General features: G+C 47.8%; 60 protein-coding genes. 42 read left to right on the top strand and 18 right to left on the bottom strand.

Going from position 1 to position 41,669, the window contains the following annotated elements; all coding sequences use genetic code 11:
- The 4 genes from J1781_RS03160 to bfr all read left to right on the top strand — a co-directional run.
- A partial coding sequence (locus tag J1781_RS03160; protein WP_455678424.1) for an EF-Tu C-terminal domain-related protein occupies positions 1-114 on the top strand: 114 nt, incomplete at its 5' end.
- Between the two features lie 290 nt (positions 115-404).
- Complete coding sequence (locus J1781_RS03155) at positions 405-2,723, top strand: glycosyl hydrolase family 18 protein (RefSeq protein ID WP_217233196.1); 2,319 nt, start codon at positions 405-407, stop codon at positions 2,721-2,723.
- Between the two features lie 185 nt (positions 2,724-2,908).
- Complete coding sequence (gene bfd / locus J1781_RS03150; protein ID WP_129992326.1) at positions 2,909-3,103, top strand: bacterioferritin-associated ferredoxin; 195 nt, start codon at positions 2,909-2,911, stop codon at positions 3,101-3,103.
- Between the two features lie 85 nt (positions 3,104-3,188).
- A complete protein-coding gene (gene bfr, locus J1781_RS03145; RefSeq protein WP_129955631.1) occupies positions 3,189-3,668 on the top strand; it encodes a bacterioferritin in 480 nt (159 codons plus the stop codon).
- An 11-nt stretch (positions 3,669-3,679) separates the two neighbouring features.
- Here bfr and J1781_RS03140 read toward each other — a convergent pair whose 3' ends face one another.
- Genes J1781_RS03140 through gspC form a run of 12 tightly spaced genes read right to left on the bottom strand, consistent with a single transcriptional unit; the run spans position 3,680 to position 14,742 of the window.
- Entirely contained in the window at positions 3,680-4,492 is an 813-nt protein-coding gene (locus J1781_RS03140; RefSeq protein ID WP_238483458.1) for a prepilin peptidase, read from the bottom strand.
- 38 nt (positions 4,493-4,530) lie between these two features.
- On the bottom strand, positions 4,531-4,989 hold the full coding sequence (gspM, locus tag J1781_RS03135; RefSeq protein ID WP_217157462.1) for a type II secretion system protein M: 459 nt from the start codon (positions 4,987-4,989) through the stop codon (positions 4,531-4,533).
- Positions 4,986-6,161, bottom strand: a complete 1,176-nt coding sequence (gene gspL, locus J1781_RS03130) for a type II secretion system protein GspL (RefSeq protein ID WP_217233194.1) — start codon at positions 6,159-6,161, stop codon at positions 4,986-4,988. The genes gspM and gspL overlap by 4 nt, the downstream gene beginning before the upstream one ends.
- Entirely contained in the window at positions 6,162-7,148 is a 987-nt protein-coding gene (gene gspK, locus J1781_RS03125; RefSeq protein ID WP_217233193.1) for a type II secretion system minor pseudopilin GspK, read from the bottom strand. It abuts the gene before it with no gap.
- Complete coding sequence (gspJ, locus tag J1781_RS03120; RefSeq protein WP_129955636.1) at positions 7,141-7,824, bottom strand: type II secretion system minor pseudopilin GspJ; 684 nt, start codon at positions 7,822-7,824, stop codon at positions 7,141-7,143. The genes gspK and gspJ overlap by 8 nt, the downstream gene beginning before the upstream one ends.
- Positions 7,821-8,210: a type II secretion system minor pseudopilin GspI gene (gspI, locus tag J1781_RS03115; protein ID WP_217233192.1), complete on the bottom strand. Its 390-nt coding sequence runs from the start codon at positions 8,208-8,210 to the stop codon at positions 7,821-7,823. Before gspI ends, gspJ begins: the two co-directional genes overlap by 4 nt.
- The gene (gene gspH / locus J1781_RS03110) at positions 8,210-8,731 is read right to left on the bottom strand and encodes a type II secretion system minor pseudopilin GspH (protein WP_217233191.1); all 522 of its coding nucleotides are present in this window, start codon (positions 8,729-8,731) and stop codon (positions 8,210-8,212) included. The genes gspI and gspH overlap by 1 nt, the downstream gene beginning before the upstream one ends.
- 2 nt (positions 8,732-8,733) lie before the next feature.
- Positions 8,734-9,189, bottom strand: a complete 456-nt coding sequence (gene gspG / locus J1781_RS03105) for a type II secretion system major pseudopilin GspG (RefSeq protein ID WP_129955639.1) — start codon at positions 9,187-9,189, stop codon at positions 8,734-8,736.
- A gap of 12 nt (positions 9,190-9,201) precedes the next feature.
- The gene (gene gspF / locus J1781_RS03100; RefSeq protein WP_217219426.1) at positions 9,202-10,419 is read right to left on the bottom strand and encodes a type II secretion system inner membrane protein GspF; all 1,218 of its coding nucleotides are present in this window, start codon (positions 10,417-10,419) and stop codon (positions 9,202-9,204) included.
- Entirely contained in the window at positions 10,416-11,942 is a 1,527-nt protein-coding gene (gene gspE / locus J1781_RS03095) for a type II secretion system ATPase GspE (protein ID WP_217219425.1), read from the bottom strand. Before gspE ends, gspF begins: the two co-directional genes overlap by 4 nt.
- A 3-nt stretch (positions 11,943-11,945) precedes the next feature.
- Positions 11,946-13,925 carry a type II secretion system secretin GspD gene (gene gspD, locus J1781_RS03090; protein WP_217233190.1) on the bottom strand — a complete coding sequence of 660 codons (1,980 nt, stop codon included), beginning with the start codon at positions 13,923-13,925 and terminating at the stop codon, positions 11,946-11,948.
- Positions 13,909-14,742 carry a type II secretion system protein GspC gene (gene gspC / locus J1781_RS03085; RefSeq protein ID WP_217233189.1) on the bottom strand — a complete coding sequence of 278 codons (834 nt, stop codon included), beginning with the start codon at positions 14,740-14,742 and terminating at the stop codon, positions 13,909-13,911. The genes gspD and gspC overlap by 17 nt, the downstream gene beginning before the upstream one ends.
- 182 nt (positions 14,743-14,924) lie before the next feature.
- Here gspC and J1781_RS03080 point away from each other — a divergent pair, with 182 nt between their 5' ends.
- The 33 genes from J1781_RS03080 to J1781_RS02920 all read left to right on the top strand — a co-directional run bounded on the left by J1781_RS03080 (position 14,925) and on the right by J1781_RS02920 (position 32,121).
- On the top strand, positions 14,925-16,460 hold the full coding sequence (locus J1781_RS03080) for an ExeA family protein (protein WP_217219499.1): 1,536 nt from the start codon (positions 14,925-14,927) through the stop codon (positions 16,458-16,460).
- Between the two features lie 7 nt (positions 16,461-16,467).
- A complete protein-coding gene (locus J1781_RS03075) occupies positions 16,468-16,953 on the top strand; it encodes a type II secretion system protein GspB, cryptic system variant (protein WP_129992333.1) in 486 nt (161 codons plus the stop codon).
- Between the two features lie 234 nt (positions 16,954-17,187).
- A complete protein-coding gene (gene rpsJ, locus J1781_RS03070) occupies positions 17,188-17,499 on the top strand; it encodes a 30S ribosomal protein S10 (protein ID WP_009639175.1) in 312 nt (103 codons plus the stop codon).
- A gap of 33 nt (positions 17,500-17,532) precedes the next feature.
- The gene (rplC, locus tag J1781_RS03065) at positions 17,533-18,162 is read left to right on the top strand and encodes a 50S ribosomal protein L3 (RefSeq protein WP_013573687.1); all 630 of its coding nucleotides are present in this window, start codon (positions 17,533-17,535) and stop codon (positions 18,160-18,162) included.
- Positions 18,163-18,178: 16 nt separating this feature from the next.
- Positions 18,179-18,784: a 50S ribosomal protein L4 gene (gene rplD / locus J1781_RS03060; RefSeq protein WP_013573688.1), complete on the top strand. Its 606-nt coding sequence runs from the start codon at positions 18,179-18,181 to the stop codon at positions 18,782-18,784.
- On the top strand, positions 18,781-19,083 hold the full coding sequence (rplW, locus tag J1781_RS03055) for a 50S ribosomal protein L23 (protein WP_013573689.1): 303 nt from the start codon (positions 18,781-18,783) through the stop codon (positions 19,081-19,083). The genes rplD and rplW overlap by 4 nt, the downstream gene beginning before the upstream one ends.
- A gap of 18 nt (positions 19,084-19,101) precedes the next feature.
- Complete coding sequence (gene rplB, locus J1781_RS03050; protein WP_112288137.1) at positions 19,102-19,926, top strand: 50S ribosomal protein L2; 825 nt, start codon at positions 19,102-19,104, stop codon at positions 19,924-19,926.
- Between the two features lie 14 nt (positions 19,927-19,940).
- On the top strand, positions 19,941-20,219 hold the full coding sequence (gene rpsS / locus J1781_RS03045; protein ID WP_004929772.1) for a 30S ribosomal protein S19: 279 nt from the start codon (positions 19,941-19,943) through the stop codon (positions 20,217-20,219).
- Positions 20,220-20,233: 14 nt separating this feature from the next.
- Complete coding sequence (gene rplV / locus J1781_RS03040; RefSeq protein WP_004391423.1) at positions 20,234-20,566, top strand: 50S ribosomal protein L22; 333 nt, start codon at positions 20,234-20,236, stop codon at positions 20,564-20,566.
- A 17-nt stretch (positions 20,567-20,583) separates the two neighbouring features.
- Positions 20,584-21,282: a 30S ribosomal protein S3 gene (rpsC, locus tag J1781_RS03035; RefSeq protein ID WP_013573691.1), complete on the top strand. Its 699-nt coding sequence runs from the start codon at positions 20,584-20,586 to the stop codon at positions 21,280-21,282.
- Positions 21,283-21,294: 12 nt separating this feature from the next.
- On the top strand, positions 21,295-21,705 hold the full coding sequence (gene rplP / locus J1781_RS03030; protein WP_009639183.1) for a 50S ribosomal protein L16: 411 nt from the start codon (positions 21,295-21,297) through the stop codon (positions 21,703-21,705).
- Complete coding sequence (gene rpmC / locus J1781_RS03025; protein WP_013573692.1) at positions 21,705-21,896, top strand: 50S ribosomal protein L29; 192 nt, start codon at positions 21,705-21,707, stop codon at positions 21,894-21,896. The genes rplP and rpmC overlap by 1 nt, the downstream gene beginning before the upstream one ends.
- On the top strand, positions 21,896-22,150 hold the full coding sequence (gene rpsQ / locus J1781_RS03020; protein ID WP_013573693.1) for a 30S ribosomal protein S17: 255 nt from the start codon (positions 21,896-21,898) through the stop codon (positions 22,148-22,150). The genes rpmC and rpsQ overlap by 1 nt, the downstream gene beginning before the upstream one ends.
- A 170-nt stretch (positions 22,151-22,320) precedes the next feature.
- Positions 22,321-22,692: a 50S ribosomal protein L14 gene (rplN, locus tag J1781_RS03015; RefSeq protein WP_008457164.1), complete on the top strand. Its 372-nt coding sequence runs from the start codon at positions 22,321-22,323 to the stop codon at positions 22,690-22,692.
- Between the two features lie 10 nt (positions 22,693-22,702).
- Complete coding sequence (gene rplX, locus J1781_RS03010) at positions 22,703-23,017, top strand: 50S ribosomal protein L24 (RefSeq protein WP_095923752.1); 315 nt, start codon at positions 22,703-22,705, stop codon at positions 23,015-23,017.
- 14 nt (positions 23,018-23,031) lie between these two features.
- Positions 23,032-23,571, top strand: coding sequence for a 50S ribosomal protein L5 (gene rplE, locus J1781_RS03005; RefSeq protein WP_129955647.1), 540 nt, complete (start codon positions 23,032-23,034; stop codon positions 23,569-23,571).
- A 13-nt stretch (positions 23,572-23,584) separates the two neighbouring features.
- A complete protein-coding gene (gene rpsN, locus J1781_RS03000) occupies positions 23,585-23,890 on the top strand; it encodes a 30S ribosomal protein S14 (RefSeq protein WP_013573696.1) in 306 nt (101 codons plus the stop codon).
- Between the two features lie 33 nt (positions 23,891-23,923).
- On the top strand, positions 23,924-24,316 hold the full coding sequence (gene rpsH, locus J1781_RS02995; protein ID WP_013573697.1) for a 30S ribosomal protein S8: 393 nt from the start codon (positions 23,924-23,926) through the stop codon (positions 24,314-24,316).
- Positions 24,317-24,329: 13 nt separating this feature from the next.
- Positions 24,330-24,863, top strand: a complete 534-nt coding sequence (rplF, locus tag J1781_RS02990) for a 50S ribosomal protein L6 (protein ID WP_129955648.1) — start codon at positions 24,330-24,332, stop codon at positions 24,861-24,863.
- A gap of 9 nt (positions 24,864-24,872) precedes the next feature.
- Positions 24,873-25,226, top strand: coding sequence for a 50S ribosomal protein L18 (gene rplR / locus J1781_RS02985; RefSeq protein ID WP_013573699.1), 354 nt, complete (start codon positions 24,873-24,875; stop codon positions 25,224-25,226).
- 14 nt (positions 25,227-25,240) lie between these two features.
- Complete coding sequence (gene rpsE / locus J1781_RS02980) at positions 25,241-25,741, top strand: 30S ribosomal protein S5 (RefSeq protein ID WP_013573700.1); 501 nt, start codon at positions 25,241-25,243, stop codon at positions 25,739-25,741.
- A gap of 6 nt (positions 25,742-25,747) precedes the next feature.
- Positions 25,748-25,927, top strand: coding sequence for a 50S ribosomal protein L30 (rpmD, locus tag J1781_RS02975; protein ID WP_013573701.1), 180 nt, complete (start codon positions 25,748-25,750; stop codon positions 25,925-25,927).
- 3 nt (positions 25,928-25,930) lie between these two features.
- Positions 25,931-26,365 carry a 50S ribosomal protein L15 gene (rplO, locus tag J1781_RS02970; protein WP_013573702.1) on the top strand — a complete coding sequence of 145 codons (435 nt, stop codon included), beginning with the start codon at positions 25,931-25,933 and terminating at the stop codon, positions 26,363-26,365.
- A gap of 7 nt (positions 26,366-26,372) precedes the next feature.
- Positions 26,373-27,704, top strand: coding sequence for a preprotein translocase subunit SecY (gene secY / locus J1781_RS02965; RefSeq protein ID WP_013573703.1), 1,332 nt, complete (start codon positions 26,373-26,375; stop codon positions 27,702-27,704).
- Positions 27,705-27,737: 33 nt separating this feature from the next.
- On the top strand, positions 27,738-27,854 hold the full coding sequence (gene rpmJ, locus J1781_RS02960) for a 50S ribosomal protein L36 (RefSeq protein WP_012768118.1): 117 nt from the start codon (positions 27,738-27,740) through the stop codon (positions 27,852-27,854).
- A 148-nt stretch (positions 27,855-28,002) separates the two neighbouring features.
- Entirely contained in the window at positions 28,003-28,359 is a 357-nt protein-coding gene (rpsM, locus tag J1781_RS02955; RefSeq protein ID WP_013573704.1) for a 30S ribosomal protein S13, read from the top strand.
- A gap of 17 nt (positions 28,360-28,376) precedes the next feature.
- Entirely contained in the window at positions 28,377-28,766 is a 390-nt protein-coding gene (gene rpsK, locus J1781_RS02950) for a 30S ribosomal protein S11 (protein ID WP_004929731.1), read from the top strand.
- A 30-nt stretch (positions 28,767-28,796) separates the two neighbouring features.
- Complete coding sequence (gene rpsD / locus J1781_RS02945) at positions 28,797-29,417, top strand: 30S ribosomal protein S4 (RefSeq protein WP_014333606.1); 621 nt, start codon at positions 28,797-28,799, stop codon at positions 29,415-29,417.
- Positions 29,418-29,442: 25 nt separating this feature from the next.
- The gene (locus J1781_RS02940) at positions 29,443-30,432 is read left to right on the top strand and encodes a DNA-directed RNA polymerase subunit alpha (protein ID WP_002919219.1); all 990 of its coding nucleotides are present in this window, start codon (positions 29,443-29,445) and stop codon (positions 30,430-30,432) included.
- A 40-nt stretch (positions 30,433-30,472) separates the two neighbouring features.
- Positions 30,473-30,862, top strand: a complete 390-nt coding sequence (gene rplQ, locus J1781_RS02935) for a 50S ribosomal protein L17 (protein WP_013573706.1) — start codon at positions 30,473-30,475, stop codon at positions 30,860-30,862.
- 173 nt (positions 30,863-31,035) lie between these two features.
- Complete coding sequence (locus tag J1781_RS02930) at positions 31,036-31,404, top strand: DnaJ family domain-containing protein (RefSeq protein WP_129955649.1); 369 nt, start codon at positions 31,036-31,038, stop codon at positions 31,402-31,404.
- A gap of 2 nt (positions 31,405-31,406) precedes the next feature.
- Positions 31,407-31,823: a Zn(2+)-responsive transcriptional regulator gene (zntR, locus tag J1781_RS02925; protein ID WP_217233188.1), complete on the top strand. Its 417-nt coding sequence runs from the start codon at positions 31,407-31,409 to the stop codon at positions 31,821-31,823.
- A 97-nt stretch (positions 31,824-31,920) separates the two neighbouring features.
- Complete coding sequence (locus J1781_RS02920; protein ID WP_129955651.1) at positions 31,921-32,121, top strand: alternative ribosome-rescue factor A; 201 nt, start codon at positions 31,921-31,923, stop codon at positions 32,119-32,121.
- A gap of 24 nt (positions 32,122-32,145) precedes the next feature.
- On the opposite strand, the gene mscL is transcribed toward J1781_RS02920, so the two are convergent.
- The 5 genes from mscL to def form a co-directional block, all read right to left on the bottom strand.
- Positions 32,146-32,562: a large-conductance mechanosensitive channel protein MscL gene (gene mscL, locus J1781_RS02915; protein WP_129955652.1), complete on the bottom strand. Its 417-nt coding sequence runs from the start codon at positions 32,560-32,562 to the stop codon at positions 32,146-32,148.
- A gap of 124 nt (positions 32,563-32,686) precedes the next feature.
- On the bottom strand, positions 32,687-34,063 hold the full coding sequence (gene trkA, locus J1781_RS02910) for a Trk system potassium transporter TrkA (protein WP_129955653.1): 1,377 nt from the start codon (positions 34,061-34,063) through the stop codon (positions 32,687-32,689).
- 60 nt (positions 34,064-34,123) lie between these two features.
- Positions 34,124-35,413, bottom strand: coding sequence for a 16S rRNA (cytosine(967)-C(5))-methyltransferase RsmB (gene rsmB / locus J1781_RS02905; protein WP_129955654.1), 1,290 nt, complete (start codon positions 35,411-35,413; stop codon positions 34,124-34,126).
- 75 nt (positions 35,414-35,488) lie between these two features.
- Positions 35,489-36,448, bottom strand: coding sequence for a methionyl-tRNA formyltransferase (fmt, locus tag J1781_RS02900; RefSeq protein WP_217219107.1), 960 nt, complete (start codon positions 36,446-36,448; stop codon positions 35,489-35,491).
- Between the two features lies 1 nt (position 36,449).
- Entirely contained in the window at positions 36,450-36,962 is a 513-nt protein-coding gene (gene def, locus J1781_RS02895) for a peptide deformylase (protein ID WP_112288147.1), read from the bottom strand.
- A gap of 128 nt (positions 36,963-37,090) precedes the next feature.
- On the opposite strand from def, the gene dprA reads away from it, so the two are divergent.
- Genes dprA through aroE form a run of 5 tightly spaced genes read left to right on the top strand, consistent with a single transcriptional unit; the run spans position 37,091 to position 40,683 of the window.
- The gene (gene dprA, locus J1781_RS02890) at positions 37,091-38,260 is read left to right on the top strand and encodes a DNA-protecting protein DprA (RefSeq protein WP_217233187.1); all 1,170 of its coding nucleotides are present in this window, start codon (positions 37,091-37,093) and stop codon (positions 38,258-38,260) included.
- The gene (locus J1781_RS02885) at positions 38,232-38,705 is read left to right on the top strand and encodes a DUF494 family protein (RefSeq protein ID WP_129955657.1); all 474 of its coding nucleotides are present in this window, start codon (positions 38,232-38,234) and stop codon (positions 38,703-38,705) included. Before dprA ends, J1781_RS02885 begins: the two co-directional genes overlap by 29 nt.
- 24 nt (positions 38,706-38,729) lie before the next feature.
- Positions 38,730-39,290 (top strand): DNA topoisomerase family protein, encoded by a 561-nt coding sequence (locus J1781_RS02880; protein WP_129955658.1) that lies wholly within the window; start codon positions 38,730-38,732, stop codon positions 39,288-39,290.
- Positions 39,283-39,852 (top strand): L-threonylcarbamoyladenylate synthase type 1 TsaC, encoded by a 570-nt coding sequence (tsaC, locus tag J1781_RS02875; RefSeq protein WP_129955659.1) that lies wholly within the window; start codon positions 39,283-39,285, stop codon positions 39,850-39,852. Before J1781_RS02880 ends, tsaC begins: the two co-directional genes overlap by 8 nt.
- 3 nt (positions 39,853-39,855) lie before the next feature.
- Entirely contained in the window at positions 39,856-40,683 is an 828-nt protein-coding gene (gene aroE, locus J1781_RS02870) for a shikimate dehydrogenase (RefSeq protein ID WP_129955660.1), read from the top strand.
- 51 nt (positions 40,684-40,734) lie between these two features.
- On the opposite strand, the gene J1781_RS02865 is transcribed toward aroE, so the two are convergent.
- Positions 40,735-41,277 carry a gamma carbonic anhydrase family protein gene (locus tag J1781_RS02865; protein WP_129955661.1) on the bottom strand — a complete coding sequence of 181 codons (543 nt, stop codon included), beginning with the start codon at positions 41,275-41,277 and terminating at the stop codon, positions 40,735-40,737.
- Positions 41,278-41,669: the final 392 nt, after the last annotated feature.

The raw sequence follows: 41,669 nt of genomic DNA, 5'->3' as shown, positions 1-41,669 counted from the left end.
AACATGGTTGTTACGCTGATCCACCCAATCGCGATGGATGACGGTCTGCGTTTCGCAATCCGTGAAGGCGGCCGTACTGTAGGTGCTGGTGTTGTTGCTAAAGTTATCGCTTAATCGCTGATAGTTTATGCAAAATAAAAGGGTGCTTCGGCACCCTTTTTTTATATCATATATTTCCTCTCGTTATTTTTATCTATTAAAAATAGATCCTGCATATATTAACGTGGCGTATATTCTCAATCCCTCTCATTATTAAATAATTTAAATATACTTTTAATGTATCAAAGATGCTTTCATATACTTTATTTGAATTATTCACAAAAAATAATAATTGGTATGATTATTTTGATAATGGAAATTATCAGTCATTCTATTAATATTGGATATATAAATAAGGATTATTTATGAAGCTGAAATATATCGCCGCATTGGTGTCGTTGTCTCTCGTTTCTGCCTCAGCAATGGCAGAATTAAAAGCCAATGATGATACCAACCAGATTGAGGGCACCAATGGTGCCACTATGATGCGCACAACAGATAATGGTGCAACCTGGTTAGTATTTGGAACTACCACTGATGGAGAATCATACGGGGTAGGGAATAATTTCCCTGGCAGGGAAACGGTTGTTGTTGCGAATTTAGATTATAACGTTATCAATACCCCGAGCTATGATGCGGATAAGGCATACAGCACCCCTCAAACAAAAGTTCGCTACAATGGCTACTACTGGACAAACCAATGGTGGGCGAATCCGGGAGAAGTTCCTGGCGAAAATTCAGTCTGGTTGAAAGGTGAGCCAACAAACCTTCAGTCTAATATTTTAGGGACTTACTATTTTACGCCATGGACTGGGGAAAAAGCACTGCAGTATCAGGCAGACACTAAGGCCAAAGTTGCCGCTCAGCGGAAAGTTATCGGGTATTTCCCTGAGTGGGGAGTTTACGAGGCTCATAACTACTTTACACCGGATAAGATTGCGACTGACCAGATTTCACATCTGAACTATGGTTTTGCTGTGATAAAGAATGGTGTCATTACGGCTCATGATACGGCTAAAGCGCCAGAGTTGATGAAAGAAATTGCGGATATCGCCAACTACCGCGGTATCACTAATATGTTATCAATAGGCGGGTGGGATAATTCACAAGAAGGTGTGTTCGAAGCGGCAACAGCAACCCAGGAAGGTACTGAACGTTTAGCGCAAAGTATTGTAGATTATGTGCTGAAATGGAAATTCCATGGCGTAGATATTGACTGGGAATATCCAGATAATGATCAGGAAAAAGCGCAATTTACCAACCTGATTAAAGTTTTACGCAGCAAGCTCGATACTGCTGGTTTGCAAAATGATATTTATTTCCAGTTATCGGCAGCCGTCACCACGAATCATAAGAATATAGAATTCATAAACCCTGCCGAAACTACGCCACTGCTGGATTCAGTAAACGTCATGGCCTATGACATACACGGCGCATTTGATCCTATCACCGGTCATAATGCTCCATTATATGCCAACCGCCAGGATGCTGATCCTAAACTCAATGTCTCCTCAGCAATGCATGAATACGCCACCACCTGGCAGGTTCCGAAGAGTAAGCTGATGATGGGTATTCCTTATTATGGTCGTGCATGGGGCGATGTGGCAGCCACTCAAATCATCCCTGGTCTTCCAGGTCTGTTCGCAACGGGTTCTGCGTCGATTCATGGTGCATGGGATGATGTCGGAGAATTTACCGGAACCAATCCATGGTATGTACTGAAAGATAAACTGGCCAATGCGGATTATGCCCGTTATTGGGATAGCGAATCTGGTGTGCCTTATCTTTATAATGCTAAAACAAAAGAATTTATCACCTATGATGATCCGCAGTCGGTTCAGGAAAAAGTAGATTACATTAATGCACAGGGTTTCGGTGGGGCAATAATATGGGATCTGAGTGGTGATACTTCATCCCATGAATTAGGCGCCATTGTTAAAAGTGTTCTGTCTAAACCTGTTGATGAGCCACATATTACAAACTTACAGGCGGGGCGTGACATTGCAAATGACAAGGCTTCTCTCGTGGTTAAGTGGGATATGGATCGCTCGAGTTATAATAACAAAAACTTCAAGCTTCTGGTCCCAAGCCCAACAGCCAAAGAAACCATAATATGGGATTTCGGAAAAGGTGAAGGTGCTACTTTCTGTGCCAGTAAAGATACAGGGGGTGACATTATTTCTCGCTGTCTATCGGTCAGTATGTTTGTTGAGCCTGGGGTGGTAGTCAGTATTGTTGATGCCGAAGATGAGAGTAAAGTTTATGGCAGTTTCACCGCGACCCAGGACATGCTCAATACTGCTGAGATTCAGGATGTGCATAAAACGTATTTTGATGAACACCAGGGGAAATTAACCTTCAATGTGGACCTTGACAAGGATCTTGTACAATCACGGCAATACCTGAATCTGGTTATTGACCATAAAGACAGCAATGGCAAAGTCACCAGTTCGGAACTTTCACAGTCATTTTATAAGATGGATCTCGTGGGTAAGAATACCAGTCAATATAGCGATGGGTATGCGGAGCTTTCGTTTAATCACTTTTATTCAACCTATGATTTTGCGAGAGCAAAAGCAGGCGACGAGTTTTCACTTGTTCTTGCCGATGGAAACACGCCAGGCGCAAAACGTCTGAAAGTGTTATCGCATCTGACAGTTACACCGGAAGTGCTGAAAAAGTAATATTTCATTTTCATGAGATATGGATTTAAGAATAATGCAATAACATGAAGGTAAGGGCTGGCTTCCCGACGGGGACCGGCCCTTTTCTGCAAGTACGGTGACCAGAAATTTGTTGGCGATGAGATTTGCAATACTAACCATTCTCATTTACAGTTAGCTTAAGTTTTATGCGATGTGTGGTTTCTATGTACGTGTGTTTATGCAACAGTGTCAGTGATAAAACGATACGGCAGGTGGTTCGTCGTTATCAGCCTCAGACGTTTCAGCAACTCAGAAACTTTGTTCCTGTGGGTACGCAGTGCGGTAAGTGTGTACGTGTTGCGCGCCAGATAATGGAAGACGAATTACAGCAGATACCGCAGCTAGACAATATCGCCTGAAAATACATCGCTAAAAAGTAGGTGTTTTCTTTGACTTACTCTGAACCGGATCTACGCTTTAGGTACCGGAACGGAGGAGTTACCTATGAAAGGCGATAAAAAAGTCATTGCTCACCTCAATAAACTTCTTGGAAATGAACTGGTTGCCATCAATCAGTATTTTTTGCATGCCCGCATGTTTAAGAACTGGGGGCTGATGCGCCTCAACGGTATCGAATATCACGAATCCATCGATGAAATGAAGCACGCCGATATCTATATTGAGCGGATCCTTTTCCTGGAAGGCATTCCTAACTTGCAGGATCTTGGCAAGCTCAATATCGGCGAAGATGTTGAGGAAATGCTGAAGTCTGATTTGCTGCTGGAGTTGGAAGGGGCGAAGGATTTACGCGAAGGCATTGCTTATGCCGACTCGGTGCATGATTACGTCAGCCGCGATTTAATGATTACTATCCTTGCGGATGAAGAGCACCACATCGACTGGCTGGAAACTGAACTGGAACTGATCGGACGTATTGGTATTCAGAATTATATCCAGTCTCAGCTGAAAGAAGAGTCGCAATAATCTCGGGTGTTTTAGCTAAACATCAGCCAGAGGGTTTTGCTTTCCTGGCTGATGTAAACCAGTGCGCCTGCCAGAGCCAGGCAGGGGCCGAAAGGTATTTGCCCCGACAATTTGTAAAAAACCACACGGATCAGCGCGAACACAATGCCTGTCACCGCGGCCAGAATGCACAAACAGGGTAACATCTGCCAGCCGACCCAGGCTCCTAGCGCCGCCAATAGTTTGAAATCACCATATCCCATCCCATCTTTGCCACTGACTAATTTGACTCCCCAGTATAAAGTCCACAGTGCAATATAGCCGGCAGCAGCACCATAGACTGAATCCTGAAGCGAAACATTGCCCGCTACGGAGTGAATGAGTAACCCGGCCCAGAGTAATGGCAGCGTCAGCCGGTCCGGAAGCAGGTAAGTGGCGAGGTCTATCAGGCTTAGCGCCAAAAGAAACCAGAACAATAGCAGTGCACTTACCAGGCTCACGGGGGTTACAAATAAGAAGGAGATGCCGAGAAACAGGGCTGCGCAAATGATTTCAGTGAAAGGGTATCTCTTTGAAATAGCGATACCACAATAATGACATCTTCCTCTTAACAGTAGCCAGCTCAGCAAGGGTATGTTTTGCCAGTATTTCAGTGAATGTTTACAGGCCGGACAGTGCGATGCCGGAAAACTCAGATTGAAGCGACTGCCGGCCGGTGCGCCGCTGTTTTGAATCATCAGCGGCAGGCGATAGACGACAACGTTCAAGAAACTGCCCATCAGCAACCCTAATATGGCGACAGCGGTATGATAAAATCCGCCGTATAATGAAGTGATATGTGCCATGTGCTGCCATCCCTCGCTCATGTGAAATGCTTTGCTGCTTAGCGTAGTGTGAGTTGTGGAACACTTACGCTGCCTGTTTGCCCGGTCCCCGTAACTATCGTTATCGCCACGACCTGAATACCGTATTCCTGGCTGAGAACTTCAAGCCAGCGCAAAAGTGCAGCGTAAGAAATCTGCTCGTAGCTGAGGGTAATCCCCCGTTCGTCTGCGAGGAGCTGAGGCAATTGCAGGGATAAATGTGTCGCTGAGGTATTGATGGCTTCCGTCAGTTTATCTTTCTGGACCTTCCCTCCTGAAGGCGCGCCGAGCTGTTGTGTCTGCTGAACCATCCATTCAAGCTGGTGGTGTTGCGTGTTGATCCGTACCCGGGATTGGGCGATCCGGCTGTTGAGCGGGGTCAAAATGCCGTACCAGACACAAGCCACTGCCAATAGAAACGCGGCAATCAGTATTAGCCATCTTTCTCGTTTATCTTTAAGCATCAGCCACTGTTTCATGAATTACTCCGCTGAGTCAGCGTAGCGGTGATGCCCGCTGAGGACGTAGCTAAATTTGAAATAGCAAAGTGAAAATCGCTGTCTGTCCGTTCGACAAAATCATCAATCGCTGCCCGGTCATCAGTCGTCACCTGCAGGGTGAACTGCTTGGTCTTTTGCTGAAAATCTAATTTATCGATGGTAATTTGCGGGATCTCCTGCTGGTAAGCGGTGAGCTTCGCCAGTGCAGGAAGAAAGGCCGTGGGCGCCTTTTTGATATTTTGTTCAAAATAGAACTTTACATTACGGGTGTGCTTGTCCTGCGGAAACCAGGTCTGATGCAGTGCCAGCATCTCGTTTTTCAGTAACGATTCTTGCTGTGAAACCTGCCACCAGGTAAAAAGTTTGGCACTGATCATCACTATTACCGTGAATATCATCATGCTTGCTGCCACCCGTTGAAGATGCCGCCCCCAGGCGGGTTCCTCTTTACGCACGGCGAACTCTCCCTGCAGCAGGTTTACTGCAGATGAAGAATTATTTTTCATCATAATCAGGGGATGGAAAGGCAGGTCAGCGCGTACCCAGTCAGAAGAGATTTCTTGTTCCTCCCCGTAATAATATAAGGTTTCCGGCATTGCAATTTTAAGCAGCGTATCGAGCAAGACCTGCTCAACCTGGCAGCCTGAGTATTGTGATTGTCGAAGGATCCAGTGCTCATCAAGCCTCATTATCGACCAGCCTTCTTCATGCCATGGCAGCAGCAAGGCATCAATATAAATGTGCTTTATTGTCAGTCCTGCATCGCTAAATCGCTGCAGACAATTTTTTAAATAATCTGCTTCAATACCCGCCACAAATAGTGTCTGCTCTTCACGATAAAGTTCCACCCAATGCAATGTGTCGATATCGCCGGCAATACTTTCCTCAGTCAGATAACCAATCGTCTGGCGGGTAATTTTACTCGCGCGCTGAGGCAGTACGATCTGGCGAAAAATGACGTCACTGGCCGGGATGAACAGACAAACATTTTGTGCCGCAGGTTGTGTGGCGAGTGCTGATAAATGTCCTGTATCCGGCAGGCAATGAATATCTTCATCACATTCTGCCTGATCCGTGAACCAATAAACTGAGTGCTCTGGCGAAGTGCCAGCCCTGATAAATAGCCTGTTGGCCAGATGAAGTTGTTCCATTTACTCAATTACCCGATAGCGTCGCTGATAAATTGTGATTTTTGAATCCTTTGGATTGAATTGCACAAAACTGGTCATAGCATTTTGCTGTTCTTCAAACCGCCCTAGCGTATAGAGTACGAAGTACTGGCTGCGTACCGTCAGCAGAGGCTTTAATTGACTGCTTTGGATTTCCAGCGTAAATCGCTGTTTTTTTGCCTCTTTCAGAAAAGCGTCAACAGAAACCCAGCCTCTGCGTGGCCGCGCTGAAATTAATGCCATCGCGTCCTCCTGATTAATCCCTCCCATAAATAAGGCGCTCAACAGGGGGGCCTGCTCTTCGGTCAGCGTATTGATGTTAATTTGCTGAGACTCTTCGGGGAGGATGCAAAGCTGTTGGCGGATCTGGTTGAGTGGCAGACGAGGAAGATCGGGGAGTAACGCCAGTTCATTCAGGGAAAAAAGACGTTGGTTAGCTGCAGCGCGGGGCATTGCCAGCGTTTCGTAATACCCGGATTCAGCACCGGAAGTTCGGGCCTCGTTATCGGCATCCAGATAATCGCTGAGAGTATCAACGAACCGCTCAGTTTCAACGGATGTTGCCTGCGCATTGAGAAGAAGCTGTTTCAGTACCTGCGTATTGTACGGTTCATCCTCTGACTTCGTATCAGGTGCGTTATTACGCAGGCTGTTAAGGTTAAAACAGTTTTGTCCATCCGCAATAATATAGTCCACTGAAAACCCGTCCTGTCCGGTGAAGTTACCTTGCTGAACAGCAAATAGATCAAGACTGTTGCGGGTAGGATTTTCAATCATTTCATTTCGAAGTTGCGGCAAAGCAATTTCTTCGGCGGCAAAGGTTAGCCAGCGTAATTGCTGTTGATTGAGCAACCAGCTTTGGCGCTGATGGCTGACCTGAAATTGCAGCGTCATTTTTGCTGCCAATGCAGCCATAATGGCAAGGATCATTAAAACAATCAGTAGTGCTACACCTTGTTGCTTACTCATTAATGACGCTCTCCCCGTTTAAGGGCATCGGAGCGGCGGATTCCGTACCGCTTTGCTCCGGCGCTTTTTCCGCTGATTCAGTATTCATCTCCTCAATGGTTTGAGGCAGAAGAAATAACCGACGTATTTCTCCTATGTCGTCCAGCGTGACAACGAGTTCAATAACGTTGGGAAAAGCATTCTTATTGTTCCAGTTATTGCTCCAGTTGCCGGAATAGAATCGCCAATGCAGAGAGTTCACACCTGTCAGCAGGGTAACGGCGGGAATCGGTGAAGAATCTTTCAGTGGCCGGGAAGGAAGAGATTGTGCACTTCGCGTTAGTGTGTGGTGGGTAAATGTCCAGGTAGCCTGGATAAGGTCACTGGCAGATAAGGGTGCTGAGGCAGAATAACTACCAATGGTAGTAAAACTTAATGACGTCTCAGAGGCGGATAAAAAAGCCTCTTTCTCAGCGATTTTCCGGGGCAATATCTGGGTGAGATCCCGTTCCATCAAAGAAAATGCTGTCTGAATCGCGGTCAGTCTTGCCGTGTGTTCTTGCGCCATTTCACTGTTTTTTACGGATGCGGAAAGGATCTGATAAGCCAGCAGGCTTAATAGTGCAAATATCGCCATCGCAATCATAACTTCAATCAGCGTGAACCCCTGTTGTTTGCCTACCGGCTGGCTGCTCATGGTTTTTTTGCCATTATCTGAGTCCAGCTGCTAACGGAAAGGAGCGGCGAACGTGTATCTTCAGCCTGAAAAACCTGTACCTGGTTCTGGCTAATTTTGTTGTCTTTATCTTGTGTGACTTGCTGTTCAACGAACCACTCCTGGCCGGCCAGTGCCACTTGTCCTTTTTCTTTTTTCGCAGATTTGATCTGTGCTTCTATCAGCGTATTTTCAGCAACCCAGCTGGCAAAGAGAGAAGTTTGCAGATGGTCTACAGCGCTCATTTGCGAACTCATACTGTTCAGTAACGCCAGCGCAGCCGTGGCAAAGATGCCAAGGGCAATGATCACTTCTATCAGGGTCATACCTTGCTGATTTTTAGCGTCAGGTGTTGAAGATATGCACATTATTTTTCAGACCTTCTGACATGTAATATCAGTGGCAGTCGTCCTTCAGAAATGATGCTGCAACAAGCCGGTTCCGATGCAGACGAAGTGAAACTGAGTTCAAATACTGAAAGTGTTCCGTCGGGCATAAAAACAATCTGTGGTGGACGGTTGATTGATTTATTGAGTGCGAACGGGCTGAGCGAAAGGGTTTCGTTTCCCGCTAATTCACCGCTGACAGGCATGCGGGAAGATTCAATCTCTTCCCACTGAGGCTCACGTGTTTGTGGTATTAACGGTAGCGTGCCACCTAAAACCACAAACCGATAAGCGCCGGCCGTTAAAGAAATCCCGAGCGGCTTTCCTTCCAACACGGCACGCTCAGAAGCATATTCCATCACTGTTTTCATTTGCTCAGCGCGTTGGATTTGTGAGTTGTCAGACGGTAAAACCATGATGACTACCCCTGCTGCAATAGCGAAAATAGCCAACACCATCAGTATTTCCAGCAGCGTAAAGCCGGATTGTTTGGCTGCGGACAAAGTTACTGATCCTTCTCAACCCAGTTCTTGATGTCATCCGCAGTGTTGGGCTCACTGTCAGGCCCGGCAGAAAAAACATCGATAGCCCCATGTTCACCCGGGCTGACTAACATGTATTCGTTGCCCCAGGGGTCAGCGGGTAAACGCTTTATATACCCGTCATTACGGTAATTGGTTGGTAATGGACTCAGGGTAGGTAAAGTGACAAGAGCTTCCAGAGTTTGTTCGGTTGTCGGATAGCGATGGTTATCCAGCTTATACATGTCGAGGGCGTTCTCGAGGGCGACGATATCGCTGACGGCTTTTTGTGTATCAGCCCGTTCTTTGTTGCCCATGACATTAGGAACAACGAGCGCCGCCAGCACGCCGAGAATGACGATAACCACCATCAGTTCGATTAATGTAAAACCTTGTTGCTTCTTAGGAATAACGGGATGATTTTTTTGAGTATTTAACATTGAGTTGTACCTTTAACTGACCAGATTATTAAGCTGGAGAATCGGTTGTAAAATCGACATGATGATGAACAAAACAATACTGGCCATCGTGACAATCAGCAGGGGTTCAAACAGTGCTAATACCATTGAAAGCCGGTGCTGCATCAGCTTGTCCTGATTGTCGGCCGCGTGTGCCATAAGCTCGCCAAGACGTCCGCTTTGCTCGCCGGAAGCAATCATGTAAAGCATCATGGGAGGGAAGAGACGGGTTTGTTCCAGAACAGCAAACAGCGAACTGCCCTGACGAACATGTTCTGCCGCCTGAGTAAGTAAATAATGGATCCGCAGGTTAGTTATCCCTTCTGTTGAGATTTTCATCGCATCAAGTAAAGGAACACCGCTCGATTGCAAGATACTGAGAGTGCGGGCATATCGGGCACTATTGATGGCCCTGATCAGCGGCCCGACCACGACAACGCCAAGCAACATCGTATGAAAACGCATACGATTATTTTTACGGCGCAGAGCTAGCCTGAAGGTACCGATGCCAGCGATAACCACGATGGCAATCAGCCACCATTCACGTTCCAGGAAACCGCTGACACCGATTAAAATACGGGTGGTCACAGGCAGCGTATGTTTCATATGCACAAACTGCTCAATGATTTGCGGGACAACGGCAACCAGTAAAATGACGATCACCAGAATGGCAACCAGGGTGAGCATGGCCGGATAGATCATGGCTTGTGACAACTTGCTTTTGATCTGCTGGCGGATTTCATAATAATCCGCCATTTTCTCCAGTACGGTGCCGAGTTGACCCGTTCTTTCACCTGCGGTGACCAGAGTCCTGAACATCGGATCAAATATGCGAGGAAAATCAGATAACGCATCGGCAAGTGTATGCCCTTCCACCACTTTGTTACGAACGGTGGTGAGCACTTGCGTCAGTCCGGCGTGCTCGGTTTGCCGGGCAATGACGGCAAGTGCGGCTTCTACGGGCAGGGCTGCATTGGTTAATGTGGCGAGCTGGCGCGAAAACAGTGAAACAGCATGTGAGGGGACACGCGTTTTCAATCCCTTACTTTTACTATTTCCAGCTATCAGCGGGTTGCCAACCGGCTTTATTTCAATAAGTGTTAAACCCCGCTCACGCACAATCTGACGCGCCAGACGCAGAGAATCAGCGTCAATGACTCCCCGCTGCGTTTTGCCCGTCGGGGAGGTAGCATGAAAGGCGAAGCGACTCATGAGATTGTTCCCTGTGTCGCTATCTCTTGTTCAGCAGTAACTCTGATCACTTCTTCCAGTGTAGTCTCGCCGCTGATGGCTTTAAGCAGGCCATTTTCCCGCAAGCTTCGGGCGGTTTTGCGATGAATATTCTCAATGGAAAATTCATCCTGATTCTCATGAATTGCCTGACGTATAGCGTTATCAACCACCATACATTCGTGGATGGCGGCCCTGCCTTTATAGCCTGTGAAATGGCAATGAGAACATCCTACAGCTTTAAAAACAGAGGAGGGTGGCTCAGGCAGAAAGTGGAATAAAGGAAGGTGAGACTCCTCTAACGGGAACGGCCGTGCACAATGCGGACACAGACGTCGCACAAGTCGCTGAGCTACTACACCTAATAACGAAGAGGCGAGAAGGAAAGGCTCCAGACCCATATCCCGTAAGCGGGTGATGGCACCGACGGCACTATTCGTATGCAAGGTTGACATCACCAGATGGCCGGTCAGTGAAGCTTGTACCGCGATTTGAGCTGTTTCATTATCGCGGATCTCACCGACCATGACGACATCCGGGTCCTGACGCAAAATCGCCCGCAAACCGAGAGCAAATGTCATATCGACGCGGGGGTTAACTTGTGTTTGCCCCACACCTTCCAGTTCATACTCAATCGGGTCTTCGACGGTGAGAATGTTACGCTCGTTATTGTTGAGGGCCGAGAGAACGGCGTACAGGGTCGTGCTTTTACCTGAGCCAGTCGGCCCGGTGACCAGAATAATCCCGTGAGGTTTATGGATTAATGCCGACAGCTGTTGTTCATCCTGCGTAGACAGACCCAGTTGTGAAATATCGAGGCATAAATTATTTTTATCCAGAAGACGCATCACGACACGTTCACCATATTGAGCAGGAATGGTCGATACGCGGATATCGATCGCCCGGTGACCAATACGTAGCGAAATACGCCCATCCTGAGGTAAACGTTTTTCGGCGATGTCCAGTTTTGCCATCACCTTGATACGCGATACCAGAAAAGGCGCCAGCTTGCGGGCAGGTTGCAGGATTTGCCGTAATACACCGTCGATACGAAACCGGATACTGAGCATGCGTTCGAAGGTTTCGATATGAATATCCGAAGCGCCCTCTTTGACGGCTTCAGAAAGCACTGCATTAATCAGGCGGATGATCGGCGAATTCTCATCACTGGCCAGCAGATCTTCGTTATCCGGTAATTCCTCAGACAAAGACAGAAGATCGACCTCGTTATCAATATCATCAATAATTTGTTGCGATTCGCCGCTGCTACGCTGATAGGTTGCGGATAACTTTTCATCGAACAGCGTAGTTTCCACTATTTCGACTGACGTTATTTCCCCCATAACCCGACGTGCCTCGAGCAGGGTTTCCACTGAAATGTCCTGACGGCAAAAAAGCACGTCATTAAGCCGCGTGACGCCTTTTTGTTTGGCATAAGCATAAGGCAGAACAGGAACTGATTGTTCTACAGCGGATTTTTGTGACAATTCGTTATCCTTGTTCATGGCTTATCCACTAAACGGATTACGAGGTTTGCCGGTATTAGGCGTGGCCGGTATGGCGGTTTTTGGCGCTTTATTCTCAGGGTAGTCAGGCAAAACAGAACGAGTATTGGGTGTGAGCAGATCTTCATGATCTTCAGCCTGACGTGTTTTCTGAATCTTTTGAAAATGCGAATATTTCTTATTGGAAAGGGAAGAGTAAACTTCATCATCGCGAATAATGGTCGGCCTGATAAATACCATCAGATTACGTTTTGCTGATTCAGTGCTGGTGTAGCGGAACAAATTGCCTACCCATGGGATATCACCCAACAGCGGCACTTTGGATTTGGTTTCTTTGGTGCTGTCATCCAGTAAGCCGCCCAGAACCACAGTTTCACCCGTACGAACCAGCACGGCATTAGAAATGGTTCGGGTATTGAAGGTGGGGCCAAGAGTCGAGTTAGTTGAAGTATCAACGCTGGAAACTTCCTGTTCGATGTCCATCAGGACAGAGTCACCTTCATTGATCTGCGGTGTGACCTTTAATTTTGTGCCGACGGTTTTGTAAACCACACTGCTATAAATGTTATCGCCAGACGTGGTTTGTGAGCCGGAAAGGGAAGGGACTTCCTGACCGACATTGAATGAGGCTTCTTTATTATCAAGGGTGACAATGCTTGGCGTGGCAAGAATATCGTTTTTATTACTGGTAGATAACGCAGTGAGTAAGACGTTCCAGTCACCGCTAAAGAAGCCTGCGGTCATGCCATTGAAGGTCTGCAAAGTGCTGCTCAGAGGGTTATCGCTGCTGATAACGCCTTCTTTTTTGTACTGACGTACTCCGGGTGCAACGGTCGATATTGGCGCGCCTGTACCGGTAAATTGTGTTCCACCAACCTGGTTGTTACTCCACTGGATACCCAAATTGAGCCCGTTACCATCCTGTACTTCAACAATAATGGCCTCGACTAGCACCTGTGCCCGGCGGATATCAAGCTTGGTGATGACCTGCTCAAGTGACTGCATCACATCTTGCTGAGCAGTAATAACGATGGAGTTGGTTTGCTCATCAGCCGTGATGCTCATAGGTTTGTTAGAGGCTGCCGAAGTCTGAGCAGTTTTGCCTTCTTTCATCTCCTGAGTAATGCCTGTCAGAACGGGAACGATCTTTTCCGCTTTGGCATATTTCAGATAGAAAACACGGGTGTTGCCCTGAGAAGACCGGTCTTTATCCAGCTGATTAACCAGTTTTGCTGCGCGGCTTCGTACGCTCTCTGGCCCGCTGACAATGAGCGTGTTGGTTCTTTCATCGGCGACAATTTTGGCTTGTAATATGGATGATGATTGTCCTTTTGATTCTTCACGAACCAGGTTGTTCATCATCTCAGCCATTTCGGGAGCAGAAGCATATTTTAGTTTGATGGTTTGTCTTTGCTGGTTGCCCATCGCGTCAACGCGTTCGACCAGATTAATGAGCCGGTTGACCACCGATGCCCGGCCAGTCAGAAGCAAAACATTGGAGGGTTCGTAATGAACAACATTCCCTACGCCTGTACTGTCATTCATCTGGCGAAGCAAAGGCGCCAGTTCTCTGACCGGCACGTTAAGAAGCGTAATGACGCGGGTAACAATTTCATCTCCCTTACCGGGACTGTTTTTATCCGCGACGGGAACACCAGACATTTTGGCATTCGCTGAACGTACGACCTTCAGTAGCCCGTTATCCATGGGGATCACCGCAAAACCATAGATATCCAGCACACTTAGGAAAAATTGATAGTATTGTTCTTCATTCAAGACATCATAACTTCTGACAGAAACAGTCCCCTGCACGGAAGGATCGATAAGAATAGTTTTATTCAGATTTTTGCTTACCGTATCAATAAACTCTTTAATATCCGTGCCCTTAAAACTCGCAGTAAATTCTTCCGCATGTACAATTCCTGGAAGGGTAGCAAATAATATGCATGCCTTTACTAAGAGAGGGTTAATGAACTTCTTCATGACTTTCAGTATCCAACGATGTTTCGATAGTGGCTAAATTTATATAGATATTCTGAAGTTGGCTTTCTCTCAGAACGGTAAGTTGTACATCCCTCAGGCTTGCCAGTTGTTCAATGTATTTATCTGCTGTTGCGGTGTCGTCAAGAGGTTGTCCGTTTATTTTAATGACGACCTCACCGGGAATAAGTCCCGCTCTAAGATAAATATTACTGTTCGTTCTGGGGTTAAATCTATAACCTGTAAGTTTCTCATCTTTATATATGGGGTTGGCAACTAAATAATGCATTAAGTATTTTGCATGTTCTTTGTTAGCCTTCTCTTTTTCTGGTTTAAGATGTTTATTTTCCCGAGATTTATCATTGAGGTATAAAATCGCTATTCCCCTGGGAGTTCGTATTTGAACTTCATCTGCTTTTACCGACTGCAAGTAAGCATTTTCCACATCAGCGAGCTTTTCGCCTTCACGATAACTTTGTTGACCTGACGGCCCCTGGAGGATAGCCAGTGAGCGCTGGGTGTCAGTACTTGTCAGAACGCCCTTAAGGAGTAAGGGGAGTTTCACGCTCACGGCGGGTGGCGGAGTTACCTCTTTAATCGCTGATTTTTTGGGTTTCTCAAAGAGTGTGCCCGGTATATTTACAAGCGTTTTGGCCTCACCGGAGGTCTTGGGTATGCTCTTAATGCTTTCCCGGCTATTTAGTACAGTAACAGCGATTATTGAGCAACAAATCATTATGCAGGTGAATGTTATGAGAATAAACATTCCGATCTTCAATGATATCTTCGGCCAATGTCCTTTATTCCAGGCGGCATACATGTGTTGGATCATTCCTTTGTGCTTTCATTATTCCAGTGGGTTACTTATTAAGCTATATTATACGTAGAAAAACATTGATTCACATTAATACATGTTCAATATGAATGAGGTTGTGTTTCTTGATTTTCAGATTTATTCCTCTTTCGGTTTTTTTTATTTAAAAACATTCATTGAATGTATAAATGGTTATGGACATTGGTATGTACTGTGATTACTTTAAATTCATCACCTCTCCTTTTGAGGATGGTAATTATTTCAATAATATACGTTTATTAGCCGCCCAGGATTTCATTCTGCAGAAGCTCAATCTGGGAGGTGTCGCGATACTCAGTGGTAATAAAGGCGTTGGCAAAACACGACTGGCGCATGAGATTGCCCGAAGGAGCCAGCGCCGGGTATTACATTTAAGTGCGGCTTCCTTGAACGGAGCAGACAGCGAGAGTTTGGGGCAATTGCTAGCTTGTTGTTTTCAGTTGAAAAAATGGCGCGCATTACCGCCCTCGATTGTAACCATGCGAATCGCAGAATCCTTTGAGCATCATGGAAATATCACAGAGCCATGGCTGGTTGTCGTTGATAATGCTGAAAACCTCACGGCAGAAAGTTATGAATTTTTACGGACATTCAAAGCGTATCCGCAATCTCTGCGCGTCTCGTTCCTGTTAGTAGAAGAACATAAGGGAGGCGCAGGCAGCAGGCGGCATAAGAAGGGGATACCCCATGCGGTTTATTCACTTTCTCCGATGAATTTCGCCGAAACATCGGATTATCTGTCCCAAAGACTGCAAGCAGCCGGAGGGGAAGAGGGCATTTTTAACAAAGCGGCCATTGAATTGTTGCAGAGTGCTTCTGGTGGGAGGTTCCAGCTTATTAATGCGCTGGCAGCAGATTCACTTAACAGCGCATATGCAGAAAAAACGCAGTCAGTCACTTACCGGCAAATGAAAGTTTGTGTCGAAACCCGGGGGCTCTCTCCTGGCAAAAAGAAATGTCTCACGCTACTCATCGCGTGTTACATGCTTTTTGGCGGTGTGTTGGGATGGACTTATTTCAGTTATGCAAAGCCATACCTTCCGCTGACGTTGACGCTTTCCGAAAGACTTCATGAAACCCCTGCAGCGGCCAAGACACTGAATGATGTTGGCAGTAATGAGCGTAATGGCATGCGCCAGCTCTTTAAGGTATGGGGCTATGATGTGCCGACTGATGATGCGTTCTGTGATCAGGCCGTGCGTGCACAGCTCACGTGTAAAAAGGGTAAGGCGACATTAGAGGCTTTAGTGCAGGAAGGCATCCCATGGGTGAGTCCGATTACAACAGATAAGCAGTCCGTCTACGTTACCGTTGTGAAGGTCACGGATGAGACGTTAGATATTCTTATTAAAGATGAAACGTGGACAGTTCAGCGCAGCTGGTTTAACGAAGTCTGGGGCGGCGAATATATCCAACTATTCCCGCAGACTCCAAGTGGTAAAAACACCATCAACAATACGAGTTCGGAAGCTGATACCGCCTGGCTGGATATGACGTTGAGTAAAATCCTGAACCAGCCATTCAGCAAAACGGGTCGGTGGGACAAGGATTTGATTGAGAAGATTAAATTATTCCAGCAACGGGAAGATCTTGTTGTTGATGGAAGGGTAGGCAAAGGCACCCTGATGCAAATCGCTAAACGTACCGGCAACATGCCAGTACTGCTTACAAAAGAAGAGCTTTAAAATAAAAATGCAAAATATTCATTTATCGGCTTACACAAGCCATTTAAACAAACAAAAGGTGAAGGTGACGGTCCATCGTCCGCTCAGAAAAAACGTGTATTGCCTGATGCTAAGTAGCCTATGTTTGTTGGCTGGCGCGGTGGCCGGGACTTATCTTCATATAAGTTACCTTAACTGGCAAAGCCACCGTATAGAAATCAGTGAAGATTCCCCTCTTCCTTATCATCAATCTCCGTTGCATTACATTTATAAGAACAAAGCACTGCCTGCTGTTAGCCAGACTGCCTATACAGATGACAACGCAAATGCGGAGGAAGAACTGCCTGAAGAAACTTCATCTATGGAGACTGAGTCTCAGGAAGGGGCGCCGCCAGATGAAAGTGATGAGAGTCAAATCATCAAGTTAGAGGAGGGAAGCCCTGACATGCCCTTACAAGAATGGCTGAAAAAAGCAATGCAGGAGCAGCAGCAAGAAGAGAAGAGCGCAAAATAAAAGCATTTTCTTTATAGTTCAGATTGCTTCTTGCGGGTGTTTAAGTATAATGCGCGGGCTTACCTAATCTTGGTAGGTCTGATTCAATGAGAATCAGATGGCCGATAAGTTTACTTGCCGGTCAACAATACTCCCGATATGGGGGTTATGTGAAGAACGATTACACTCTCCCATCAATCGAAATGGGTTTGAGGAGTAATTATTTACGTTTAAAATAATTGGAGCTCTGGTCTCATGCAGAACCAAAGAATCCGTATCCGCCTGAAAGCGTTTGATCATCGTCTGATCGATCAATCAACTGCGGAAATCGTTGAGACTGCGAAGCGCACTGGTGCGCAAGTTCGTGGTCCAATCCCGCTGCCGACCCGCAAAGAGCGCTTTACCATTCTGATTTCTCCGCACGTCAATAAAGATGCGCGCGATCAGTATGAAATTCGCACTCACAAGCGTCTGGTTGACATCGTTGAGCCAACCGAGAAAACCGTTGATGCTCTGATGCGTCTGGATCTGGCTGCTGGTGTAGACGTGCAGATCAGCCTGGGTTAATCAGGGTCATTGAGCGATTGAGAGGTTGAAACAATGATTGGTTTAGTCGGTAAGAAAGTGGGTATGACTCGTATCTTCACTGAAGATGGCGTTTCTATCCCTGTAACCGTTATCGAAATTGAAGCAAACCGCGTTACTCAGGTCAAAGACCTGGACAACGACGGTTACCGCGCTGTACAGGTTACTACTGGTAGCAAAAAAGCTAACCGTGTAACCAAACCAGAAGCGGGTCACTTCGCTAAAGCTGGCGTAGAAGCTGGCCGCGGTCTGTGGGAATTCCGCCTTGCAGAAGGTGAAGAATTTACTGCAGGTCAGAACATTAGCGTTGAAATTTTCGCAGACGTTAAGAAAGTTGATGTTACCGGTACTTCTAAAGGTAAAGGTTTTGCTGGCACAGTTAAGCGCTGGAATTTCCGTACCCAAGACGCTACCCATGGTAACTCCTTGTCTCACCGTGTTCCGGGTTCTATCGGTCAGAACCAGACTCCGGGCAAAGTGTTCAAAGGCAAGAAAATGGCAGGCCAACTGGGTAACGAGCGTGTAACCGTTCAAAGCCTGGACGTAGTACGTGTTGACGCTGAGCGCAACCTGCTGCTGGTCAAGGGTGCTGTTCCGGGTGCTACCGGTGGCAACCTGATCGTTAAACCTGCTGTTAAGGCTTAACGTCGAGGAGATAGGAATGGAATTAGTAGTGAAAGACGCGCAGAGCGCGCTGACTGTTTCCGAAACTACCTTCGGGCGTGATTTCAATGAAGCGCTGGTACACCAGGTCGTTGTTGCTTATGCAGCAGGTGCCCGTCAAGGTACTCGCGCTCAGAAGACCCGTGCTGAAGTAACCGGTTCCGGTAAAAAACCTTGGCGTCAGAAAGGTACTGGCCGTGCGCGTTCAGGTTCTGTTAAGAGCCCGATCTGGCGTTCCGGTGGTGTAACCTTCGCTGCAAAGCCACAGGACCACAGTCAAAAAGTAAATAAAAAGATGTACCGCGGCGCGCTGAAAAGCATTCTGTCCGAACTGGTACGTCAAGATCGTTTGATCGTTGTCGAGACGTTCTCTGTAGAAGCGCCTAAAACTAAGCTGCTGGCACAGAAACTGAAAGACATGGCTCTGGAAGACGTGCTGATTGTAACTGGCGAAGTCGACGAGAATCTGTTCCTGGCCGCACGTAACCTGTACAAGGTTGACGTTCGCGATGTAGCAGGTATCGATCCAGTAAGCCTGATCGCCTTCGACAAAGTAGTTATGACTGCTGACGCTGTGAAGCAAGTTGAGGAGATGCTGGCATGATTCGTGAAGAACGTCTGCTGAAAGTGCTGCGCGCGCCGCACGTTTCTGAAAAAGCGTCTACTGCGATGGAAAAGAACAACACCATCGTTCTCAAAGTTGCCAAAGACGCGACTAAAGCGGAAATCAAAGCTGCGGTTTCGAAACTGTTTGAAGTCGAAGTCGAAGATGTGAACACTTTGCTGGTTAAAGGCAAAGTTAAACGTCACGGTCAGCGTGTTGGTCGTCGTAGCGACTGGAAAAAAGCTTACGTAACCCTGAAAGAAGGCCAGAATCTGGACTTCATCAGCGGCGCTGAGTAAGTCGGAGGAGTAAGAACAATGGCAATTGTTAAATGTAAACCTACATCTCCGGGTCGTCGCCACGTTGTTAAAGTGGTTAACCCTGAGCTGCACAAGGGTAAACCTTATGCTCCGCTGCTTGAAAAACTGAGCAAAAGCGGTGGCCGTAACAACAATGGCCGTATCACCACCCGTCATATCGGTGGTGGCCACAAACAGCATTATCGTCTGGTTGACTTCAAACGCAACAAAGATGGTATCGCTGCAGTGGTTGAGCGTCTGGAGTACGATCCGAACCGTTCCGCGAATATCGCGCTGGTTCTGTACAAAGACGGCGAACGCCGTTACATCCTGGCGCCGAAAGGCCTGAAAGTGGGTGACCAGATCCAATCTGGTGTTGATGCTGCAATCAAGACAGGTAACACCCTGCCTATGCGCAACATCCCAGTAGGTTCAACGGTTCATAACGTAGAAATGAAACCAGGTAAAGGCGGCCAGATGGCTCGTTCAGCCGGTGCCTACGTTCAGATCGTTGCTCGTGACGGTTCCTACGTAACTCTGCGTCTGCGCTCTGGCGAAATGCGTAAAGTTCAGATTGATTGCCGCGCCACCTTAGGTGAAGTCGGTAACTCTGAACACATGCTTCGCGTTCTGGGTAAAGCAGGTGCTGCTCGTTGGCGTGGTATTCGTCCTACCGTTCGCGGTACTGCGATGAACCCAGTCGATCACCCACACGGTGGTGGTGAAGGTCGTAACTTTGGTAAGCACCCGGTAACTCCGTGGGGCGTTCAAACCAAAGGTAAGAAGACCCGTAGCAACAAGCGTACTGATAAATTCATTGTACGTCGCCGTAGCAAAAAATAATTAGAGGATAAGCCATGCCACGTTCTCTCAAGAAAGGTCCTTTTATTGACCTGCACTTGCTGAAGAAGGTAGAGAAAGCGGTGGAAAGCGGTGACAAGAAGCCTTTGCGCACTTGGTCCCGTCGTTCAACGATCTTTCCTAACATGATCGGTTTGACCATCGCTGTCCATAATGGTCGTCAGCACGTACCAGTATTTGTTTCCGATGAAATGGTCGGTCACAAACTGGGTGAATTCGCGCCGACTCGTACTTATCGCGGCCATGCGGCTGATAAAAAAGCTAAAAAGCGCTAAGGTAGGAGGAAGAGATGGAAACTATCGCTAAACATCGCCACGCTCGTTCTTCTGCTCAGAAGGTTCGCCTTGTTGCTGACCTGATTCGCGGTAAGAAAGTGTCGCAAGCTCTGGAAACTCTGGCCTACACCAACAAGAAAGCTGCTGGTCTGGTTAAGAAGGTGCTGGAGTCTGCCATTGCTAACGCAGAACACAACGATGGCGCTGACATCGATGATCTGAAAGTCACGAAGATTTTCGTAGACGAAGGCCCAAGCATGAAGCGCATTATGCCGCGTGCTAAAGGTCGTGCAGATCGCATTCTGAAGCGCACCAGCCACATTACTGTGGTTGTGTCCGATCGCTGAGACTCTGGAGACTAGCAATGGGTCAGAAAGTACATCCTAATGGTATTCGACTGGGTATTGTCAAACCTTGGAACTCTACTTGGTATGCAAATACCAAAGATTTCGCTGACAACCTGGACGGCGACTTTAAAGTTCGTCAATTCCTGACTAAGGAATTGGCGAAAGCTTCCGTTTCTCGCATCGTTATCGAGCGTCCGGCGAAGAGCATCCGTGTGACTATCCACACTGCTCGTCCTGGCATCGTTATCGGCAAGAAAGGCGAAGATGTCGAAAAACTGCGTAAGGTCGTAGCGGATATCGCTGGCGTTCCTGCGCAGATTAACATCGCCGAAGTCCGTAAACCGGAACTGGACGCAAAATTGGTTGCTGACAGCATCACTTCACAGCTGGAACGTCGCGTTATGTTCCGTCGTGCTATGAAGCGTGCAGTACAGAACGCAATGCGTCTTGGCGCTAAAGGTATCAAAGTTGAAGTAAGCGGCCGCCTTGGCGGTGCTGAAATCGCGCGTACTGAATGGTACCGTGAAGGTCGTGTTCCGTTGCACACTCTGCGTGCGGATATCGATTACAACACATCTGAAGCGCACACCACTTACGGTGTAATCGGCGTTAAGGTATGGATCTTCAAAGGTGAGATCCTGGGTGGTATGGCTGCAGTTGAACAACCGGAACCGGCTGCTCAACCTAAAAAGCAGCAGCGTAAAGGCCGCAAGTAAGGAGAGTCGCTGATGTTACAACCAAAGCGTACAAAATTCCGTAAGGTGCACAAGGGCCGCAACCGTGGTCTTGCGCAAGGTACGGATGTGAGCTTCGGCACTTACGGTCTGAAAGCTGTTGGCCGTGGTCGTCTGACTGCTCGTCAAATTGAAGCAGCACGTCGTGCGATGACCCGTGCAGTTAAGCGTCAAGGTAAGATCTGGATCCGAGTATTCCCGGACAAACCGATCACCGAGAAACCGCTCGAAGTTCGTATGGGTAAAGGTAAAGGCAACGTAGAGTATTGGGTTGCTTTGATCCAGCCTGGTAAAGTCCTGTACGAAATGGACGGTGTGCCTGAAGAGCTGGCTCGTGAAGCCTTCCAGCTGGCAGCAGCCAAACTGCCTATCAAAACCACCTTTGTAACTAAGACGGTGATGTAATGAAAGCACAAGAGCTGCGCGAAAAAAGCGTGGAAGAGCTGAACACTGAGTTGCTGAACCTTTTGCGTGAGCAGTTTAACCTGCGCATGCAAACGGCAAGCGGTCAGTTGCAGCAAACACACCTGTTGAAACAAGTGCGTCGTGATGTTGCACGTGTGAAAACTTTACTGACTGAAAAGGCGGGTGCGTAATGACTGACAAGATCCGTACTCTGCAGGGTCGTGTAATCAGTAACAAAATGGAAAAATCCATTGTTGTTGCGATTGAACGCGTGGTGAAACACCCGATCTACGGTAAGTTCATCAAACGTACGACTAAATTGCACGTACATGACGAGAACAATGAATGTGGTATCGGCGACGTTGTGGAAATCAGCGAATGCCGTCCACTGTCTAAGACTAAGTCTTGGACCTTGGTTCGCGTTGTAGAGAAAGCGATTCTGTAATACAGTAGCGCCTCTCAAAAATAGATAAACGGCTCATGTACGTGGGCCGTTTATTTTTTCTACCCATAATCGGGAACCGGTGTTATAATGCCGCGCCCTCATATTGTGGGGATTTCTTAATGACCTATCCTGGGTCCTAAAGTTGTAGTTGACATTAGCGGAGCACTAACATGATCCAAGAACAGACTATGCTGACCGTGGCCGACAACTCCGGTGCACGTCGCGTAATGTGTATCAAGGTTCTAGGTGGCTCGCACCGTCGCTACGCAGGCGTCGGCGACATCATCAAAATTACCATCAAGGAAGCAATTCCTCGCGGTAAGGTGAAGAAAGGCGATGTGCTGAAGGCGGTAGTGGTGCGCACCAAGAAGGGTGTTCGTCGCCCGGACGGTTCTGTCATTCGCTTCGATGGTAATGCATGCGTTATTTTAAACAATAACAGCGAGCAGCCAATCGGCACGCGTATTTTTGGGCCGGTAACTCGTGAACTGCGTAATGAGAAGTTCATGAAAATTATCTCTCTGGCACCAGAAGTACTCTAAGGAGCGAACCATGGCAGCGAAAATCCGTCGTGATGACGAAGTTATCCTGCTTACCGGTAAAGATAAAGGTAAGCGCGGTAAAGTAAAAAATGTCCTGTCTTCTGGCAAGGTCATTGTTGAAGGTATCAACCTGGTTAAGAAACATCAGAAGCCTGTACCGGCCCTGAATCAACCAGGCGGCATCGTTGAAAAAGAAGCTGCAATTCCGGTTTCTAACGTTGCTCTCTTCAACACGGCTACTGGCAAGGCGGACCGTGTAGGCTTTAGATTCGAAGACGGCAAAAAAGTCCGTTTCTTCAAATCTAACAGCGAAACTATCAAGTAATTTGGAGTAGTACGATGGCGAAACTGCATGATTACTACAAAGACGATGTCGTAAAAAAACTCATGACTGAGTTTGGTTACAATTCTGTCATGCAAGTCCCTCGGGTCGAGAAGATCACCCTGAACATGGGTGTTGGTGAAGCGATCGCTGACAAGAAACTGCTGGATAACGCAGCAGCTGACCTGGCAGCAATCTCCGGTCAAAAGCCGTTGATCACCAAAGCACGCAAATCAGTTGCAGGCTTCAAAATTCGTCAGGGCTATCCGATCGGCTGTAAAGTAACCCTCCGCGGCGAACGCATGTGGGAGTTCTTTGAGCGTCTGGTCTCCATTGCTGTTCCACGTATTCGTGACTTCCGCGGCTTGTCTGCTAAGTCTTTCGATGGTCGTGGTAACTACAGTATGGGCGTGCGTGAACAGATCATCTTCCCGGAAATCGATTATGATAAAGTCGATCGCGTTCGTGGTTTAGATATTACTATCACCACTACTGCGAAATCCGATGATGAAGGCCGTGCATTGCTGACAGCCTTTAACTTCCCGTTCCGCAAGTAAGGCAGGGTTACTAATGGCTAAGCAATCCATGAAAGCACGCGAAGTCGTTCGCGTAAAACTGGCTGATAAATACCGCGCTAAACGCGAGGAATTGAAAGCTATTATCTCTGGTGTGAACTCATCCGACGAAGATCGTTGGGATGCAGTTCTTAAGCTGCAGTCTCTGCCGCGTGATTCCAGCCCGTCTCGTCAGCGTAACCGCTGCCGTCAAACTGGTCGTCCGCATGCTTTCCTGCGGAAGTTCGGGTTGAGCCGTATTAAGGTCCGTGAAGCCGCTATGCGCGGTGAAATTCCGGGTCTTAAGAAGGCTAGCTGGTAATTGTCACCAATTGAATCACGGGAGTAAAGACAGATGAGCATGCAAGATCCGATCGCGGATATGCTGACCCGTATCCGTAACGGTCAAGCCGCGAACAAAGTTGCGGTCACCATGCCTTCCTCCAAGCTGAAAGTGGCTATTGCCAACGTGCTGAAGGAAGAAGGCTACATTGAAGAATTTAAAATCGAAGGCGACGCCAAACCTGAACTGGAATTAGTACTGAAGTACTTCCAGGGTAAGGCAGTGGTAGAAAGCATTCAACGTATCAGCCGTCCAGGCCTGCGCATCTATAAGAAAAAAGATGAGCTGCCAAAAGTTATGGCCGGTATGGGTATCGCTGTTATTTCTACCTCTAAAGGTGTTATGACTGATCGTGCAGCTCGCCAAGCTGGTCTTGGTGGCGAGATTATCTGCTACGTAGCTTAATTGGGAGGAAAGAATGTCTCGTGTTGCAAAAGCACCCGTCGTCATTCCTGCCGGCGTAGAGGTAAAACTCAACGGTCAGGTTATTTCGATTAAGGGTAAAAACGGCGAGCTGTCACGTACTATCCATGACGCTGTTGTAGTTAAACAGGAAGAAAATACACTGACTTTCGCTCCGCGCGAAGGTTCTGTAAACGGTTGGGCCCAAGCGGGTACCACTCGTGCACTGTTGAACTCTATGGTTATAGGTGTTACCGACGGCTTCACTAAAAAGCTTCAACTGGTAGGTGTTGGTTATCGTGCTGCTGTTAAAGGCAACGTGGTGAATTTAGCCTTAGGCTTCTCTCACCCGGTCGATCATCAACTGCCGGAAGGCATCACTGCAGAATGTCCGACCCAAACTGAAATCGTGCTGAAAGGCGCTGATAAACAGGTTATTGGTCAGGTTGCTGCAGATTTACGTGCCTACCGTCGTCCTGAGCCTTATAAAGGCAAGGGTGTCCGTTACGCCGACGAAGTCGTGCGTACCAAAGAGGCTAAGAAGAAGTAAGGTAACACTATGGATAAGAAATCTGCTCGTATCCGTCGTGCGACCCGCGCACGCCGCAAGCTCAAAGAATTGGGTGCGACTCGTCTGGTGGTACATCGTACCCCGCGTCATATTTACGCACAGGTCATCGCACCAAACGGTTCTGAAGTAATAGTTGCTGCATCTACTGTAGAAAAAACTATCACTGAGCAACTGAAGTATACCGGCAACAAAGATGCTGCCACTGCTGTAGGTAAAGCTATCGCAGAACGCGCATTGGAAAAAGGGATCACGAAAGTATCCTTTGACCGTTCCGGTTTCCAATATCATGGTCGAGTCCAGGCACTGGCAGATGCTGCCCGTGAAGCTGGCCTTCAGTTCTAAGGAAGAGGTTTAAGATGGCTCACATCGAAAAACAAGCTGGCGAACTGCAGGAAAAGCTGATCGCGGTAAACCGCGTATCTAAAACCGTAAAAGGTGGCCGTATCTTCAGCTTTACCGCACTGACAGTAGTTGGTGATGGTAACGGTCGCGTTGGTTTTGGCTACGGCAAAGCACGCGAAGTTCCGGCAGCGATCCAGAAAGCGATGGAAAAAGCCCGTCGCAACATGATGAATGTCGCGCTGAATAGCGGCACCCTGCAGCATCCTGTTAAAGGTGCTCATACGGGTTCCCGTGTGTTCATGCAGCCGGCTTCCGAAGGTACCGGTATTATCGCCGGTGGTGCAATGCGCGCCGTCCTGGAAGTTGCAGGGGTTCATAACGTATTGGCTAAAGCTTATGGTTCTACCAACCCGATCAACGTGGTTCGTGCAACTATCGATGCTTTGGCAAATATGAAATCCCCACAAATGGTCGCTGCCAAGCGTGGTAAATCCGTTGAAGAAATTCTGGGGTAATTAACCATGGCAAAGACTATTAAAGTTACACAAACTCGCAGTTCCATTGGCCGTCTGCCGAAGCATAAAGCTACTCTGCTGGGCCTGGGTCTGCGTCGCATTGGTCACACCGTTGAGCGTGAGGATACTCCTGCTGTACGCGGTATGATCAACCTGGTTTCCTACATGGTTAAGGTTGAGGAGTAAGAGATGCGTTTAAATACTCTGTCTCCGGCTGATGGTGCCAAACAAGCGCCAAGGCGTGTAGGTCGTGGTATTGGTTCTGGCCTGGGTAAAACCGGCGGTCGTGGTCACAAAGGTCAGAACTCACGTTCTGGTGGTGGCGTACGTCGTGGTTTTGAAGGTGGTCAGATGCCTTTATATCGTCGTTTGCCGAAATTCGGCTTCACCTCCCGCAAAGCTATGATCACGGCAGAAGTTCGTCTGTCTGAACTGGCTCTGGTGGAAGGCGACGTGATCGACCTGAACGCGCTGAAAGCCGCTAACGTGGTTGGTATCCAGATCGAGTTCGCGAAAGTAATCCTTTCTGGCGAAGTCGGTCGTGCGGTAACTCTGCGTGGTTTGCGTGTCACCAAAGGCGCTCGTGTTGCTATCGAAGCTGCTGGCGGTAAAATTGAGGAATAAGTAGCAGATGGCTAAGCAACCGGGATTAGATTTTCAAAGTGCCAAGGGTGGACTAGGCGAACTGAAGCGCAGACTTTTGTTTGTTATCGGTGCGCTGATTGTTTTCCGTATCGGCTCTTTTATTCCGATCCCTGGTATTGATGCCACTGTACTTGCCAAATTGCTCGAGCAGCAAAGAGGTACCATCATTGAAATGTTTAACATGTTCTCTGGTGGTGCCCTTAGCCGTGCTTCAATCTTTGCTCTGGGGATCATGCCGTACATTTCGGCATCGATCATTATCCAGCTGTTAACGGTGGTTCATCCAGCTTTAGCAGAAATAAAGAAAGAAGGAGAGGCTGGCCGTCGTAAGATTAGCCAGTACACTCGTTACGGTACGCTGGTATTGGCAGTGTTTCAGTCGATCGGTATTGCTACCGGTCTGCCGAATATGCCTGGTATGCAGGGCTTGGTGTTAAATCCAGGCTTTGCGTTCTACTTTACTGCAGTTGTGAGCTTGGTGACTGGGACAATGTTCCTGATGTGGCTGGGGGAGCAGATTACTGAACGAGGTATCGGTAACGGTATTTCAATCATAATCTTTGCAGGTATCGTAGCGGGTCTCCCGCCAGCGATTGCACATACTATCGAACAAGCTCGGCAAGGCGACCTGCACTTCCTCCTGTTGCTGTTGGTTGCAGTTTTAGTGTTTGCAGTGACTTTCTTTGTGGTGTTTGTTGAACGTGGTCAACGTCGTATCGTCGTTAACTACGCTAAGCGCCAACAAGGTCGTCGTGTCTATGCAGCACAGAGCACGCACTTACCGTTGAAAGTGAATATGGCCGGGGTAATCCCAGCGATCTTCGCTTCCAGCATTATTCTGTTCCCTGCCACGATTGCATCATGGTTTGGGGGCGGGACTGGTTGGAACTGGCTGACTACGATTTCGCTGTATTTGCAGCCTGGACAACCGCTTTATGTGTTACTCTATGCGACTGCAATCATCTTCTTCTGTTTCTTTTATACTGCGTTGGTGTTCAACCCGCGGGAGACAGCAGATAACCTGAAGAAGTCCGGTGCATTTGTACCAGGAATTCGTCCGGGAGAGCAAACGGCGAAGTACATCGATAAAGTAATGACTCGTTTAACCTTAATTGGTGCAATGTATATTACTTTCATCTGCCTTATCCCGGAGTTCATGCGTGACGCGATGAAAGTTCCATTCTATTTTGGTGGTACTTCTCTACTGATCGTAGTCGTCGTTATCATGGACTTTATGGCTCAAGTGCAAACTCTGATGATGTCAAGTCAGTACGAGTCTGCATTGAAGAAAGCAAACCTGAAAGGCTATAACCGCTAATCTGGTGAGTTTGCGAAGTTACGGAGAGTAAAAATGAAAGTTCGTGCTTCCGTCAAGAAATTATGTCGTAACTGCAAAATTGTTAAGCGTAACGGTATCGTTCGCGTAATCTGCAGCGCAGAACCGAAGCATAAACAGCGTCAAGGCTGATTATCTCGCATATTTTTCTTGCAAAGTTGGGTTGAGCTGGCTAGATTAGCCAGCCAATCTTTTGTATGTAAGCAGCAATACTATTTGAGTATCCTGAAAACGGGCTTTTCAGAATGGTGTTGCCGTATATAAATAGTAGGAGTGCATAGTGGCCCGTATAGCAGGCATTAACATTCCTGATCAGAAACATACCGTGATCGCATTAACTTCGATCTACGGCATCGGCAAAACCCGCTCACAGTCTATCTGTGCTGCATCCGGTATTGCTGAAAATGTTAAGATCAGTGAGCTGTCTGAAGAGCAAATCGAAAAACTGCGTGACGAAGTTGCCAAGTTCATTGTTGAAGGTGATCTGCGTCGTGAAGTCACCCTGAGCATCAAGCGTCTTATGGACCTTGGAACTTATCGTGGTTTGCGTCATCGTCGTGGTCTTCCAGTGCGCGGTCAGCGTACCAAGACTAACGCACGTACCCGTAAGGGTCCGCGTAAACCGATCAAGAAATAATCGGGGTGATTGAATAAATGGCAAAGGCACCTGTTCGTACACGTAAACGTGTAAGAAAACAAGTCTCTGACGGCGTGGCTCATATCCATGCTTCTTTCAACAACACCATTGTTACCATTACCGATCGTCAGGGTAATGCTTTGGGTTGGGCAACAGCTGGTGGTTCCGGTTTCCGTGGTTCTCGTAAATCCACTCCGTTCGCAGCTCAGGTTGCAGCAGAGCGCTGCGCTGACGCAGTGAAAGAATACGGTATCAAGAATCTGGAAGTTATGGTTAAAGGACCTGGTCCTGGTCGTGAGTCTACTATCCGCGCATTAAACGCGGCTGGTTTCCGCATCACTAATATTACTGATGTGACTCCTATCCCTCATAACGGTTGTCGTCCGCCGAAAAAGCGTCGCGTATAACGCTGCTTTTAGGTTTGTTGGAGAGAGAAAATGGCAAGATATTTGGGTCCTAAGCTCAAGCTTAGCCGTCGTGAGGGCACAGATTTATTCCTTAAATCTGGCGTTCGCGCGATCGATACCAAGTGTAAAATTGAACAAGCTCCTGGTCAGCATGGTGCGCGTAAACCGCGTCTGTCTGACTACGGTGTACAGTTACGTGAAAAGCAAAAAGTTCGCCGTATCTACGGTGTTCTGGAGCGTCAGTTCCGTAACTATTACAAAGAAGCAGCACGCCTGAAAGGCAACACCGGTGAAAACCTGTTGCAACTGCTTGAAGGCCGTTTGGACAACGTAGTTTATCGTATGGGCTTCGGCGCTACTCGTGCGGAATCGCGCCAGTTAGTTAGCCACAAAGCTATCATGGTAAACGGTCGCGTTGTTAACATCGCTTCTTATCAGGTATCTCCGAATGACGTTGTCAGCATCCGTGAGAAAGCTAAAAAGCAATCTCGCGTGAAGGCCGCTTTGGAGTTGGCTGAACAGCGTGAAAAGCCGACTTGGCTTGAAGTTGATGCTGCCAAGATGGAAGGTGTGTTCAAGCGTATGCCTGAACGTACTGATCTGTCTTCCGACATTAACGAACACCTGATCGTCGAGCTTTACTCCAAGTAAAGCTTAGTACCAAAGAGAGGACACAATGCAGGGTTCTGTGACAGAGTTTCTAAAACCGCGCCTGGTAGATATCGAGCAAGTCAGTTCGACGCACGCCAAGGTGACCCTTGAGCCTTTAGAACGTGGCTTTGGCCATACTTTAGGCAACGCACTGCGCCGTATTCTGCTTTCATCCATGCCGGGTTGCGCGGTGACCGAGGTTGAGATTGATGGTGTACTGCATGAGTACAGCACCAAAGAAGGCGTACAGGAAGATATCCTGGAGATCCTGCTCAACCTGAAAGGGCTGGCGGTGAGAGTTCAAGGGAAAGATGAAGTTATCCTTACCCTGAATAAGTCTGGCATTGGCCCTGTGACTGCAGCCGACATTACCCATGATGGTGATGTCGAAATCGTCAAGCCGCAACATGTCATCTGCCACCTGACCGATGAGAACGCTGCTATCAGCATGCGTATCAAAGTTCAGCGCGGTCGTGGTTATGTGCCGGCGTCTGCCCGAATTCATTCGGAAGAAGATGAGCGCCCAATTGGTCGTCTGTTAGTAGACGCATGCTACAGCCCTGTAGAGCGAATTGCCTACAATGTTGAAGCAGCGCGTGTAGAACAGCGTACTGATTTGGACAAGCTGGTTATCGAAATGGAAACCAACGGTACGATCGATCCTGAAGAGGCGATCCGTCGTGCGGCAACCATTCTTGCTGAACAACTTGAAGCTTTCGTTGATTTACGAGATGTACGTCAACCGGAAGTCAAAGAAGAGAAGCCGGAATTCGATCCAATCCTGCTGCGCCCTGTTGACGATCTGGAATTGACTGTCCGCTCTGCTAACTGCCTTAAGGCAGAAGCAATCCACTACATCGGTGATCTGGTACAGCGTACCGAGGTTGAGTTACTTAAAACACCTAACCTGGGTAAAAAATCTCTTACTGAGATCAAAGACGTACTTGCGTCCCGTGGTTTGTCTCTGGGCATGCGCCTGGAAAACTGGCCACCAGCAAGTATTGCTGACGAGTAACCGGATCACAGGTTAAGGTTTTACTGAGAAGGATAAGGTCATGCGCCATCGTAAGAGTGGTCGTCAACTGAACCGTAACAGCAGCCACCGACAGGCTATGTTCCGTAACATGGCCGGCTCTTTGGTTCGTCATGAGATCATCAAGACGACCCTGCCGAAAGCGAAAGAGCTGCGTCGCGTTGTTGAGCCGCTGATTACTCTTGCCAAGACCGACAACGTTGCAAATCGTCGTCTGGCATTCGCCCGTACTCGTGATAACGAGATCGTGGCAAAACTGTTTAATGAACTGGGCCCGCGTTTCGCGAGCCGTGCCGGTGGTTACACTCGTATTCTTAAGTGTGGCTTCCGTGCAGGCGACAATGCGCCGATGGCATACATCGAGCTCGTTGATCGTGCAGAGTCAAAAGCAGAAGTAGCAACTGCTGAATAATCTGTAGATGCATGAAAAAACCGGGCTTCTGCCCGGTTTTTTTACATCTGTAACTCACTGTTCTACTCCCCTTTTTTCCCAACTTTAATCGTTCTGCATTCCACTCCCTTTTACGGCGCGCCGCTTCCAGCTATGATCTACAATGGTTTGTGCAATGTGACGAAGGCGAAATCATGTTTCTAATGGATCAGTGGGTTGAAAAGCACATCAAAGATGCTCAGGAAAAAGGTGAATTTGATAACCTGCCTGGCAGTGGGCGCCCGCTTATCCTGGATGACGACAGTGCAGTTCCGGATGAGCTAAGAACTTCCTATCGTATTTTGAAAAATGCAGGCTATTTGCCGCCCGAGTTGCAGGATCGAAAAGAAGCGATTGAGTTAAATCACCTATTGAGCACATTAGACAGCGATGATCCGAAGTTTCTTCCCGCTGAAAAGCGTTTGAAGATTTTACAGATACGTCTACAGCAGGCAGGTATGAGCACTGACTTCCTTCAAGGGCATTACGAAAAGGCGATAAAGGATAAATTCAGAGGAAAATAGGCATGTATAAAATTGGTGAACTTGCCAGGCTGGCCAATGTCTCCACAGATACTGTGCGTTACTATGAAAAGCAGGGAATGATGGGCACGGGCTCACGCAGTCCATCGGGTTATCGTCAGTATAACGAAGGTGATGTACAGCGTTTACGCTTCATACGTTATGCCAAATCGACAGGTTTTACGCTTGATGCTATCAAGGAGTTACTTTCTATTCGAATAGATCCTTTGCATCACACTTGTCAGGAGTCGAAATCTATCGTGAATGAACGTCTTGCTGAAGTTGAGCTTAAATTACAAGAGCTTAATCAGATGCGCGAGTCACTCCAAAGGCTGAGCGCCGCCTGCTGTGGTTCTGCGCATACTAGTGTCAGTTGTTCTATATTAGAAGCACTGGAAGATGGAGCGGGTAAGGTAGCATAAGCATTTCAAGGGTTTTACAAAACGCTTTCGCAAGCATAATTGTAGCAGTATCATATGCGCGCATTCTGTTCAACAGTATTAATTATATCGAGGTTTTATGAGCCACTATAAGCATCAAAAAGGCATCATTCAGGATAATGCATTACAGGCGCTTCTTCATGATCCATTGTTTAAACAACGTGTTGAGAAAAATCAAAAAGGGAAGGGGAGCTACTGTCGTAAAGCGAAAAATGAGAAGAGGGGTTATCTGGAGGGCAGTATTGAGTGTTCGTTTGAGTATTCAATACTGCCCTTCTAATTAAGCCCTAGCGGGTAATATCAGTTAAAGTCTCGGTGTCTGCTGCTCTTTCAGTAAATCACGAATTTCTGCTAACAAAGTCTCTTCCGCCGTTGGTTTAGGTGGTGCAGCGGGTTTATCTTCCTGCTTACGACGCATTTTATTCATCAGGGTAATAGCGCAAAAGATAGCCAGCGCAACAATGATGAAATCAAACACGTTCTGGATAAATACCCCATAATGCATGACTACGGCGGGTGTTGCTCCCTGAGCCTCCCGGAGGACAAACGCGAATTGCTTAAAATCAACCCCGCCAATCAACAAACCCAGCGGAGGCATAATAATATCAGCGACAAATGACGATACTATTTTGCCAAAAGCAGCACCGATGATAACACCGACTGCCAGGTCGACCACGTTGCCGCGCATGGCAAACTCACGAAACTCTTTCATAAAACTCATAAATACTCCTTGGCAAATTCATCAAATATGTCAAACCAAGTAAAGACTATTTGCAGGGTCTTCGCTACAAAAGTTCTCACCTCAACCTCAATTAACGCTAAATCCGATAAACAGCAGATGCAATTTATAAGAAGAACGGACTTGGCTGGAACAACCGTTCCACATCCCTGACAAACTTCTTATCGGTAATAAACATCACAACGTGGTCACCCTGTTGGATCCTGCTTGTGCCGTTGGCAATAATTACCTCATTACCGCGTACAATAGCCCCAATTGTTGTACCCGGCGGCAGTTTGATTTCTTCCACGGTACGGCCTACCACTTTTGATGTGGTCTCATCGCCATGGGCAATCGCTTCAATGGCTTCAGCGACACCGCGCCTTAGCGATGAAACACTGACGATGTCTGCTTTTCTGACATGTCCAAGTAATGCTGAAATCGTTGCCTGCTGGGGAGAGATTGCAATATCGATCACACTACCCTGCACCAAATCGACATATGCGCTGCGCTGGATAAGAACCATCGCTTTTTTTGCACCCATCCTCTTAGCCAGCATTGCCGACATGATGTTTGCCTCATCATCATTGGTAATAGCGATGAATACATCTACTTGTTCAATATGCTCTTCAGCCAGTAGTTCCTGATCCGAAGCGTCACCATAGAAGACAATTGTATCTTGTAGTATCTCTGCAAGCTCCGCGGCACGCTGTTGATCCCGCTCGATGAGTTTTACGCTGTAATTCTTCTCAAGCCGTTGGGCAAGTCCCGCTCCGACATTGCCTCCACCAACGATCATGATTCGTTTATAAGGTTTTTCGAGCCTCTGAAGCTCACTCATGACTGCACGGATATGCTGAGAGGCGGCCACAAAGAATATTTCATCACCGGCTTCGATGATGGTTGAGCCTTGCGGACGAATCGGACGATCCTGGCGGAAAATGGCTGCAACACGCGTTTCAATGTGCGGCATGTGTTCGCGCATTGAAGAAAGTGCATTACCTACTAAGGGGCCGCCGTAATAGGCTTTTACTGCTGCAATACTGACTTTGCCTTCGGCGAAATTCACTACCTGCAGTGCACCCGGATACTCAATGAGTTTATAAATATAATCAGTGACCAATTGTTCCGGCGAAATCAGGTGATCGATAGGCACAGCTTCCGGATGGAAAAGTTTTTCAGATTCTCGGATGTATTCAGTTGAACGGATGCGGGCAATGCGGTTTGGTGTATTAAACAGTGAATAGGCAATCTGGCAGGCAACCATATTGGTTTCATCAGAATTTGTCACAGCCACCAGCATATCGGCATCTTCAGCGCCAGCTTCGCGAAGTACACGGGGATGAGAACCGTGCCCCTGGACTACGCGCAGGTCAAATTTATCCTGAAGCTGACGCAGCCGGACGGTATTCGTGTCGACAACCGTAATGTCGTTGTTTTCACCAACCAGGTTTTCGGCGAGTGTTCCGCCAACCTGCCCGGCCCCGAGAATTATTATTTTCATATGACTCTCTGCTTTGCCACGAAGGTATCAGCCTGAGTAAACAGCACTAATACAAGATGATCAGCTTTTAATCAGTTTAGCGTAATAAAATCCATCGCCGTCTTCAGCATCCGGAAGGTTCTGCCGGCCTGGTTGGTCAATCGTTCCTGTTTCAACCAGCGTAGCATCCTGATGTGATTCCAGGAATGAGGTGATTTGCTGACAGTTTTCATCCGGTAAAATTGAGCAGGTGGCGTACACCATGACACCTTTGCTTTTTAGCCGTGGCCAGACAGCATCAAGGATTTGTTTTTGAAGGCTGGCGAGCTCGGCAATATCACTGTCTCTGCGCAACCATTTGATGTCAGGATGCCGGCGAATAACGCCGGTCGCTGAACAGGGAGCATCGAGGAGTATACGGTCAAAAATGCGATCACCTGCCCAAACCTGCGGTTCACGCCCGTCACCTTGCTTCACTTCCGCGCTGAGTTTCAAACGCTGAAGGTTTTCATGAACACGTTTCAAACGTTGCTCGTCCACATCAACGGCAAGAACATGGGCTTTCGGTGCGGCTTCCAGAATATGGGTAGTTTTTCCGCCCGGTGCGCAACATAAGTCGAGGATCAGTTCGCCATTCTTTGGATCCAGCAGATCAACACTGCCTTGCGCCGAAGCATCCTGAACAGTAACCCAACCTTCTGCGAATCCCGGAAGCAGGCTTACCTGACATGGCGTGATCAGCCGTAATGCATCCTTATATTCTGGATGCGGTACAGCTTCAATCTGAGCTTCGTTTAGCAAATGTAAATATTCGTCACGTGTGTGATGCTGTCTGTTGACGCGAAGCCACATCGGCGGCTTTTGATTATTGGCATCAACAATGCTTTCCCACTCACCGGGGTAAGCTTTTTTCAGACGGTTAAGGAGCCAGCTGGGATGGAGATGACGACTGTCATTGTTGGCCATTCGTTGAAGCAATTCTTCCTGCTGCCGCTGAAACTGGCGCAGCACGCCGTTGATAAGTCCTTTTAATTGCGGACGTTTTAGCGCAACGGCGGCTTCAACCGTTTCCGCCAGTACGGCGTGTGCCGGGATCCGCGTGTGGATCAGCTGATAGAGACCCACCATCAGTAAGTAATGTAATGTTCTTTGTTTACCCGTGAGAGGTTTTGCCATGAGTTGCTGCAAACACCATTCCAACTGTGGCAGCACGCGAAGCGTACCAAAGCAAAGTTCCTGAAGAAGTCCGCGATCTTTTTCTGAAATGTTTTTCTGCAGACCAGGGAGAACAGTGGACAAGGATAATCCTTTATCCAACACCTGGCTGATGGCTTGAGCGGCAATGCTACGGAGATTATAGGGTGTTTTCATAGTCAAAAAAGCTGACCGGAGCCAGCATTATCAGAGAGATAAGGCCCGACGAAATATCGGGCGTAGTCGTTATGGTCAGGCTAAACGCATGCCTTCGATAAACCATTCGCGACGAGAGTTAAGCAAATCTTGCGCGGACATTGCCTTTTTACCTGACGGCTGCAACTGGGTGATATTCAGGATCCCATCGGAGGTCGCAACCCGAATGCCCTTTTTGTCGGCAGAAATAATGGTGCCGGGAGCTGCGTTGCTTTTTTCTGACTGACATTCAGCCTGCCAGACCTTCACCGGCTGTTCGTCAATCATGAAAAAGCTGACAGGCCAGGGGTTAAAGGCACGAATGCAACGTTCAAGTTGCTCAGCTGATAAATTCCAGTCTAAGCGGGCTTCTTCTTTGCTGAGTTTTTCTGCGTAAGTGACATGCTCTTCGCTTTGAACTTCAGGTTTTACTGTCCCATCCGCCAGTTGCCTGAGAGTTTCAAGCAGACCTTGAGGACCCAATCCAGCCAGTTTGTTGTAAAGCGAAGCACTGGTATCTTCCGGGAGAATGTCACATTCGACTTTGTGCAACATGTCACCGGTATCAAGCCCGACATCCATCTGCATGATGGTGATACCCGTTTTTGCGTCACCCGCCCACAGAGAGCGCTGAATCGGTGCTGCGCCTCTCCAGCGTGGCAATAAGGAACCATGCACATTGATGCAACCCAATTTCGGCATATCAAGCACTGCTTTCGGTAAAATCAGACCGTAAGCGACGACAACCATTACATCAGCTTGCAGTGAGGAAACCAGGGACTGATTTTCTTCGGGACGCAAAGATTTAGGCTGGAATACCGGGATGTCATGTGCTTGAGCCAGAACTTTCACCGGGCTTGCAGTCAGTTTATTTCCGCGGCCGGCCGGGCGATCAGGCTGAGTGAAAACACCGACAACCTGATGTTCTGATGATAAAAGCGCGTCAAGATGACGCGCTGCAAAGTCGGGAGTACCGGCAAATATGATTCGCAAAGCAGTGTCCTGTGTTACACGAATATTAGTCAGCCCGCGCGTTCAGCTTGGCCATTTTTTCCATTTTCTGGCGAATACGCTGACGTTTCAAGGGAGACAAGTAGTCCACGAATAATTTACCTACCAGATGATCCATTTCATGCTGGATACAAATTGCCAGCAAGTCATCAGCTTCAAGCTCGAAGGTTTTACCGTCACGGTCAAGCGCACGGACTTTTACTTTTTCAGCGCGCGGCACCAGTGCCCGTTGATCAGGGATCGACAGGCAGCCTTCTTCAATCCCGGTTTCGCCGCTTTTTTCCAGCAATTCAGGATTGATCAGAACCAGACGCTCATCGCGGTTTTCAGACACATCAATTACGATGATGCGTTGATGAATGTCGACCTGAGTGGCAGCAAGGCCAATGCCTTCCTCTGCATACATGGTTTCAAACATATCATCCACGATCTGCTGGATTTCGGCGTTAACTTCTTTGACCGGTTTTGCAGTTATGCGAAGCCGCTCGTCTGGGAAATGTAATATCTGTAATACGGACATATTTTTCTGGATCTTTATTCAATTGATTGAAGATATATAGACTCTATTCTAGACATTTCCAGCCCCGATTGACAGCATCCTCTGCCAATTGTATCAGTCGCCGAAAGGCCTTGAGAAGGGAATGGATAATGACATTGCAGGAAGCATGGATACGTATGTCAGTGGTCAAACGCCTCGGTACCCAACGCGCGACGGGGATCATTCATACCCTCTCGGACCGGGGGATTTATTCGTCTTCAGAATTAGCGAAAAGTGGTCTTTTACCCGAACAAGTAGCCGATTTTCAGCATATTAATCAACACTGGCTATCTGCATCACTGAAATGGCTGGAAGGAGAAAACTGTCATCTCATTACTTTTGGCAGCAATTTTTACTCCCCGCTGTTGGCACAAATATCCTCCCCTCCACTGATTTTATTCGCTGAGGGATCTGCTGAATTACTACTATCGCCACAAATCGCAATGGTGGGGAGTCGCGATTACAGCCATTACGGCGAACAATATGCGCAGATTTTTGCAGGCGGTTTGGTCAGTAGCGGTTTTACTGTGACAAGCGGGCTGGCGATGGGAATAGACGGAATCAGCCATAAGGCAACACTGGAAGCTCAGGGTAAGACAATAGCTGTGCTGGGAAGCGGGCTGATGAAGCGCTATCCATCCTGTCATCTTAAGCTGGCAGATCGTATTCTGGGGCAGGGGGGAACGCTGGTGTCTGAACATCTGGTGACGGCTCCCCCTTTAGCCGTTAATTTTCCCCGCCGTAACCGGATTATCAGCGGGTTGAGTGCGGGTGTACTTGTCATCGAAGCAACGCTTCGCAGCGGCTCATTGATTACCGCGCGCTATGCACTTGAGCAAGGACGGGAAGTATTCGCATTGCCAGGCTCGCTGGGAAGTACAACCTCGGAAGGTACGCACTGGCTGATTCAGCAGGGTGCGTATCTCGTGACTGAACCAAATGATATCGCCGAACAGATAGGAAGCGGGTTGACCTGGTTCCCCACTATCAAGGTATCGGAATCCTTGAAAATGCCGCCTGAGAGTGAATCAGATGCGTCAGAGGCGATTATTTGTGCGCCAGATAGCGAAGTTGAATTGCCATTTGCTGATGTGTTGGCTAACGTAGAATATGAGGTGACATCTGTTGACGTCGTCGCCGAACGTGCCGGCCAACCTGTGCCAGAAGTCGTAGGTAAACTACTCGAACTGGAGTTAGCAGGATGGATCGCAGCTGTATCCGGCGGCTATGTCCGAATTAAGAGGGCAAGCCATGTTCGACGTACTAATGTACTTATTTGAAACTTACATTCACAACGAAGCGGAGATGAATGTTGACGAGGATAGGTTAACGGATGACTTGACCGAGGCTGGTTTTCACCGGGCTGATATTCACAATGCGTTGAATTGGCTTGAAAAACTTGCGGATATGCAAGAGGGTGGAACCCCATCTTATATGCTGGATTCTGATCCTTCAGCATTACGCGTTTATACCGAAGAGGAAACAATTCGGTTAGATAGCAGTTGTCGTGGTTTTCTGTTGTTCCTGGAACAGATCAAAGTATTGAATTTCGATACCAGAGAGATGGTTATCGATCGTGTTATGGCTCTGGACACTGAAGAGTTCGATCTTGAGGATCTGAAGTGGGTCGTGCTGATGGTGCTGTTTAATATTCCCGGATATGAAACAGCGTATCAGCAAATGGAAGAGCTATTATTTGAAGTTAATGAGGGTTATCTGCACTAAGAGATAACAGGTAAAACGTAACATATGACAAAAGCAGCACTTTTTGCTGATAAGCAAAATGGATCCTGTCCGGAATGCGGGGCCGATTTGGTGATCCGTAGTGGTCGCCACGGCCCCTTTCTCAGTTGTTCATCCTATCCGCAATGTCAGTATATTCGTCCCCTGAAATCACAAGCGGATGGGCATGTTGTGAAAGTCCTTGAAGGACAGGTGTGCCCTAAATGTGACTCCACGTTGGTGCTGCGGCAGGGGCGTTATGGCATGTTTATTGGTTGCAGTCAGTATCCTGAATGCGATCATATTGAAGCTATCGATAAACCTGAAGAAACGACTCTGGGCTGCCCGCAATGCGGAAAAGGGCATCTGTTACAGCGCAAATCGCGTTTCGGCAAAGTATTCCACGCCTGTGACCGTTATCCGGATTGTCAGTTTGCCATCAATAATAAACCGGTAGCCGGGGAGTGCGAACACTGCCATTACCCGTTATTGATGGAAAAGAAAACGGCTCAGGGAATGAAGTTATTCTGTGCCAGTAAATTGTGCGGCAAAGCCGTAGAAAGAAAAGATAACGAACAAGATGAATAAAGAGACACAAAAATCATTGAACACAGTACTTGAGGCATTGCGTGGGGAGCATGTTATTGCTTATCCAACGGAAGCCGTTTTCGGTCTGGGATGTGACCCTGATAGCGAACAAGCGGTAGAAGCATTGCTGGCGCTGAAAAAACGTCCGAAAGATAAAGGGCTCATTCTGATTGCTGACAATTATCAGCAAATTCTTCCTTATATCGATGACTCATCATTAACTGAACAGCAACTTCAGTACATTTGGTCATTCTGGCCAGGGCCGGTTACCTGGGTAATGCCTGCAAAAGCCGTGACGCCTGATTGGCTGACTGGCCGTTTCAGTTCTCTGGCAGTACGCGTCACGGATCATCCCCTGGTAAAAGAACTCTGCCAAAAATTTGGAAAACCACTGGTCTCAACCAGTGCGAATCTGAATGGGCAACCTCCTTGCCGTTTGTCTGAAGAAGTCAGACTCCAGTTTGGGAAAGACTTTCCCGTGCTGGATGGCGAAGTAGGAGGAAGAGATAATCCATCTGAAATTCGGGATGCCCTCACTGGCAACCTTATTCGTCAAGGCTAACAAATGAAAGTCACGCCATCTTTCGCGGTATTTGGGAATCCGATTGGGCATAGCAAATCCCCTCGTATTCATGCACTGTTTGCCCGTCAGACTGGTATCGATCATACCTATGGTACGGTTCTGGCTTCGCATGAAGAGTTTGAAGAGACTTTGCGAACTTTTTTTGCAGACGGCGCTCGTGGGGCAAATATCACGGTACCTTTCAAAGAGCGTGCTTTTGCGAGATCTGATGAGCTGACAGATCGCGCTTCAATGTCTGGTGCTGTTAACACACTCAAAAAACTTGAAGACGGGCGACTGCTTGGGGATAACACTGATGGCATCGGTATGCTGAGTGACCTTGAGCGGCTGGCGCTTTTGACGCCGGGGGATCGGATTTTATTGATCGGCGCCGGTGGGGCTGCGCGCGGGGTGATCCTTCCTTTGTTGTCTTATGGTTGTTCCGTCGTCGTAACTAACCGGACCTTCGAGCGGGCGCAGCATCTGAGCCAAATTTTCCAGGAAAAAGGTGATATTCGGGCCATCGCGTTAGCTTCTCTGGCTGAAGAATCTTTCGACCTGATCATTAACGCTACGGCTTCGGGTATTAAGGGTGAGATCCCCGCTATCCCAGAAAGTGTGCTGACGACGCAGACCCGGGTTTACGATATGTATTATCAGGCGGGTTTAACGCCTTTTATCACCTGGGCGAAAAATAATGGGATAACGCATTATGCTGACGGACTGGGAATGCTGGTGGGGCAGGCAGCGCATGCTTTCTATCTGTGGCATGGTGTGATGCCTCAGATAGAACCTGTGCTTGAGCAGTTAAAAAAAGACTTGCTGGTGTGATCGGGAGTGCCTGAGCAGCCGGATTTGTTACTGTTCAGGCAATACGTTTCTTTATTGTTCCTGGGAAAGATAAACATCTTTCCATGTCACATAATTATTAGAGGAGTATGTCAGCCCTGCGAGTTCATCAGAAGTCAGCTCTCGTATCTGCTTCACAGGACTTCCTAAATAGAGGTAACCACTTTCGAGTGTTTTCCCTGGCGGCACCAGGCTGCCGGCACCAATCATGACATCGTCTTCAACGATAGCCCCGTCCAGCAGTATTGATCCCATCCCGACCAGAACTCTGTTCCCGATCGTACAACCATGCAGCATTGCTTTATGCCCGACGGTGACGTCTTCCCCAATAATAAGAGGATGCCCCTGAGGATTTTGTCGTGACTGATGGGTAACATGAAGCACACTTCCATCCTGTACGTTGGTCCGGCAACCGATAACCACATTATTAACATCCCCACGTATGACGACGAGCGGCCAGATACTGACGTCATCGGCCAGATCTACATCGCCAATAACCACGCTTGAAGGATCCACCATCACTCGTTCGCCCAATGTAGGTGTTAATTCTTGATAAGAACGTAAAGGTTGAGACATCTGAAGCACTCCAAAGATAAGTTTAATCTTGGCAATATAGTTCGGGTGAGAGGAAATACCAATTCGGGAGGGATGAGATCGACGTTAAAACCAGCGGATCGGGTGAGATCTCCGCGAAGGGCTCGAAAAATACGCAGTCGATCCTTTTATTGGAAAAAAGGCTTGTGCAAAAAATTCGGATCCCTATAATGCCGCTCCATCGACAGGGAACAACGTGAACAACATCACGAAGTAACCGGGTCGGAAAGATTAAAAACAGCGGCAGCCGGATGAAATAAACGGTTGACACTGAATGAGGAAAGCGTAATATACGCCACCTCGAGTTAGCAAGCGAAAGCGCGTAACTCACTGCTCTTTAACAATTTATCAGACAATCTGTGTGGGCACTCACA

It is taken from the genome of Rahnella perminowiae, assembly GCF_019049695.1.
GTDB classification, from domain to species: Bacteria; Pseudomonadota; Gammaproteobacteria; order Enterobacterales; family Enterobacteriaceae; genus Rahnella; species Rahnella perminowiae.
Note: the sequence above shows the minus strand (reverse complement) of the source record. Positions and strands in the feature narration are given on the sequence as shown.

Excerpts from the sequence above, each read along its gene's own strand:
- bfd (WP_129992326.1), top strand. The coding sequence starts at position 2,909 with ATGTACGTGTGTTTATGCAACAGTGTCAGTGATAAAACGATACGGCAG.
- J1781_RS03075 (WP_129992333.1), top strand. The coding sequence starts at position 16,468 with ATGCAAAATATTCATTTATCGGCTTACACAAGCCATTTAAACAAACAA.
- J1781_RS03155 (WP_217233196.1), top strand. The coding sequence starts at position 405 with ATGAAGCTGAAATATATCGCCGCATTGGTGTCGTTGTCTCTCGTTTCT.
- rpmC (WP_013573692.1), top strand. The coding sequence starts at position 21,705 with ATGAAAGCACAAGAGCTGCGCGAAAAAAGCGTGGAAGAGCTGAACACT.
- rplQ (WP_013573706.1), top strand. The coding sequence starts at position 30,473 with ATGCGCCATCGTAAGAGTGGTCGTCAACTGAACCGTAACAGCAGCCAC.
- rplC (WP_013573687.1), top strand. The coding sequence starts at position 17,533 with ATGATTGGTTTAGTCGGTAAGAAAGTGGGTATGACTCGTATCTTCACT.
- dprA (WP_217233187.1), top strand. The coding sequence starts at position 37,091 with ATGACATTGCAGGAAGCATGGATACGTATGTCAGTGGTCAAACGCCTC.
- rplE (WP_129955647.1), top strand. The coding sequence starts at position 23,032 with ATGGCGAAACTGCATGATTACTACAAAGACGATGTCGTAAAAAAACTC.
- gspL (WP_217233194.1), bottom strand. The coding sequence starts at position 6,161 with ATGGAACAACTTCATCTGGCCAACAGGCTATTTATCAGGGCTGGCACT.
- trkA (WP_129955653.1), bottom strand. The coding sequence starts at position 34,063 with ATGAAAATAATAATTCTCGGGGCCGGGCAGGTTGGCGGAACACTCGCC.
- rpsQ (WP_013573693.1), top strand. The coding sequence starts at position 21,896 with ATGACTGACAAGATCCGTACTCTGCAGGGTCGTGTAATCAGTAACAAA.
- gspG (WP_129955639.1), bottom strand. The coding sequence starts at position 9,189 with ATGTTAAATACTCAAAAAAATCATCCCGTTATTCCTAAGAAGCAACAA.
- rplN (WP_008457164.1), top strand. The coding sequence starts at position 22,321 with ATGATCCAAGAACAGACTATGCTGACCGTGGCCGACAACTCCGGTGCA.
- J1781_RS02865 (WP_129955661.1), bottom strand. The coding sequence starts at position 41,277 with ATGTCTCAACCTTTACGTTCTTATCAAGAATTAACACCTACATTGGGC.
- J1781_RS02880 (WP_129955658.1), top strand. The coding sequence starts at position 38,730 with ATGACAAAAGCAGCACTTTTTGCTGATAAGCAAAATGGATCCTGTCCG.
- rplW (WP_013573689.1), top strand. The coding sequence starts at position 18,781 with ATGATTCGTGAAGAACGTCTGCTGAAAGTGCTGCGCGCGCCGCACGTT.
- rpsC (WP_013573691.1), top strand. The coding sequence starts at position 20,584 with ATGGGTCAGAAAGTACATCCTAATGGTATTCGACTGGGTATTGTCAAA.
- J1781_RS03140 (WP_238483458.1), bottom strand. The coding sequence starts at position 4,492 with ATGGCACATATCACTTCATTATACGGCGGATTTTATCATACCGCTGTC.
- gspC (WP_217233189.1), bottom strand. The coding sequence starts at position 14,742 with ATGTATGCCGCCTGGAATAAAGGACATTGGCCGAAGATATCATTGAAG.
- gspF (WP_217219426.1), bottom strand. The coding sequence starts at position 10,419 with ATGAGTCGCTTCGCCTTTCATGCTACCTCCCCGACGGGCAAAACGCAG.
- rplB (WP_112288137.1), top strand. The coding sequence starts at position 19,102 with ATGGCAATTGTTAAATGTAAACCTACATCTCCGGGTCGTCGCCACGTT.
- rplP (WP_009639183.1), top strand. The coding sequence starts at position 21,295 with ATGTTACAACCAAAGCGTACAAAATTCCGTAAGGTGCACAAGGGCCGC.
- rplX (WP_095923752.1), top strand. The coding sequence starts at position 22,703 with ATGGCAGCGAAAATCCGTCGTGATGACGAAGTTATCCTGCTTACCGGT.
- rpmD (WP_013573701.1), top strand. The coding sequence starts at position 25,748 with ATGGCAAAGACTATTAAAGTTACACAAACTCGCAGTTCCATTGGCCGT.
- gspM (WP_217157462.1), bottom strand. The coding sequence starts at position 4,989 with ATGAAACAGTGGCTGATGCTTAAAGATAAACGAGAAAGATGGCTAATA.
- rpsJ (WP_009639175.1), top strand. The coding sequence starts at position 17,188 with ATGCAGAACCAAAGAATCCGTATCCGCCTGAAAGCGTTTGATCATCGT.
- J1781_RS02885 (WP_129955657.1), top strand. The coding sequence starts at position 38,232 with ATGTTCGACGTACTAATGTACTTATTTGAAACTTACATTCACAACGAA.
- rsmB (WP_129955654.1), bottom strand. The coding sequence starts at position 35,413 with ATGAAAACACCCTATAATCTCCGTAGCATTGCCGCTCAAGCCATCAGC.
- rpsK (WP_004929731.1), top strand. The coding sequence starts at position 28,377 with ATGGCAAAGGCACCTGTTCGTACACGTAAACGTGTAAGAAAACAAGTC.
- rpmJ (WP_012768118.1), top strand. The coding sequence starts at position 27,738 with ATGAAAGTTCGTGCTTCCGTCAAGAAATTATGTCGTAACTGCAAAATT.
- secY (WP_013573703.1), top strand. The coding sequence starts at position 26,373 with ATGGCTAAGCAACCGGGATTAGATTTTCAAAGTGCCAAGGGTGGACTA.
- gspK (WP_217233193.1), bottom strand. The coding sequence starts at position 7,148 with ATGAGTAAGCAACAAGGTGTAGCACTACTGATTGTTTTAATGATCCTT.
- rplV (WP_004391423.1), top strand. The coding sequence starts at position 20,234 with ATGGAAACTATCGCTAAACATCGCCACGCTCGTTCTTCTGCTCAGAAG.
- tsaC (WP_129955659.1), top strand. The coding sequence starts at position 39,283 with ATGAATAAAGAGACACAAAAATCATTGAACACAGTACTTGAGGCATTG.
- rpsN (WP_013573696.1), top strand. The coding sequence starts at position 23,585 with ATGGCTAAGCAATCCATGAAAGCACGCGAAGTCGTTCGCGTAAAACTG.
- gspJ (WP_129955636.1), bottom strand. The coding sequence starts at position 7,824 with ATGAGCAGCCAGCCGGTAGGCAAACAACAGGGGTTCACGCTGATTGAA.
- J1781_RS02940 (WP_002919219.1), top strand. The coding sequence starts at position 29,443 with ATGCAGGGTTCTGTGACAGAGTTTCTAAAACCGCGCCTGGTAGATATC.
- rplD (WP_013573688.1), top strand. The coding sequence starts at position 18,179 with ATGGAATTAGTAGTGAAAGACGCGCAGAGCGCGCTGACTGTTTCCGAA.
- gspE (WP_217219425.1), bottom strand. The coding sequence starts at position 11,942 with ATGAACAAGGATAACGAATTGTCACAAAAATCCGCTGTAGAACAATCA.
- mscL (WP_129955652.1), bottom strand. The coding sequence starts at position 32,562 with ATGAGTTTTATGAAAGAGTTTCGTGAGTTTGCCATGCGCGGCAACGTG.
- J1781_RS02930 (WP_129955649.1), top strand. The coding sequence starts at position 31,036 with ATGTTTCTAATGGATCAGTGGGTTGAAAAGCACATCAAAGATGCTCAG.
- def (WP_112288147.1), bottom strand. The coding sequence starts at position 36,962 with ATGTCCGTATTACAGATATTACATTTCCCAGACGAGCGGCTTCGCATA.
- gspD (WP_217233190.1), bottom strand. The coding sequence starts at position 13,925 with ATGAAGAAGTTCATTAACCCTCTCTTAGTAAAGGCATGCATATTATTT.
- gspI (WP_217233192.1), bottom strand. The coding sequence starts at position 8,210 with ATGTGCATATCTTCAACACCTGACGCTAAAAATCAGCAAGGTATGACC.
- rplR (WP_013573699.1), top strand. The coding sequence starts at position 24,873 with ATGGATAAGAAATCTGCTCGTATCCGTCGTGCGACCCGCGCACGCCGC.
- rpsE (WP_013573700.1), top strand. The coding sequence starts at position 25,241 with ATGGCTCACATCGAAAAACAAGCTGGCGAACTGCAGGAAAAGCTGATC.
- J1781_RS03080 (WP_217219499.1), top strand. The coding sequence starts at position 14,925 with ATGGTTATGGACATTGGTATGTACTGTGATTACTTTAAATTCATCACC.
- rpsH (WP_013573697.1), top strand. The coding sequence starts at position 23,924 with ATGAGCATGCAAGATCCGATCGCGGATATGCTGACCCGTATCCGTAAC.
- rplF (WP_129955648.1), top strand. The coding sequence starts at position 24,330 with ATGTCTCGTGTTGCAAAAGCACCCGTCGTCATTCCTGCCGGCGTAGAG.
- J1781_RS02920 (WP_129955651.1), top strand. The coding sequence starts at position 31,921 with ATGAGCCACTATAAGCATCAAAAAGGCATCATTCAGGATAATGCATTA.
- aroE (WP_129955660.1), top strand. The coding sequence starts at position 39,856 with ATGAAAGTCACGCCATCTTTCGCGGTATTTGGGAATCCGATTGGGCAT.
- bfr (WP_129955631.1), top strand. The coding sequence starts at position 3,189 with ATGAAAGGCGATAAAAAAGTCATTGCTCACCTCAATAAACTTCTTGGA.
- rpsS (WP_004929772.1), top strand. The coding sequence starts at position 19,941 with ATGCCACGTTCTCTCAAGAAAGGTCCTTTTATTGACCTGCACTTGCTG.
- rpsD (WP_014333606.1), top strand. The coding sequence starts at position 28,797 with ATGGCAAGATATTTGGGTCCTAAGCTCAAGCTTAGCCGTCGTGAGGGC.
- rplO (WP_013573702.1), top strand. The coding sequence starts at position 25,931 with ATGCGTTTAAATACTCTGTCTCCGGCTGATGGTGCCAAACAAGCGCCA.
- zntR (WP_217233188.1), top strand. The coding sequence starts at position 31,407 with ATGTATAAAATTGGTGAACTTGCCAGGCTGGCCAATGTCTCCACAGAT.